At 68.6% G+C, this 56,918-nt stretch carries 48 protein-coding genes and 4 pseudogenes (2 of these 52 cut by a window edge); 24 read left to right on the top strand and 28 right to left on the bottom strand.

All coding sequences use genetic code 11. The features are described 5' to 3' along the window. The 3 genes from ACIA8E_RS21665 to ACIA8E_RS21655 form a co-directional block, all read right to left on the bottom strand. Positions 1-89: the beginning of a glutathione peroxidase gene (locus tag ACIA8E_RS21665; RefSeq protein WP_399300639.1), read on the bottom strand. It extends 400 nt beyond the left edge of the window; only the first 89 of its 489 coding nucleotides appear in the window; it begins with the start codon at positions 87-89; its stop codon lies off the left edge, out of view. A 67-nt stretch (positions 90-156) separates the two neighbouring features. Continuing rightward, entirely contained in the window at positions 157-738 is a 582-nt protein-coding gene (locus ACIA8E_RS21660; RefSeq protein WP_399300636.1) for a GNAT family N-acetyltransferase, read from the bottom strand. 14 nt (positions 739-752) lie between these two features. Then, positions 753-1,346 (bottom strand): helix-turn-helix domain-containing protein, encoded by a 594-nt coding sequence (locus ACIA8E_RS21655; RefSeq protein WP_399300633.1) that lies wholly within the window; start codon positions 1,344-1,346, stop codon positions 753-755. A gap of 134 nt (positions 1,347-1,480) precedes the next feature. On the opposite strand from ACIA8E_RS21655, the gene ACIA8E_RS21650 reads away from it, so the two are divergent. From ACIA8E_RS21650 to ACIA8E_RS21640, 3 genes are all read left to right on the top strand, one after another. Continuing rightward, positions 1,481-1,927: a hypothetical protein gene (locus ACIA8E_RS21650; RefSeq protein ID WP_399300630.1), complete on the top strand. Its 447-nt coding sequence runs from the start codon at positions 1,481-1,483 to the stop codon at positions 1,925-1,927. A gap of 88 nt (positions 1,928-2,015) precedes the next feature. Further along, positions 2,016-3,551 carry an MFS transporter gene (locus ACIA8E_RS21645; protein ID WP_399300627.1) on the top strand — a complete coding sequence of 512 codons (1,536 nt, stop codon included), beginning with the start codon at positions 2,016-2,018 and terminating at the stop codon, positions 3,549-3,551. Next, positions 3,529-4,518, top strand: a complete 990-nt coding sequence (locus ACIA8E_RS21640) for a glutathione S-transferase family protein (RefSeq protein ID WP_399300624.1) — start codon at positions 3,529-3,531, stop codon at positions 4,516-4,518. The genes ACIA8E_RS21645 and ACIA8E_RS21640 overlap by 23 nt, the downstream gene beginning before the upstream one ends. Positions 4,519-4,577: 59 nt before the next feature. Here ACIA8E_RS21640 and ACIA8E_RS21635 read toward each other — a convergent pair whose 3' ends face one another. From ACIA8E_RS21635 to ACIA8E_RS21625, 3 genes are all read right to left on the bottom strand, one after another. Continuing rightward, the gene (locus ACIA8E_RS21635; RefSeq protein ID WP_399300622.1) at positions 4,578-5,168 is read right to left on the bottom strand and encodes a hypothetical protein; all 591 of its coding nucleotides are present in this window, start codon (positions 5,166-5,168) and stop codon (positions 4,578-4,580) included. Next, a complete protein-coding gene (locus tag ACIA8E_RS21630) occupies positions 5,165-6,652 on the bottom strand; it encodes an ATP-binding protein (RefSeq protein ID WP_399300619.1) in 1,488 nt (495 codons plus the stop codon). The genes ACIA8E_RS21635 and ACIA8E_RS21630 overlap by 4 nt, the downstream gene beginning before the upstream one ends. Positions 6,653-6,753: 101 nt before the next feature. After that, positions 6,754-7,443 (bottom strand): response regulator, encoded by a 690-nt coding sequence (locus ACIA8E_RS21625; RefSeq protein ID WP_399300616.1) that lies wholly within the window; start codon positions 7,441-7,443, stop codon positions 6,754-6,756. Positions 7,444-7,860: 417 nt separating this feature from the next. Between ACIA8E_RS21625 and ACIA8E_RS21620 the strand changes: the two genes are divergently transcribed. The 6 genes from ACIA8E_RS21620 (at position 7,861) to ACIA8E_RS21595 (ending at position 13,809) form a co-directional block, all read left to right on the top strand. Continuing rightward, positions 7,861-8,595, top strand: coding sequence for a DUF3152 domain-containing protein (locus ACIA8E_RS21620; protein ID WP_399300938.1), 735 nt, complete (start codon positions 7,861-7,863; stop codon positions 8,593-8,595). 349 nt (positions 8,596-8,944) lie between these two features. Next, entirely contained in the window at positions 8,945-9,871 is a 927-nt protein-coding gene (locus tag ACIA8E_RS21615) for a hypothetical protein (RefSeq protein WP_399300613.1), read from the top strand. 257 nt (positions 9,872-10,128) lie between these two features. After that, positions 10,129-10,335 (top strand): hypothetical protein, encoded by a 207-nt coding sequence (locus ACIA8E_RS21610; RefSeq protein ID WP_399300610.1) that lies wholly within the window; start codon positions 10,129-10,131, stop codon positions 10,333-10,335. After that, a complete protein-coding gene (locus ACIA8E_RS21605) occupies positions 10,332-11,738 on the top strand; it encodes a peptidoglycan-binding protein (protein ID WP_399300607.1) in 1,407 nt (468 codons plus the stop codon). The genes ACIA8E_RS21610 and ACIA8E_RS21605 overlap by 4 nt, the downstream gene beginning before the upstream one ends. Then, positions 11,735-12,457: an ABC transporter ATP-binding protein gene (locus ACIA8E_RS21600; RefSeq protein WP_399300604.1), complete on the top strand. Its 723-nt coding sequence runs from the start codon at positions 11,735-11,737 to the stop codon at positions 12,455-12,457. The genes ACIA8E_RS21605 and ACIA8E_RS21600 overlap by 4 nt, the downstream gene beginning before the upstream one ends. After that, a complete protein-coding gene (locus ACIA8E_RS21595; protein WP_399300601.1) occupies positions 12,454-13,809 on the top strand; it encodes an ABC transporter permease in 1,356 nt (451 codons plus the stop codon). Before ACIA8E_RS21600 ends, ACIA8E_RS21595 begins: the two co-directional genes overlap by 4 nt. A gap of 10 nt (positions 13,810-13,819) precedes the next feature. Here the strand turns inward: ACIA8E_RS21595 and ACIA8E_RS21590 are convergent, their stop codons facing one another. Next, positions 13,820-15,160 (bottom strand): chloride channel protein, encoded by a 1,341-nt coding sequence (locus ACIA8E_RS21590; protein WP_399300598.1) that lies wholly within the window; start codon positions 15,158-15,160, stop codon positions 13,820-13,822. Positions 15,161-15,317: 157 nt separating this feature from the next. Continuing rightward, positions 15,318-15,530 (bottom strand): annotated as a pseudogene (locus ACIA8E_RS21585) (DUF2252 family protein); the annotation flags it as partial. Between the two features lie 237 nt (positions 15,531-15,767). Here ACIA8E_RS21585 and ACIA8E_RS21580 point away from each other — a divergent pair. Then, positions 15,768-15,998 carry a DUF6011 domain-containing protein gene (locus ACIA8E_RS21580; RefSeq protein ID WP_399300595.1) on the top strand — a complete coding sequence of 77 codons (231 nt, stop codon included), beginning with the start codon at positions 15,768-15,770 and terminating at the stop codon, positions 15,996-15,998. Between the two features lie 13 nt (positions 15,999-16,011). On the opposite strand, the gene ACIA8E_RS21575 is transcribed toward ACIA8E_RS21580, so the two are convergent. Next, on the bottom strand, positions 16,012-16,884 hold the full coding sequence (locus ACIA8E_RS21575) for an acyl-CoA thioesterase (protein WP_399300592.1): 873 nt from the start codon (positions 16,882-16,884) through the stop codon (positions 16,012-16,014). A gap of 49 nt (positions 16,885-16,933) precedes the next feature. Continuing rightward, on the bottom strand, positions 16,934-19,447 hold the full coding sequence (locus ACIA8E_RS21570; RefSeq protein WP_399300590.1) for a DEAD/DEAH box helicase: 2,514 nt from the start codon (positions 19,445-19,447) through the stop codon (positions 16,934-16,936). A gap of 138 nt (positions 19,448-19,585) precedes the next feature. Between ACIA8E_RS21570 and ACIA8E_RS21565 the strand changes: the two genes are divergently transcribed. After that, a complete protein-coding gene (locus tag ACIA8E_RS21565) occupies positions 19,586-20,377 on the top strand; it encodes a metal-dependent hydrolase (RefSeq protein ID WP_399300587.1) in 792 nt (263 codons plus the stop codon). 182 nt (positions 20,378-20,559) lie between these two features. Here ACIA8E_RS21565 and ACIA8E_RS21560 read toward each other — a convergent pair whose 3' ends face one another. The 3 genes from ACIA8E_RS21560 to ACIA8E_RS21550 all read right to left on the bottom strand — a co-directional run bounded on the left by ACIA8E_RS21560 (position 20,560) and on the right by ACIA8E_RS21550 (position 25,003). Continuing rightward, positions 20,560-21,282 (bottom strand): N-acyl homoserine lactonase family protein, encoded by a 723-nt coding sequence (locus tag ACIA8E_RS21560; protein ID WP_399300584.1) that lies wholly within the window; start codon positions 21,280-21,282, stop codon positions 20,560-20,562. Between the two features lie 92 nt (positions 21,283-21,374). Beyond that, positions 21,375-23,156 (bottom strand): ABC transporter ATP-binding protein, encoded by a 1,782-nt coding sequence (locus tag ACIA8E_RS21555; protein WP_399300579.1) that lies wholly within the window; start codon positions 23,154-23,156, stop codon positions 21,375-21,377. Next, positions 23,153-25,003: an ABC transporter transmembrane domain-containing protein gene (locus ACIA8E_RS21550; protein ID WP_399300577.1), complete on the bottom strand. Its 1,851-nt coding sequence runs from the start codon at positions 25,001-25,003 to the stop codon at positions 23,153-23,155. The genes ACIA8E_RS21555 and ACIA8E_RS21550 overlap by 4 nt, the downstream gene beginning before the upstream one ends. A gap of 198 nt (positions 25,004-25,201) precedes the next feature. Between ACIA8E_RS21550 and ACIA8E_RS21545 the strand changes: the two genes are divergently transcribed. Beyond that, positions 25,202-25,939, top strand: coding sequence for a hypothetical protein (locus ACIA8E_RS21545; RefSeq protein ID WP_399300574.1), 738 nt, complete (start codon positions 25,202-25,204; stop codon positions 25,937-25,939). Between the two features lie 87 nt (positions 25,940-26,026). Here ACIA8E_RS21545 and ACIA8E_RS21540 read toward each other — a convergent pair whose 3' ends face one another. Continuing rightward, a complete protein-coding gene (locus ACIA8E_RS21540; protein WP_399300571.1) occupies positions 26,027-28,951 on the bottom strand; it encodes an FAD-binding and (Fe-S)-binding domain-containing protein in 2,925 nt (974 codons plus the stop codon). Between the two features lie 309 nt (positions 28,952-29,260). Beyond that, the gene (locus ACIA8E_RS21535) at positions 29,261-29,704 is read right to left on the bottom strand and encodes a MarR family winged helix-turn-helix transcriptional regulator (protein ID WP_399300568.1); all 444 of its coding nucleotides are present in this window, start codon (positions 29,702-29,704) and stop codon (positions 29,261-29,263) included. Positions 29,705-29,821: 117 nt separating this feature from the next. On the opposite strand from ACIA8E_RS21535, the gene ACIA8E_RS21530 reads away from it, so the two are divergent. The 3 genes from ACIA8E_RS21530 (at position 29,822) to mltG (ending at position 33,511) form a co-directional block, all read left to right on the top strand. Further along, positions 29,822-31,627: an ABC transporter ATP-binding protein gene (locus ACIA8E_RS21530; protein ID WP_399300565.1), complete on the top strand. Its 1,806-nt coding sequence runs from the start codon at positions 29,822-29,824 to the stop codon at positions 31,625-31,627. A 68-nt stretch (positions 31,628-31,695) separates the two neighbouring features. After that, positions 31,696-32,304 carry a hypothetical protein gene (locus ACIA8E_RS21525; protein WP_399300562.1) on the top strand — a complete coding sequence of 203 codons (609 nt, stop codon included), beginning with the start codon at positions 31,696-31,698 and terminating at the stop codon, positions 32,302-32,304. A gap of 355 nt (positions 32,305-32,659) precedes the next feature. Beyond that, the gene (gene mltG / locus ACIA8E_RS21520) at positions 32,660-33,511 is read left to right on the top strand and encodes an endolytic transglycosylase MltG (RefSeq protein WP_399300559.1); all 852 of its coding nucleotides are present in this window, start codon (positions 32,660-32,662) and stop codon (positions 33,509-33,511) included. Positions 33,512-33,544: 33 nt separating this feature from the next. Here mltG and ACIA8E_RS21515 read toward each other — a convergent pair whose 3' ends face one another. From ACIA8E_RS21515 to ACIA8E_RS21490, 6 genes are all read right to left on the bottom strand, one after another. After that, a complete protein-coding gene (locus ACIA8E_RS21515) occupies positions 33,545-34,708 on the bottom strand; it encodes an NAD(P)-binding domain-containing protein (protein ID WP_399300556.1) in 1,164 nt (387 codons plus the stop codon). A gap of 38 nt (positions 34,709-34,746) precedes the next feature. Next, a complete protein-coding gene (locus ACIA8E_RS21510; RefSeq protein WP_399300553.1) occupies positions 34,747-35,955 on the bottom strand; it encodes an LLM class flavin-dependent oxidoreductase in 1,209 nt (402 codons plus the stop codon). Then, positions 35,952-36,980 carry an ABC transporter substrate-binding protein gene (locus tag ACIA8E_RS21505; protein ID WP_399300550.1) on the bottom strand — a complete coding sequence of 343 codons (1,029 nt, stop codon included), beginning with the start codon at positions 36,978-36,980 and terminating at the stop codon, positions 35,952-35,954. Before ACIA8E_RS21505 ends, ACIA8E_RS21510 begins: the two co-directional genes overlap by 4 nt. A 61-nt stretch (positions 36,981-37,041) precedes the next feature. Continuing rightward, positions 37,042-37,800 carry an ABC transporter ATP-binding protein gene (locus ACIA8E_RS21500; RefSeq protein ID WP_399300548.1) on the bottom strand — a complete coding sequence of 253 codons (759 nt, stop codon included), beginning with the start codon at positions 37,798-37,800 and terminating at the stop codon, positions 37,042-37,044. Beyond that, complete coding sequence (locus tag ACIA8E_RS21495; RefSeq protein WP_399300546.1) at positions 37,773-38,657, bottom strand: ABC transporter permease; 885 nt, start codon at positions 38,655-38,657, stop codon at positions 37,773-37,775. Before ACIA8E_RS21495 ends, ACIA8E_RS21500 begins: the two co-directional genes overlap by 28 nt. A gap of 209 nt (positions 38,658-38,866) precedes the next feature. After that, on the bottom strand, positions 38,867-38,950 hold the full coding sequence (locus tag ACIA8E_RS21490) for a putative leader peptide (RefSeq protein ID WP_311307964.1): 84 nt from the start codon (positions 38,948-38,950) through the stop codon (positions 38,867-38,869). A gap of 92 nt (positions 38,951-39,042) precedes the next feature. Here ACIA8E_RS21490 and ACIA8E_RS21485 point away from each other — a divergent pair, with 92 nt between their 5' ends. The 3 genes from ACIA8E_RS21485 to ACIA8E_RS21475 all read left to right on the top strand — a co-directional run bounded on the left by ACIA8E_RS21485 (position 39,043) and on the right by ACIA8E_RS21475 (position 41,336). Further along, complete coding sequence (locus tag ACIA8E_RS21485) at positions 39,043-39,468, top strand: secondary thiamine-phosphate synthase enzyme YjbQ (protein ID WP_399300543.1); 426 nt, start codon at positions 39,043-39,045, stop codon at positions 39,466-39,468. 281 nt (positions 39,469-39,749) lie between these two features. After that, positions 39,750-40,865, top strand: a complete 1,116-nt coding sequence (locus ACIA8E_RS21480) for a pentapeptide repeat-containing protein (RefSeq protein ID WP_399300540.1) — start codon at positions 39,750-39,752, stop codon at positions 40,863-40,865. Positions 40,866-41,108: 243 nt separating this feature from the next. Further along, positions 41,109-41,336 (top strand): thiamine pyrophosphate-dependent enzyme, encoded by a 228-nt coding sequence (locus ACIA8E_RS21475; RefSeq protein WP_399300537.1) that lies wholly within the window; start codon positions 41,109-41,111, stop codon positions 41,334-41,336. Positions 41,337-41,390: 54 nt separating this feature from the next. On the opposite strand, the gene ACIA8E_RS21470 is transcribed toward ACIA8E_RS21475, so the two are convergent. Next, positions 41,391-44,477 carry a CHAT domain-containing protein gene (locus ACIA8E_RS21470; protein ID WP_399300534.1) on the bottom strand — a complete coding sequence of 1,029 codons (3,087 nt, stop codon included), beginning with the start codon at positions 44,475-44,477 and terminating at the stop codon, positions 41,391-41,393. Between the two features lie 31 nt (positions 44,478-44,508). Between ACIA8E_RS21470 and ACIA8E_RS21465 the strand changes: the two genes are divergently transcribed. Both ACIA8E_RS21465 and ACIA8E_RS21460 read left to right on the top strand, forming a co-directional pair. Beyond that, a complete protein-coding gene (locus tag ACIA8E_RS21465) occupies positions 44,509-44,922 on the top strand; it encodes a hypothetical protein (RefSeq protein WP_399300530.1) in 414 nt (137 codons plus the stop codon). Continuing rightward, positions 44,919-45,824 carry a hypothetical protein gene (locus tag ACIA8E_RS21460; RefSeq protein WP_399300527.1) on the top strand — a complete coding sequence of 302 codons (906 nt, stop codon included), beginning with the start codon at positions 44,919-44,921 and terminating at the stop codon, positions 45,822-45,824. The genes ACIA8E_RS21465 and ACIA8E_RS21460 overlap by 4 nt, the downstream gene beginning before the upstream one ends. A gap of 13 nt (positions 45,825-45,837) precedes the next feature. Here the strand turns inward: ACIA8E_RS21460 and ACIA8E_RS21455 are convergent, their stop codons facing one another. The 4 genes and pseudogenes from ACIA8E_RS21455 to ACIA8E_RS21440 all read right to left on the bottom strand — a co-directional run bounded on the left by ACIA8E_RS21455 (position 45,838) and on the right by ACIA8E_RS21440 (position 49,106). Then, a complete protein-coding gene (locus ACIA8E_RS21455) occupies positions 45,838-46,980 on the bottom strand; it encodes a hypothetical protein (protein WP_399300525.1) in 1,143 nt (380 codons plus the stop codon). A gap of 564 nt (positions 46,981-47,544) precedes the next feature. Next, positions 47,545-47,757, bottom strand: coding sequence for a hypothetical protein (locus ACIA8E_RS21450; RefSeq protein WP_399300522.1), 213 nt, complete (start codon positions 47,755-47,757; stop codon positions 47,545-47,547). Between the two features lie 504 nt (positions 47,758-48,261). Continuing rightward, positions 48,262-48,465 (bottom strand): annotated as a pseudogene (locus ACIA8E_RS21445) (transposase); the annotation flags it as partial. Beyond that, the gene (locus ACIA8E_RS21440) at positions 48,462-49,106 is read right to left on the bottom strand and encodes a tetratricopeptide repeat protein (protein WP_399300519.1); all 645 of its coding nucleotides are present in this window, start codon (positions 49,104-49,106) and stop codon (positions 48,462-48,464) included. The gene ACIA8E_RS21440 and the pseudogene ACIA8E_RS21445, both read right to left, overlap by 4 nt. Before the next feature lie 228 nt (positions 49,107-49,334). Here ACIA8E_RS21440 and ACIA8E_RS21435 point away from each other — a divergent pair, with 228 nt between their 5' ends. Next, on the top strand, positions 49,335-50,252 hold the full coding sequence (locus ACIA8E_RS21435; RefSeq protein WP_399300515.1) for an endo-beta-N-acetylglucosaminidase H: 918 nt from the start codon (positions 49,335-49,337) through the stop codon (positions 50,250-50,252). Between the two features lie 169 nt (positions 50,253-50,421). Here ACIA8E_RS21435 and ACIA8E_RS21430 read toward each other — a convergent pair. After that, positions 50,422-51,177: pseudogene (locus tag ACIA8E_RS21430) on the bottom strand (transposase family protein). A gap of 205 nt (positions 51,178-51,382) precedes the next feature. Between ACIA8E_RS21430 and ACIA8E_RS21425 the strand changes: the two are divergent. The 3 genes and pseudogenes from ACIA8E_RS21425 to ACIA8E_RS21415 all read left to right on the top strand — a co-directional run bounded on the left by ACIA8E_RS21425 (position 51,383) and on the right by ACIA8E_RS21415 (position 56,188). Further along, positions 51,383-52,405: an LD-carboxypeptidase gene (locus ACIA8E_RS21425; protein ID WP_399300512.1), complete on the top strand. Its 1,023-nt coding sequence runs from the start codon at positions 51,383-51,385 to the stop codon at positions 52,403-52,405. A gap of 172 nt (positions 52,406-52,577) precedes the next feature. Beyond that, positions 52,578-52,769, top strand: a pseudogene (locus ACIA8E_RS21420) (IS5/IS1182 family transposase); the annotation flags it as partial. 434 nt (positions 52,770-53,203) lie between these two features. After that, a complete protein-coding gene (locus tag ACIA8E_RS21415) occupies positions 53,204-56,188 on the top strand; it encodes a GH59 galactosidase (RefSeq protein ID WP_399300509.1) in 2,985 nt (994 codons plus the stop codon). A 51-nt stretch (positions 56,189-56,239) separates the two neighbouring features. Here ACIA8E_RS21415 and ACIA8E_RS21410 read toward each other — a convergent pair whose 3' ends face one another. Further along, positions 56,240-56,918, bottom strand: the 3' portion of a protein-coding gene (locus tag ACIA8E_RS21410; protein ID WP_399300506.1) for a substrate-binding domain-containing protein. It continues 509 nt past the right edge of the window; the window shows 679 of its 1,188 coding nt (coding positions 510-1,188); its start codon lies off the right edge, out of view — the gene reads right to left on this strand; the stop codon is at positions 56,240-56,242.

Below are 56,918 nucleotides of genomic sequence, written 5' to 3'. Positions count from 1 at the left end.
TTCACCAGCAGGACCGCCTGGCCGCGGTACGCGTCAAGGGTGGTCGGCTCGCCGGTCAGCGTGTGGAGGGGGATGTCGTACAGCGTCATGAGGGTCTCCTTGTAAGTGTCTTGTTCAGTGCAAGCGGCTTGCCCGGTCATTGTTATGCCCGCGGCCTCATCGGCACGAAGCCGACTGCCCGGCCGTCCGGATCGCCTTGTAGTAGAACGTGGTCGGCTGCAGGGTCCCGGCCGGGTCGCCGGCGTAGTCCGGAATGGATCCGCACTCCGTCCATCCCGCCGCCCGGTAGAGGTGTTCGGCGGCGCTGCCGGTCTCGGTGTCCAGGACCAGCAGCGTCAGACCGGCCTCGGCCGCCGCGCCCTCGGCCACGGCCAGCAGGGAGCGTCCGAGCCCCCGGCCCCGCATCGACGGGCGCACCATCACCTTGCTGATTTCGGCGCGATGACGGGCGTTCGGCAACGGGGCCGCCTTGAGGCCGATGGTTCCCGCCACCCGCTCGCCGTCCCGGGCGATCCAGACGCGCTGGTCGCCCGCGTCGACCGCGGCGGCACGCCCCCGCCACCAGTCGGCGGCCGCACCGCGGTCGAGCGGCGCCAGGAACCCCACCGAGGCACCGCTGTCCACGGTCTCCACCAGGAGAGCGGCCAGCTCGTCGGCGTACGTGATCAGCTCGGGTCCGGTGACGGGGACGATCTCGATGCGGGGAGTGGATGCGGCGAGGTGAGTGGCTTCGGTCATGACTCGGGTCCTTTTCACGGCAGAACGATCATCACGGCATAGCGGACCGGGCCCGGGCCCGGGCAGTGGAAGTGCGAAGGGCCGCGCAGCCGGAACCGCAGACAGTCGCCCTCGCGCACGGTGTGCACCGTGTTCTCGACGGTGATCTCCACCGTTCCCTCCAGTACCCAGATGTGCTGTTCCACACCAGGCACCGGCGCCTGCTCGTACGCGATGCCTGCGCCCGCGTCGAGCGTCCCCTCGACGATCTCGGCACGCAGGCCGGCGTGCGGTGGCGAGACCGAGCGGCGAACGAAGCCGGACGCCTCGTCCCGCCACACCGGCTGCCGCGCGGCGCGCACCAGTTGCGGGGGCTCCGCCTCCACCTCCGTCAGCAGCCGTGACATCGTCCGCTCGTAGACCGTGCACAACCGCCCGAGCTGGGCGGCGGTCGGGCTCAGCTCGCCGCGCTCCAGGCGCGACAGTGTCGAGCGGCTGACACCGCTGCGCCGGGACAGCTCGTCCAGGGACCAGACGTGCTCGGTGCGGAGCTCACCCAGCCGGGCGGCCAGCCGGGCATCGACGGACGTCGGTTCCACCCCTTCAGGCTCTCTCACATCAGAGATCATATCCCTGATGTGAGAGAGCTCGTGGGTGGGATCGGCTGGAATGCCGACGGAGGTCCGTCATGCCACGCTGAGACGGGGGATCGCGCCCGTCCGGCCTGCTCGGCCGGATGGCCCTGCCACCCAAGGAGACCGACATGGCCAGTGACGCCACCAAACCCAAAGCGGGCACTGCCGGACCCGCCCCATGGCATGGGCCCACGTCCGGTACCACCGTCCTCGCGGCAGCCCTGATGATCTTCGGTGGAGTGATGGCGCTCCTCGAGGGGATCGCGGCCATCGCCAGGGACGACCTGTTCGTCGCTACGCGTCATTACGTCTTCCAGTTCAGCCTGGCGGGCTGGGGCTGGGTCCACCTCATTCTGGGCATCGTCATCGTCCTCGCCGGCTGCGCCGTACTCACCGGAGCACTGTGGGCGCGCTACTTCGGTGTGGTGGTCGCCGGGCTGGGCGCGATCGCCAACTTCCTGTGGGTGCCGTACTACCCCTTGTGGGCCATGGCGCTGGTGGCCATCAACATCTTCATCGTCTGGGCGCTGTGCACGGGCATGCACCGTGAAGCGGGCCAAGGCTCGGCGCCCTGACCCGGCCGTGCCCGGCGACCGTTACGCGTTACGGCAGTCGGCCCTGTCGCGGATGAGGAATCGCGACTCGCCGCCTAGTGTGCGAGTCATGCCGGAGAGCGCAACGTCCCAGGGAGGCGCGGCGGGGTGCGAGAGCGAGATGGCCCCGGCGCCCGACCCCCGCCGCTGGCAGGCACTTGCCGTATGCCTGGTGGCGGGCTTCATGACGCTGTTGGACGTGTCCATCGTCAACGTCGCCCTGCCGTCGATCCGTAACGACCTGCGGAGCCCGGAATCCGATCTGCAGTGGGTCCTGTCCGGCTACTCCCTCGCCTTCGGGCTCCTCCTCATCCCCGCCGGGCGGCTGGGCGACGCCCGGGGGCGACGTGAGGTGTTCCTGGCGGGGCTGGCCGTGTTCACGCTGGCGTCGGTGGCCTGCGGAGCCGCCCCGTCCAGCTTCTGGCTGGTGGTCGCCCGGGTGGTTCAGGGCCTCGGCGGAGCCTTGATCTCGCCGCAGATCTCCGCGTTGATCCAGCAGATGTTCTCCGGCCAGGAGCGGGGCCGCGCCTTCGGCATGTTCAGCACGGTGGTCGCTATCTCGACCGCCGTCGGCCCCCTGCTGGGCGGGCTGCTGATCCAGGCGGCGGGACGGGAGGGGGGCTGGCGCTGGGTGTTCTTCGTCAACCTGCCGCTCGGTCTTGTCTGTTTCCTGCTCGCCCGGCGCCTCCTCCCGGACACACCGGCAGCGGGCCGCGTACGGCCGAGGGACCTCGATCCCGTCGGCGTACTCCTCCTCGGTGCGGGCGTGCTGGCCCTGCTGCTGCCCTTCATCCAGGCACAGCAGTGGCCCGGCGACGGGAAGTGGCTGCTGGTTGCCGTGGCCGTGGTGCTGCTCGGCGTCTTCGCCTGCTGGGAGGCCCGGTGCGGCGGGCGTGGAACCATGCCCGTCCTGGACATGTCGCTGTTCCGGCTGCACTCCTACTGGCTGGGCTGTCTGCTGAGCCTGCTGTACTTCGCCGGATTCACCTCGATCTTCTTCATCAGCACTCTCTACCTTCAGGCCGGACTGCACTGCACCGCCCTTCAGGCCGGACTGGCCATCACGCCGTTCGCTCTGGGGGCGGCGGCCGCCGCCGGACCAGCTGGCCGGATGGTAGGCCGCTACGGGCGACCGCTGGTCGCCGTGGGGCTGTCCATGGTGGTCGTCGGACTCGGCGCCACCGTGTTCGCCGTGCACTTGGTCCCGGGCAGCGGCGTCGCCTGGGCGATGGCGGCCCCGCTGCTCCTGGCGGGTGTGGGCAGCGGCCTCGTCATCGCCCCGAACCTGACCCTGACCCTGTCCCAGGTGCCGGTGGTCGGCGGCGGGAGCGCCGCGGGCACGCTCCAGACCGGCCAGCGCGTCGGCTCGGCGATCGGGATCGCCGCGGTCGGCTCGGTCTTCTTCGCGCGGCTTCCCTCCGCCGGCTGGAGGGCCGCGTTCGACAGCGGGCTCATCGTCTCCGCCGCCTTCGTGCTGGGCGCTCTCGTCCTGGCGATGACCGATGTGGGAATCTCCCGGCGGAACACGAGACGTACCCACGGCCTGTCCGACCCCGGCCCGTCCGACTGGAAGGGAGACCACGATGAGTCACCCCACCGGCAGTGAGCCGGACGGCAACGCAGCGTACGGACACAAGCCGTTCAAGCGGTCCAGGAGCCACTTCGCCGACCGGATCACGGCCGACGGCCGCGACGGATGGCCGGTCGAGGCGGGCCGCTACCGGCTGGTCGTCAGCCGTGCCTGCCCCTGGGCGAGCCGGGCACTCGTCTCGCGGCGGCTCCTCGGCCTGGAGGACGCCCTGTCGCTCGCCGTGGCCGACCCGATCCAGGACGACCGCAGCTGGCGCTTCGCCCTGGACGAGGGCGGCCGCGACCCGTTGCTCGGTATCGCATATCTCAGCGAGGCGTACGAAGCGCGCGAACCCGGCTACTCCGGCGGTGTCAGCGTGCCCGCGATCGTGGACGTACCCAGCGGGAAGCTCGTCACCAACGACTTCCAGCAGATCACCCTGGATTTCGCGACCGAGTGGACCGCGCTGCATCGGCCCGGAGCGCCCGATCTCTACCCCGAACGGCTACGGGACGAGATCGACGAGGTCATGGGCGGCGTCTACCGTGACGTGAACAACGGCGTGTACCGGGCCGGATTCGCCAGCGGCCAGGAGGAGTACGAAGCCGCGTACCACGATGTGTTCCGTAGACTCGACCTGGTCTCCGAACGCCTCAGGGACCAGCGCTACCTGGTGGGGGACACGCTCACCGAGGCCGACATCCGGCTGTTCACCACACTCGTGCGCTTCGACGCCGTCTACCACGGGCACTTCAAGTGCAACCGCTCGAAACTGACCGAGATCCCGGTGCTCTGGGCCTACGCCAGGGACCTGTTCCAGACCCCCGGATTCGGCGACACCGTCGACTTCGACCACATCAAGCAGCACTACTACCGGGTGCACACGGGTATCAACCCCACCGGCATCGTGCCCCTGGGTCCCGACCTCTCGGGCTGGCGGACGCCGCACCATCGGGAGCAGCTCGGCGGCCGGCCCTTCGGCGACGGCACCCCACCCGAGTAGGGCTGCGGACCGGTCGAACGCTGATCTCTACCGGTGCCGGGGTCGTGCCCGGGCCCCTTCTACGGCTGGAGGGGGTCGGGACACGAGTCGTCCGACTGCTTCATCGTCCATCCGTCCCCGAGCACCTGGACGCTCGTGTGTCCGGGGGAGCGTTTCGCATGGACGGGCGGAGCCGCAGTGGCGCCGTCCTGATTCGCGTCCGCGGACAGCGCGGCAAACGGCCGAGTCACGTGAGCCACCGTGCACGCCAACTGCCGCATGGCCAGGTGGCTGAGGGGAGGGACACCTTCGGGGAGCTGGATGGAGAAGGTGTCGTCGCCGCTGATCGCCACGTCCGGTGTATCCGTCAGGCGGGGCAGTTCCGTGGTGGCCGTCACGGCCTCGCTCGTGGTCGGTCCGCGGAAAAGCAGACGCACGACGGCCCCGATGTCCCCAGGGTCGCCGACCTTGCGGGAATATGGCGCCAGATCACCGTTGTGCAGGAAATAGAGCGGGATGACGGTTGGCGCCGAGGGCTCTGGATCGGGAGAGAACATGCCGCTCGCCGGTGCACCGGCCTGGATGACGTCGGACGGGGGGACTCCGCACGCCGAGAGTGTGAGCGCGGCCGTGAGCCCGGCCAGCAGCGCCGCCACGCGCGAGCCCCTCACCAGGCACTCCCAGTGGCGTCGTCGGCCGCGGAGTCGCGGTGCAGGGGGAGTTCGACCGTGAACACCGCGCCGCCCTCGGGCAGGTTCGCGGCACTGATGCGTCCTCCGTGCAGGTGCACGTTCTCCGCCGTGATGGCCAGGCCCAGCCCGCTGCTCTCGCTTCTGGTCCGTGTGGTGCCGGCTTTGTAGAAGCGTTCGAAGATGTGCGGCATCGCTTCCTCGGCGATCCCCGGTCCGTTGTCGGTCACCTCGATGACGGCCCACGCCACGTCCGCTCGTTCCTTCCTCACGCCCATGCTCAGCCGCACCGGCGGCGCCCCGTGCCGCAGCGCGTTGCCGACCAGGTTGGCCATCACCACGTCGAGCCGGCGCGGATCCACGCGCGTCCTGAGCACACCTGGTCGGGGCAAGCGGGTCTCCACCTGGCCCTGCCACCCCCGAGAGGCCAGGGTGTGCTGTACGAACTCGGCCAAGTCGATCTCGTCCAGGTTGAGTTCAGCCGCGCCCGCGTCGAAGCGGGAGATCTCCATCAGGTCGTTCACCAGCACGCTCAGCCGACTGGTCCCCTCGCTGATGAGCTGCAACGCCTCGCCGGTCTCCCGGTCCAACCGCAGCGCCTTCTCGTCCAGCACGTCGGTGACCGCCGACATCGCCGCCAGCGGCGTGCGGAGTTCATGGGAGACGTCCGCGACGAAGCGGCGCGCCTGGGCCTCCAGGCGGCGCAACTCCGCGACCGACTCCTCCAGCGCGGCCGCCGTGTGGTTGAAGGATTGCGAGAGGTCGGCCAGTTCGTCGGAGCCGTTGACGTCGAGCCGGACGTCGAGGTGCCCCTCGGCCATCCGGCGTGTGGCCCGGCGCAACGCCCGCACGGGACGGAGAACGCCGCTCGCGGCCAGCAGCGCCAGGACGACGGCGAGGCAGAGTGCCACCAGGGTGGCGTGTTCGATGGCGCTGACCATCGCTTCGACGTAAGCCTGTTCGGTGTTCTGCGGCACCACCAGGTACATCACGAGCCCCGAGAGCTTGGGCTCCGTACCCTCGCCGCTGTTGTACGTGACCGGCATCCCGACGACGAGGTAGGGATGCCCGTCGGCGTTCACCCGCTGGAACACCGCGGCACGTGTGGTTCCTACGGACCGGCGCAGTTGCGGGCTCAGCATGTCGAAGTCGGCACTCGGCGCGTAGGCGCGGAGGCTTCCGTACGTGGCCAGTACTCGCCATCCTTGTGCCTGATTGGCGTGGAGCACCTGGTTCACCGCCGTCTGCAAGGCCGACTGGCTCGGCGGCAGGGGGGTATAGACAGCCACGGCGTCGATACTGGTCCGGAACTGCCGGATGACGGAGTCCTGGCTCTGCTGCAGCACCCCCGTGCGCGCCTCCCGGAAGGCGAGGGCTCCGGTGCTCAGGGCGCCGGCCACAGCGACCAGGGCGAAGGCCACCACCAGGCGGGAGCGCAGGCCTCGCAGTGCAAGCGGGACGTGCACCAGGGCCGACCGGAGGAACCGCACCGGCCTGGGTCCCCGCCTGGCTGTGACGGCCTCGGGCTTCCGTACGGTTTTTCGTGCCCGCACGGATGTCTGGCCGCTCACCGTTTACCGAAGCGGTAACCGAAGCCGCGAACGGTCTGGATGTACCGGGGGTCCCCGCCCAGCTCACCGAGCTTGCTGCGCAATCGCTTCACGCAGGCGTCCACGAGCCGTATGTCGCCGTGGTAGCTGTGCTCCCAGACCGCTTCCAGCAGCTGCTGGCGGCTGAACACCTGGCCGGGCGAGGCCGACAGGGTCAGCAGCAGCCGAAGCTCGGAGGGGGCGAGCGCGACGGGTTCACCGCGGTGTGTCACCACGAGCCCGGCCCGGTCGATGACCAGCTCGCCGTGCGACTCCGCCCTGGGTCGGACGGTGTCGGAGACCGTCGTGTCCTGCCTGCGCAGCACGGCCCGTATTCGCGCGTCGAGCACCCGCGCCTGCACGGGCTTGACCACGTAGTCGTCCGCGCCGGCCTCCAGCCCCACGACCACGTCGATGTCGTCCCCCTTGGCGGTCACCATGATGATCGGCACCTGGTCGCGATCCCTTATCCGCCGGCACACGTCGAGGCCGGACATGCCGGGCAGCATGAGGTCGAGCACGACGACGTCCGGATGGAAGGGGAGGAGCTGTTCCAACCCCTCTTCACCTGTTCCGGCGGCGAAAACGTCATGCCCCTGATACCGCAACGCCAGCTGGACGGCCTTACGGACATCTGGGTCATCTTCGACAAGTAGGACTCGTGGCACTTTGACAGTATGCACAGATCGTGTTCGGTGACTGTTCCAGGGGAGGTTCCCTCTCGGGAGCTGTTACAGAAGGATCACAAGGGGCGGGGACGCGCGGGCGGTCTCCGGTCGGCATGTCGTCGGGTGGACGGCTCCTCGAGCCGTCCTGCCGGTGTGAGCGGCGAGAGCCGCCGGAAGGCCACTCGTTACCCTTTCGTGATTATCCGAACCAATGGCGATCATCTGACCTGATCAGTGTCAGCTGCCATGCATTCGGCACGAGAGCGGGAATCCGCACCGCCCACCGGCAGCGCCGTGGCCTCCGACCGCGTTGGCCGTCAGCAGCGGTCATCCCATCGCGGTGGCCGTCGGCACGGCTCCTCCCACCGCCGGGGGCGTCCGCGCCGCCGGGGCCGGAGCTATGGGATCGGCGTGCTGGTGGCCGCCGGTCTGCTCGGCTCCGCGGTGTTCTTCCTGGACGGCGGACGAAGTGACGCGTCGAGCGGTGCGCCGCGCCCGCGGAGCACGGTCATCACCCCCACCCCGCCGACGCCCACCACCTCGCCGACGCCGACGCCGACCCTCACCGAGATCGATGTCCCCGCGACGGGCACCGGCGCGTTCGTCACCGCGCATGCCGGTGGCGCGAAGGTCGGTCATGGTTCGCATCTGCTCCGCTACGTGGTGGAGGTCGAGACCGGGCTCGACATCTCGCCGACCCAAGTGGCGAACGAGATCGCCGACATACTTGCGGCCCCCCGGGGCTGGACCCACGACGGGGTTTCCTCGTTCCAGTTGGTGAGCGCGGGGGAGCCCTATGACCTCAAGGTGAGGATCGCGACACCGGGAACGGCGGACGCCCTGTGCTGGGAGGGCATCCACCAGGACACCGAAGGCGAATACAACTGCGAGATTCGCAACGGGGTGGTGGTGAACCTCAAGCGCTGGGTCGAGGGCTCGCCCACGTTCAACGGTCCGATCCATGACTACCGGGCGCTGATCATCAACCACGAGATGGGGCACTTCCTGGGTCACCCGCACATGACCTGCGCGGGGCCCGGGCAACTGGCCCCCGTCATGATGCAACAGATCAAGGGCCTGCACGGATGCATCGCCAACGCCTGGCCCTATGACAAGAGTGGTCACTTCGTCTCCGGGCCGCACGTGACGTGAACCGGCGGCGACCAGGCGTCTCCCCGGTCGTTGCGGGACCGGCACTCGGATCGGGCCGCTTCGCAGCCCGGGCCGGGGCGACAGCTGGCGGGCAGCCGGAAAACCGGCGTTACAGCTTGGTCATGGTCCGAACCAGCGGCCATCACCTGCGGACGCCAGTCTTTGACTCGGTGACAACGCCCCGGCTGTCAAGGTCGGCGGGCGACTCTCGCAGCGCGTGTTTCCGGTGCAAGGACGCTCCCGTGCTGTCGGTGTGAGCAGTGGGCAGCGCCTCTCGATCCCAAGCTTCCCGTGGCTTCCCCATGGTCTGTCACGGGACATCAACACCCTCTCGATCGGATGGAAGAGAATGTCTGGATCCCGCACTGTTCGGAAACTGGCCGTAGCGGTGAGTCTGCTGCCGCTGCTGGCGGCTTGCGGCACCGAGGCGGCTTCTCACTCGGCGGGCGACGGGAAGCCCCGGGCCGGGTCGTCGGGGCAACTCGACGTTCCCGCGGACGCCGGCGCGGACCTCAAGAAGCAGTACCTCATGGAGAACGCGATCGCGTCCTGCATGAAGAAGCAGGGGTTCACCTATACCCCCGAAGCCCCCATGGATCCCGCGTCCTCCTGGGCCCATGACGGGGCGGACTACGAACTGACCAAGAAGTTCCGGCAGAAATACGGCTTCGGCTACTCCGCGGCCGCTGTCTACCCCGATGATCCCCAGGTGCCGGGCAGCAAGGCGGCGACCAAGCCCTCGGCCAACGCGGAGTACGTCGCCACGCTCACTCCCGCGCAGAAGACCGCCTACGACAAGGCGATGGGAGGCCCCCCGGACCCGAAGGTCGGCGAAAAGGACTGGACCGGTTGCGCGGGAACGGCCAACAAGAAGGCATACGGCACCGCATCGGCCCAAGAGCGGAGCGCCGCAACCGCGTCCCGGAACCAGGCGAACGCGCAGGCACTCAACGGTGATCAGAAGCTGGTCGGCCTGGCGCAGTCGTACGCCTCGTGCCTGAAGAAGGACGGCATCCCCGTCACGACCACGCAACCGACCAGCATCGGGGAAATGGTGAAGCTCCAGGCGGCCACGTCCGTTCCCGCCGGCGCCCGCGGGTCGGGCGCCGCCGCTGCGGACGGGACCTCAGAGGAACCCATGAGCAAGGACGAGGCTCTGCCGCTGCTCACCAAGGAAATCGACCTGGCGATGAAAGACCTGGAGTGCGGCAAGGAATTCCGGGCCGCCTACTTCCCGCAGTTCCTGAAGGCGCCGGGATCCACCGGTGCCGGGTGAGGCAGCACCGGAACCGGGTGAGCAGGTGTCCCGAGCAGTCGGGGAAGCCAGCTTGAACAGGCTGTGACCACCTGGTCGTCCGCGTCGGCCGCACGGGACAGCAGGGGGAAAGGAACACCCCGGTGCCGCCCACGACGACGGCACCGGACTGTTCGTCACACCGGCGCCGTGTTCCCGGTGCTGTTGGCGCGGGGGAGCCCAACTCCCGCGGCTCCCATTGATTGGCAACACCCACTCTCGCGATCGGATGGAAGAGAATGTCTGGATCCCGCACCGTTCGGAAACCGGCCGTAGCGGTGAGTCTGTTGCCGCTGCTCACCAAGGACATCGCCTTGGCGATGCAGGACCTGGAGTGCGGCAAGGACATCGCCTTGGCGATGCAGGACCTGGAGTGCGGCAAGGAATTCCGGGCCGTCCACTTCCCGGAGTTCCTGACGGGCTCGTTCCACGGAGGTGCCGGATGAGGCAGCGCCGGAAACGTGAGAGCAGCCGTCCCAAGCAGCTGGGGATCATCGTTGCCGCGGTGGCGCTGGTGGGAATGGGCGGTTGGTTCGCCGGATCGCAGATGCAGTCACCGGCGGATGCGGCTGCCGCACACCAGGCGCCGAAGGCCGGACCGGTCACCGCCGCGGTCGAGCGGCGTTCGCTGACCGCGAGTGTGGTGGCTCAGGGCTCGGTGGAGTTCGCCTCACCGCAGAGTCTGCTCCTGGCCGGGCCTGTCGGCCCCCCGGATGCCGGCTCCGGGGGTTCCGGGTCCACCGACGCCGTCGTCCAGCGGGTCACCAAGGCACCGGTCGCCGGGTCGGAGGTGAAGGAGGGCGACGTGCTGATGCAGGTGAGCGGCCGACCGGTCCTGGTGCTGCGTGGATCGGTACCGATGTACCGCACCCTGGGTCCCGGCACGTCCGGGGACGACGTCAAGCAGCTCGAGCAGGCCCTGACCCGGCTCGGATTCAACCCCGGTGGGACCAACGGGAATTACGGGCAGGGAGACGCCGCGGCGGTGAGCCGCTGGTTCAAGAGCAAGGGCTTTCACGCGCAGGAGCCCGGTGTCGCGGACAAACAGCAGCTGGGAACGCTTGAAGCGGCTGTGACCAGCGCTCAGCAGGCCCTGCTCGCGGCCAAGAATCCGGGCAGCGGCTCCGCGGGGTCCAGCAGCGGCACCGGCACCGGTGGTGAATCCGGAAAGCTGCAGCTCAAGGCAGCACAGCAGCAGTTGGACGCCGCCGACGCCGCGCTCTCCGCCTTCCAGGCCGGCTACGGAACCAAAGTCCCCGCAGGCGAGATTGTCTTCCTGCCGGATCTGCCGGCCCGGTTGGACAAGGTGTCCGTGAAGATCGGTGACACCCCGTCCGGACCGGTCGGCACCGTGACCAGCTCCAAGGTCGTGGTGCAGGCAGTGGTACCGAGCAACGACGCCAAGTTGCTCCACAAGGGCATGACAGCGCAGGTGGAGACCCCCGACGGCAAGAAGGTGGAGGGGCAACTGGTGGCGCTCGGCGACGATGTGCCGAAGAACGATGCGGGGAACGGTGAAATCCCGGCGGGCGCGTCAGGTGGCGGAGGTGATGATGCGTCGGCTCCTGTACCGGTGCAGATTTCCATCCCGTCGGGCGAGCTGACCAAGAACGCGAACGGGTCCGCGAAGGTGACCATCAAGGTGGGCGCGTCGGACGGTGACGTATTGACGGTGCCCATTGCCGCGCTCCACACATCGGCCGACGGGCAGGCCAAGGTGCAGGTCCGGCGCGGCAGCGAAGCGGTGGATGTCCCCGTCGAGGCGGGTCTCTCCGCGGAGGGACAGGTGGAGGTCACGCCGTCCGGTGATGCCCTGAAGGAGGGCGATCAAGTGGTGGTCGGGCAATGACCGAACTGCCGCCGTCCGTCGTGCCCGACGCCGATACCGTCATCCAACTGGTCTCCGTAGAGCGGACCTTCGACTCCGAACCGCCGGTGCATGCCCTGCGGGACGTGAACCTGACCGTCCGGCGCGGCGAGCACCTGTCGATCGTCGGTCCGTCCGGTTCCGGCAAGTCGACGCTGCTCAACACCCTCGGACTGCTGGACCGCCCCACCTCGGGCGCCTACTGGCTCGACGGTGTGGAGACCAAGACGCTCGGTGACCTCGAGCGCACCTCGCTGCGCGGCAGCCGGATCGGATTCGTCTTCCAGTCCTTCCATCTGCTGCCCTACCGGACGGTGGACGAGAACGTCATGCTGGCCGAGGCCTACCGTCGGCCGCGCCCCGGGCGCGGCCGTGCCGGCCGCCGCACCAGGGCCGAAGAGGCACTCGAACGGGTGGGCCTGGCGCACCGGTTCGGCTTCCGGCCGGACAGGCTCTCCGGTGGTGAAAGGCAGCGTGTGGCGATCGCCCGTGCGCTGATGAGCGAGCCTGCTCTGCTGCTCTGCGACGAGCCCACCGGCAACCTCGACAGCGAGAACACCGAGTCGGTGCTGGACCTCTTCGACGAACTGTGCGACCAGGGCATGACTCTGGTCGTGATCACCCACGAAGAGACGGTCAGCAAGCGGGCCCACAGGCGCGTAAGGATCAGCGACGGACGGCTCACGGAGGAGAACCGATGAGGGCCCGAGCACGCGTCCTGGAGCCGGCGGCCCCAGTGGATCCGGCAGACCCGGTGGGCCTGCAGATCGCCGACCGGTACGCCGACGGACGGCACACCACTCGCCGGGGACGTGCACGGCGTCGCGGCAGGGCCAGGGTCGTCGAGCGTCCCTGGATGGACTTCAGGGACCTGTGCACCGAGGCGCTGGCGGGGGTACTCGCCCGTCCGATGCGCTCCGCCCTGACCACACTGGGCACGGTTCTGGGCATCACCACCCTGGTCGTCACCATCGGGGTCTCGTCCACGGCGGGCAATCAGATAGTCGGCCGGTTCGATGCCCTCACCGCCACGTCGGTCACGGTCGTGGTACCCCCGCCGGCCCCGTCGGCCGACCCCGTCCCGCTCGTGGACTGGTCGGGCGCCGACGCGGTCGGGCGGCTGGCCGGGGTCGACTCGGTGGCGGCGATCGCCGACTCCACTGCAACCGCGAGCGTCCAGGTACGTGCGAATGACGTGGTGTCCCCCGGGGACGTCACCGGTCAGACCATGGCGGTCCTCGCCGCGTCCCCCACGCTGCCCGCCGCGGTGCGCGGCAGGATGACCGCCGGGCGCTTCTTCGACGACGGCAACATCGCCAGGCACGACCGGGTGGCGGTGCTCGGCGACCAGGCCGCACAACTCCTCGGCATCAGCTCGATACAGGACTCTCCCGCGGTCTTCCTGAAGGGCCAGGCCTACACCGTGATCGGGATTCTCGGCGGAGCCGAGCGGGAACAGCAGCTCTCCACCGCGGTGATCCTGCCGCCCACGACAGCCGAGGACCAGCTGGGCCTGGGAACGGTGACCCGGGTACTGATCAACACCGCGCTCGGCGCGGCGAAGCAGGTTGCCCACCAGGCCCCGATCGCGCTGGCTCCCGGAGCCGAGGACGCCCTCGCCGTCACGGCGCCGTCCGACCCGACCAAGGCACGCCAGGGAGTACAGGGCGACGTCAACGGCCTGTTCCTGGTACTCGGACTGGTCTCGCTGGTGGTCGGGGCCATCGGTATCGCCAACGTGACGCTGGTGACGGTCATGGAGCGGGTCGGGGAGATCGGACTGCGCCGCGCTCTCGGCGCCTCGCGACGGCAGGTCGCCGGCCAGTTCCTGGTGGAGTCGACGACCATCGGACTGCTCGGCGGCGTCATCGGCGCCGTCCTGGGCATGGTCGTCGTGGTGGCTGTCTCCGCCATCAGGGACTGGACTCCGGTCCTGGACGTCCGTCTCGCTCTCGGAGCCCCGGTCGCCGGAGCCCTCGTCGGACTCGTGGCCGGTCTCTACCCGTCACTGCGGGCCTCCCGCATGGAGCCCGTCGACGCTCTTCGCTCCTGAGGGCGAGTGCTCAGGCGGCGCCCCGTCCGTCCGGGAGGCCGTCCGGCTCCGGGGCGAGCCGGAGCGAGACGACGTACGCGACCACGACCGAGACGATCACCAGCGGCATGACGGTGAGACCGGGAGATCCCAACAGCAGAGTGGCCAGCAGCACCGAGGTCATCGGGAGCCTGAGTATCGCCACGCACATGGCACCGATGCCCATCGCGAAGCCGGACGTCACGTTCAGCCCGGGCAGATGGGAGAGCGCGATGCCACCCGCCGCTCCCACGAACATCGCCGGGAAGACGGGGCCTCCCCGGAAACAACTCAAGGACGCGCAGTACGCCAGCCCCTTGCAGACGATGAGCACCACGAGCGTGCCCACCGTGTATCCGGCGCTCCCGGCAAGCAAGGGGTCCAGCGCGTTCTGCCCCGAGTACAGCACCCCGGAGGCGGCTTTCCCCGTGGCTTCCGCATACGCCAGTGCGAGGACCCCGACCACCAGCCCCATCAGTACGGTGCCCACCACCATCCGTCGCTCGACCCGGGCCTGGAGGAACAGGGCGAGCCGCCGGATCCCTTCGCCGACGACGGCCGCCGCCAGCCCGACGACGACCGCCCAGCCGAACTGGGCGAGGTCCGGCCCTTCGGCCCGTGGCACGTGGTGGAGTGCCAGGGAGTACGTTCCCAGCCCGGTCCACGAACCAAGCCCGACGAAGATGAGTGAACCCACACCTGAGGCGAGGAGGCCCGGCACAAGGACCATCCCGAGCACGGCCCCGCCGAGGCCCGACGCCTCCATCAGCAGGAACGCCCCGAGAAGCGGAGACCCCAGCAGAGCGCTGACGGCGGCGAAGCTGCCGGCGGCTCCCACGACGGCACTCGCGTTCGGCCCGATGTCCCGCTTCACCAGGCGTACGGTCCACACGGCAAGTCCGCCGCCGAGGGCGATGAGCGGCGCCTCGGGCCCGAGCACGGCGCCGATGCCGAGCGAGGCCAGGGCGGCGACCACGATTCCGGGCAGCTCCACCGCCGCCGGGGCACCCGTCGTCTTCATGCCTTCGGCCGGCTTGTGCCCGCCTGTGCCGGGAAGGTAACGGATGGTCAGCCCGACCAGCAGGCCGGCGACGACGAGCAGCGGCACCGGCCACCACGTCGGCGTGGAGTGGAAGCCCAGCGCCCTCGGCAGGTCGGAGTAGGTCAGCGACTGGAGTTCGTGGGTGAGTGCGAGGAAACCGAAGGCCACCGCCGAGATCGGAACCCCGAGAAGCGCCGCGATCACCAGCAGTCCCGTGTAGCCACGGGTACGGACGATCGCGAAAGGGTCCGGGGGCGCCGTCGCGGACGCCCCGACGGGCTTGGCCGACATACTCATTGTCTCCTCAGCGTCGGAGCCGTCAGGCAGGCGCCGGCCCGCGAGCGTTCAGAACGTGATACCACGCGAGGGCGTTTCGCCCGGGATGCCGGACCGCAGCCCTGCGGTGAGTACCGCACTTCACCTCCATGGACCCGGGCCGGCGTACGGATCACCGTCGGTCGCCGGCCGGCTCCGACGCGGAGAGCCGGCCCGCGCGTAGGGCCTCGACCAGACCCTGATGGTCCCGCTCGTTCAGGTCGGCGTACGCCTCGGCGAACGTATGGAGCGCACGGTCGAACACGTCGCCGTGGCCCAGATGCGCGGCGATGGCGATGCGGTCGCCGGATCTCGCGTGGGCACGGGCCATCGTGCTGCCGCAGACCAAAGGAGCGCGCCCCGCCCTTTCGTGCTCCAGGCACGCCGGTATGCCGCCGGGCGGCAGTTCGCGCTCCGGCTACGCGATGTCCTGGGCCGTACCTCCGGGTGAGTCGGCGTACGTGATGTCGTGCCCGACCGGACCGATGCCGTCCCCTGTCAGCGCGCTGCTCACCCGCGAACTCTTCCGCTGTCTGACGTTCGGAAGTCGCAGATCAGACCGGGGACTTGAGAAGATCGATTCGTGGAGTCCTCTGAACCATTGCCCGGGTCCGACATCGAGCCCCTGCCCGAGGCCGGACGGGCCGTGAGCCGACGGTTGGTCCGTTGTCGCCTCTGCGGCCGCCCGCTCACCGGTACGGACTCGCGCCGCACCGGTCTGGGCGCCGCCTGCGACGCCAAACTGCACCCCGCCGCGCCGGACATCCGTACCCGCCGACATGAGGTGGAACAGGACCCGCTGCCCGGTACCTGAGCGGCGATGGCGGCTATGAGCCGAGGCGGCGGAACAACCCCTCCTGCACCACGGACACCAGCAGATTGCCGCCGCGGTCATAGATCCGGCCGCGCGCCAGTCCCCGTCCACCCGTTGCGATCGGCGACTCCTGGTCGTACAGGAACCACTCGTCGGCCCGGAACGGACGGTGGAACCACATCGCGTGGTCCAGCGACGCCATGTCGAAGCCGCGTGGTCCCCACAGCGGCTCCACCGGGATGCGGACCGCGTCGAGGAGCGTCATGTCGCTCGCGTACGTCAGAGCGCAGGTGTGCACGAGCGGGTCGTCGCCCAGCGGGCCGACCGCGCGCATCCAGACGGCGCTGCGCGGGTCCGCGTCCTTGGTCTCCTCGTGCGTCCAGCGCAGTCGGTCGACGTACCGGATGTCGAACGGCTGGCGCCGGGCCATCCGTTCCAGCGCGTCCGGCAGTGCCCCGAGGTGCTCGCGGACCTCCTCGGTGACCGTCGGCAGCTGCTCGGGGTCCGGGACGGTCCGGGCGGGCGGCAGCTGGTGCTCGAAGCCCGCCTCCTCCGGCCGGTGGAAGGACGCCGTCAGAGTGAAGATGGTCCGGCCCTGCTGGACGGCGGTGACCCGGCGGGTGGTGAACGACCGCCCGTCCCGCACCCGTTCCACCTCGTAGACGATCGGGACCCCGGGCCGGCCCGGCCGCAGGAAGTACGCGTGCAGCGAATGGACCGGCCGGTCCCCGTCGGTTGTGCGGCCGGCCGCCACCAGCGCCTGCCCGGCGACCTGGCCGCCGAAGACCCGCTGCAGGGACTCCTCGGGGCTGCGCCCGCGGAATATGTTGACCTCGATCCGCTCCAGGTCGAGCAGGTCGACCAGGCGCTCGGCGGGGTTCGTCATGCGTTTCGTCTCCGTTCTCGCAGCGCTGCCGTGCGTGTGGCGAGCGCTGTCACAGCTGGCCGACCGAGGTGACCCTGACGACTGCCCGGCCCTCTTCGTCGGAGGCCGCCAGATCGATTTCCGCGCTGATGCCCCAGTCGTGGTCGCCGTTCGGGTCGGCGAACGTCTGGCGCACCCGCCACAGTCCGTGCGCGGCGTCCTCGTCGATCTTCAGCAGCTTCGGCCCGCGGGCGTCCGGACCGGTGCCCAGGTCCTCGTACTCGTCCCAGTACGCGTCCATCGCCTCGCCCCACGCGTCCTCGTCCCAGCCCGCGTCGCCGTCCAGGTCACCGAGCTCGGCGACCTTGTCCAGCGCGGCCAGCTCCACCCGGCGGAACATCGCGTTGCGGACCAGCACCCGGAAGGCGCGGGCGTTGGCGGTGACCGGCTTGACCTCGTCGGCCCGCTCCTGCGCCTCCTCGGCGGTCTCCACCTCCGGGTTGGCGAGCTGCTCCCACTCGTCGAGGAGACTGGAGTCCACCTGCCGCACCATCTCGCCGAGCCAGGCGATCAGGTCCTCCAGGTCCTCGGACTTCAGGTCGTCCGGGATGGTGTGCTCAAGAGCCTTGTACGCGCTCGCCAGGTACCGCAGCACGATGCCCTCGGTACGGGCCAGCTCGTAGTTCGAGGTGAACTCCGTGAACGTCATGGCGCGTTCGTACATGTCACGGATCACGGACTTCGGCGAGACCGGGTGGTCTCCCACCCACGGGTGGCTCTTGCGGTACACGTCGTACGCGTGCCACAGCAACTCGCTCAGCGGCTTCGGGTACGTGACGTCCTGGAGCAGCTCCATCCGCTCCTCGTACTCGATACCGTCCGCCTTCATCTGGCCGACCGCTTCGCCGCGCGCCTTGTTCTGCTGCGCGGCCAGGATCTGCCGCGGGTCGTCGAGCGTCGACTCGACGACGGAGACCATGTCCAGCGCGTACGACGGCGACTCGCCGTCCAGCAGGTCGAACGCGGCCAGCGCGAACGTGGACAGCGGCTGGTTCAGCGCGAAGTCCTGCTGGAGATCGACGGTGAGCCGCACGATGCGGCCCTCCGCGTCCGGCTTGTCGAGCTGTTCCACCACGCCGCCGTCCAGCAGCGAGCGGTAGATCGCGATGGCCCGGCGGATGTGGCGCAGCTGCGCCTTGCGCGGCTCGTGGTTGTCCTCCAGCAGATGCCGCATCGCCGCGAAGGCATTGCCGGGACGCGCGATCACGGACAGCAACATCGTGTGCGTGACCCGGAAGCGGGAGGTCAGGGGTTCCGGATCGGACTGGATCAGCTTGTCGAAAGTCGTCTCCGACCAGGCGACGAAGCCCTCGGGGGCCTTCTTGCGGACCACCTTGCGCTTCTTCTTGGGGTCGTCGCCCGCTTTCTTGACGGCCTTCTCGTTCTCGATGACGTGTTCCGGCGCCTGCGCGACCACGAAGCCCGCCGTGTCGAAGCCGGCCCGGCCCGCGCGGCCGGCGATCTGGTGGAACTCACGGGCGCGCAGCGTACGGACCCGGGTGCCGTCGTACTTGGTGAGGGCCGTGAAGAGCACCGTACGGATCGGGACGTTGACGCCGACGCCGAGGGTGTCCGTACCGCAGATCACCTTCAGCAGACCGGCCTGGGCGAGCTTCTCCACCAGCCGCCGGTACTTCGGGAGCATGCCCGCGTGATGCACCCCGATGCCGTGCCGCACATAGCGGGAGAGGTTCTGGCCGAACTTCGTGGTGAAGCGGAAGTTGCCGATCAGGTCGGCGATCTTCTCCTTCTCCTCCTTGGTGCACATGTTGATGCTCATCAGCGACTGCGCCCGCTCGACGGCCGCGGCCTGCGTGAAGTGCACGATGTACACCGGTGACTGCCGGGTGTCCAGCAGTTCGGTGAGCGTCTCGGTGATCGGGGTCAGCCGGTACTCGTAGCTCAGCGGGACCGGCCGGGTCGCCGAGCGCACCACGGAGGTGGGACGGCCGGTGCGCCGGGTCAGGTCCTGCTCGAACATCTTGACGTCACCGAGCGTGGCCGACATCAGGATGAACTGGGCCTGCGGCAGCTCCAGGAGCGGGATCTGCCAGGCCCAGCCGCGGTCCGGCTCCGCATAGAAGTGGAACTCGTCCATCACGACCTGGCCGATGTCGGCGTGCTTGCCGTCCCGCAGCGCGATGGACGCGAGCACCTCGGCGGTGCAGCAGATCACCGGGGCGTCCGCGTTGACCGAGGCGTCGCCGGTGAGCATCCCGACGTTCTCCGTACCGAACAGTTTGCACAGGTCGAAGAACTTCTCCGAGACCAGTGCCTTGATCGGTGCGGTGTAGAAGGTGACCTTGTCCTGGGCCAGCGCCGTGAAGTGCGCACCTGCCGCGACCAGGCTCTTTCCGGAGCCGGTGGGGGTGGACAGGATCACGTTCGCCCCGGAGACCACCTCGATCAGCGCCTCTTCCTGAGCAGGGTAGAGGGTGATGCCCTGGGTCTCGGTCCATGACGAGAAGGCCTCGAAGAGGGCGTCCGGGTCGTCGGTCGGGGGCAGCTGATCGATAAGGGTCACGCCCCCATCTTGCCTGCCTTCTGCCCGGATGAGGGAACCGGACGACCGGACGAAGATCACGGACGATACGCTGCCCACTCAACTCGGCCGCATCGCAACGGCGATGGCGGCCGGACAACTCTGGGGGCGGGAAGAACCATGATGGGACCGGCACACTCACTGTCCGGGGCGGCGGCCTGGCTGGGGGTTGGCGCGGCGGCGGCTGCCGCGGGCCATACGATGCCGTGGCCCGTCCTGGTCGTCGGTGCACTGATCACCGCGGGCGCCGCGCTCGCCCCGGACCTCGATCACAAGTCCGCGACCATTTCGCGCGCATTCGGACCGGTCTCCCGCGGACTCTGCGAGATCGTCGACAAGCTCTCGCACGCTGTCTACAAGGCGACCCGGGGTCCCGGTGACCCGCGCAGGAACGGTGGCCACCGGACCCTGACGCACACCTGGCTCTGGGCCGTCCTGATCGGTGCCGGGGCCTCCGCCGCGGCGATCGCCGGCGGCCGATGGGCGGTCCTCGCGATCCTCTTTGTCCATCTGGTGCTCGCCGTCGAAGGACTGCTGTGGCGGGCCGCCCGGATGTCCAGCGACGTCCTGGTGTGGCTGCTCGGCGCGACCAGCGCCTGGATCCTGGCGGGCGTCCTGGACAAGCCGGGCAACGGCTCGGACTGGCTCTTCAGCGCGCCCGGCCAGGAGTACCTCTGGCTCGGGCTGCCGATCGTCCTCGGCGCCCTCGTCCACGACATCGGCGACGCGCTGACCGTCTCCGGCTGCCCGATCCTGTGGCCGATCCCGCTGGGCCGCAAGCGCTGGTACCCCGTGGGGCCGCCGAAGGTCATGCGATTCCGGGCCGGCAGCTGGGTGGAGCTGAAGGTGCTCATGCCGACGTTCATGGTGCTCGGGGGAGCGGGCGCGGCGGCCGCCCTGAACTTCATCTGACCGCCGTACCGTGTGCCGGCCGGTGAGCACCCGAATCGACAACCTGCAGTAGCCGCAGTTTGTACTGAGTCACCGAGGCGAAGAGCCGGTCCGAACAATCGGCTGCCCGTCGGTCCGGACGATCGCGTCCGCAGTGTTCCCCTCGCGGCAGTCGTGAGCGGGACGTTCGGTCGGGGGCGGGGTCAGGAGTTGACGTCGACGGCTGCGCGGGACGGTTCCCAGACCGCGCAGTCGTGCGCGAAGAGCACACGTCGCGGGTCGAAGTCGGCGAGCCGCTCGAGCCACGGTCGATAGGTGGGCAGCGGTTGTTCCAGACCTTCGAGCTGTGCGTGGCGGGCCAACTGATCCGCTGCGAAGTCGGAGGCGAAGTCGTGTGCCTGACCGGCGAGGACGACGGTGCCGTCGCTCTGCCGGACCACCAGCGACTGGTGGCCGTCGGTGTGGCCAGGAGTGGGGATGATCCGTACTCCTGGCCAGACCTCGGCTTCTCCGCTGATCTCCTCGTAGCTCGCGTCAGGAAAGTCGACGAGTTCGTCGATGGTGTAGCCGCCGCGGCGCGCGGCGGCCAGCTCCACGTCCTGCACCAGGATCGGCGTGTCCCCCAGTAACCTGTTGCCCCCGCAGTGGTCGAAGTGGAGGTGGCAGTTCACCACCAAGGAGACATCCGAGAGAGAAATTCCGGCGTCTGCTAGGGCGCTCTCCAGCCCTCGGCGCCGGGGGCGGTAGTGAGCTTCGGTCCCGGGATCGGCGGCACCGATGCCGGTGTCGAAGAGGATCAGTCCTTCGTGGCGCCGGACCAAATAGGCGAGTACGGGTTCGATCCGCGGCTGAGGGCCGCCGGTCTCCGAAGCGGGTCGGACGAAGTAGCCCAGGTCGAGGCGGCGGATCGCCGTGTTGTTGGCCATCCGGCCATGGTGGCAGTCGGCTGCTCCTCTCCCTTTCATGTTTCGCTGTCCGGAGAAGCCGGGCGATCCGGCGAAGCCGCCGGACACGCCGATCAGCCGTGCCAGGACCGCCACAGCGCCGCATAGGCGCCGTCCGCCTCCACCAGTTCGTCATGGCTGCCCAGTTCGCTGATCCGGCCGCTCTCGACCACCGCGATCACATCCGCGTCGTGCGCGGTGTGCAGCCGGTGCGCGATCGCCACGACCGTGCGGCCGTCCAGCACCCGTGCCAGCGAGCGTTCCAGATGCCGGGCCGCCCGCGGGTCCAGCAGCGAGGTCGCCTCGTCCAGCACCAGCGTGTGCGGATCGGCCAGCACCAGCCGGGCCAGCGCGATCTGCTGCGCCTGCGCCGGGGTCAGTGACAGACCGCCCGAACCGACCTCGGTGTCCAGCCCCTCGTTCAGCGCCTTCGCCCAGCCGTCCGCGTCGACCGCGGCGAGCGACGCCCACAGCTCGGCGTCCTCGGCACCCGTACGGGCCAGCAGCAGATTGTCACGCAGCGAACCGACGAATACATGGTGTTCCTGGTTGACCAGCGCCACATGCGTACGTACCCGCTCCGCCGTCATCCGGGACAACTCCGCACCGCCCAGCGTGACTTCACCGGTGCGTGGGGCGTAGATCCCGGCCAGCAGCCGGCCGAGCGTGGACTTGCCCGCACCGGACGGGCCGACCAGCGCCAGGCGCGTGCCGGGGGCGACATCCAGCGACACCTTGTGGAGGACGTCGACCCCGTCGCGGTAGCCGAAGTGCACATCACCCGCCCGGACGTCCCGGCCGTCCGGGACGACCGCCGTCTCGCCCGCGTCCGGCTCGATGTCCCGGACACCGACCAGCCGGGCCAACGACACCTGCGCGACCTGCAACTCGTCGTACCAGCGCAGGATCAGACCGATCGGGTCGACCATCATCTGCGCGAGCAGCGCACCGGTCGTCAGCTGGCCGACGGTGAGCCACCCCTCGATGACGAACCACCCGCCGAGCATCAGGACCGCGCCGAGGATCGTCACGTACGTGACGTTGATGACGGGGAACAGCACCGAACGCAGGAACAGCGTGTACCGCTCCCACGCCGTCCACTCCTTGATCCGCCGGTCCGACAGGGCCACCCGGCGTGCGCCGAGCCGGTGCGCCTCCACGGTCCGCCCTGCGTCCACGGTCTCCGCGAGCATCGCCGCGACCGCGGCGTATCCGGCGGCCTCCGAGCGGTACGCGGACGGCGCCCGGCGAAAGTACCAGCGGCAGCCGAGGATCAGCACCGGCAGGGCGATCAGTACGGAGAGAGCCAGCGGGGGAGCGGTCACGGTGAGCGCACCGAGCAGCAGCCCCGCCCACACCACACCGATCGCCAGTTGCGGCACGGCCTCACGCATCGCGTTGGCCAGCCGGTCGATGTCCGTGGTGATCCGGGACAGCAGATCACCGGTTCCGGCTCGCTCCAGCACCCCCGGCGGGAGCCCGACCGACCGGACGAGGAAGTCCTCGCGCAGATCGGCCAGCATCTCCTCGCCGAGCATGGCGCTGCGCAGCCGCATCATCCGTGTGAACACGGTCTGTACCACCAGCGCGAACGCGAACACCGCCGCGGTGCGCTCCAGATGGAGGTCGGCGACCCCGTTCGACAGGTCCTCGACCAGCCCGCCCAGCAGATACGGCCCGACGATCGAGGCGATCACCGCGACAGCGTTGACCGAGATGAGCACGGCGAAGGGCTTGCGGTGGCGCCGCATCAGCTCCCGTACATAGGTCCGTACGGTGGCGGGGGTGCCGACCGGCAGAGTCGTTGCCGACTCCGGGGCGGCCGGGTCGTACGTCGGTTGTGCGACGCCGATCATGCCCTCTCCTCGATTTCTTCGATCGATTCGATCTCGTCGATCTTGTCCAGTGCGGTCAGGGCCGCGATTTCGTCCTCGGTCTCACGTGTGACGACCGCCCGGTACCGCGGTTCGGTGTGCAGCAGCTCGCGGTGCGCCCCGACCGCGACGACTGTGCCGTCGTGCACCAGCACCACGCGGTCCGCGAGGTCGAGCAGCAGGGGCGACGAGGCGAAGGCCACCGTCGTGCGACCGGTGCGCAGCGCCTTGATCCCGGCGGCGACCCTGGCCTCCGTGTGCGAGTCGACGGCGGACGTCGGCTCATCCAGAACCAGTGCCTCAGGGTCGGTGACCAGCGAACGGGCCAGCGCGAGCCGCTGGCGCTGGCCTCCGGAGAGCGACCGGCCGCGCTCGGTGATCCTGGTGGTCATCGGGTCGCCGTCGGTGGCGACCGAGGCCTGGGCCAGCGCGTCCAGCACATCACCGCACTGGGCGGCGGACAGCGCGTCCTCGGCGGTCACCAGACCGGACGACGGCACGTCGAGCAGCTCCCGCAGTGTCCCGGAGAGCAGCACCGGGTCCTTGTCCTGGACCAGCACCGCGGTTCGGGCGGCCGCCAGCGGAAGCTCGTCCAGGGGTACGCCACCGAGCAGGACGGACGGGGTCTTGTCCGGCGGGCCGTCGGGGGCGTCGTCCGCCGTGTCCGGTTCCGCGCCCACCTCGGCGTGTCCGCCGAGCCGCTCGGCCAGCCGGCCCGCCTCGTCCGGGTCGCCGCAGACCACCGCGGTGAACAGACCCGACGGTGCCATCAGTCCGGTGACCGGGTCGTACAGGTCACCGGCCGGTACCGCGTCGACGGTCGAAGGCTCGGCGGTGCGGTGCAGCGAAAGCACCCGGACGGCCCGCTGCGCGGACGGCCGCGAGAAGGAGTACGCCATCGCGATCTCCTCGAAGTGCCGCAGCGGGAACAGCATCAGTGTCGCCGCGCTGTAGACCGTGACCAGCTGACCGACCTCGATCCGGCCGTCGTGGGCCAGCGTCGCGCCGTACACGACCAGCGAGATCAGCAGCACGCCCGGCAGCAGCACCTGGATCGCCGAGATCAGCGACCACATCTGCGCGCTGCGCACCGCAGCCTTGCGGACCTCCTGCGAGGCGCTCCGGTAGCGGCCGAGAAACAGCTCCTCGCCGCCGATACCGCGTAGCACCCGCAGCCCGGCGATGGTGTCCGACGCCAGCTCGGTGGCCTTTCCGGCTTTCTCGCGCTGGAGGTCGGCGCGCCGGGTGGCGCGGGGGAGCAGCGGCAGTACCGCCAGCGCCAGGAGCGGCATGGCGAGCACCACCAGGACGCCCAGCGACGGCAGATAAAGGACGAGCCCGACGCAGATCAGCACGAGAGCGGCGGCTGCGGCGGCGAAGCGGGAGAGCGCCTCGACGAACCAGCCGATCTTCTCGACGTCGCCGGTGGACACCGCGACGACCTCGCCCGCGGCGACCCGGCGGGTCAGCGCGGCCCCGAGCTCCGCCGTCCTACGGGCCAGCAACTGCTGGACGCGGGCGGCGGCAGTGATCCAGTTGGTGACGGCGGTCCGGTGGAGCATGGTGTCGCCGACCGCGATCAGCACACCGAGGACCGCGATGAGCCCGCCCGCCAGCGCGAGCCGGCCGCCTGAACGGTCGACCACCGCCTGCACGGCGAAGCCGACGGCCAGCGGCAGCCCGGCGATGGAGCACTGGTGCAACAGGCCCCAGGACATGGACTTGAGCTGGCCACGGATCTGATTGCGGCCGAGCCAGAGCAGGAAGCGTGGGCCTGACCGGACATCAGGATCGCCAGGATCTGAATACGGAAGATCGCGAATCTGCATGACGTCCCATGGTTCGGAAGGGCGGAGATCTGTCGAAGACCTCGAGGAACGGGTGGGGGGACCAAACCGTGCAAGGTTCGCGTCCTGGCCGGGTCCGAGGCAAACGGTTTTTCGCTCGACGGTAAAGATTCGGCTCGTATTCGAGGCAGGTCACAGGCGGTGAGCCCGGCCGCTCGGGCGTGGTGCGAATATGGGCGGATGCGAATAACCGGTCCGGTACGAATGGCTGTCGCGGCAGCGGCCTGTGGTCTCATGCTCACTCCCCTGACAGCGTGCGGCAGCTCGCACGAGGGGCAGCAGGACGACACGAAGTCCGGTAGCGCAACGAACCGGAAGGCGCCGACCGCCGATCTGAAGCGCATTCCCGATGTGGGCGACCGGCTGTACACGCAGATACCCGGGAACTCGCGGCAGGTCGTCGCGGTCTACGGCGCGGGCAAGAACTCGGCCGACTCCACCGTCGTGCTGTACACCAAGCACGGCGCCACCTGGGACACCACCGGCAGCTGGAAGGCCCACAACGGCAGGAAGGGCTGGACCACCGACCATCACGAGGACGACAAGCGCAGTCCGGTCGGCGTATTCACGCTCACCGACGCGGGCGGTGCCCTGGCCGACCCGGGCGCCCTCCTCCCGTACACACAGTCGGCGTCGATCCAGGCACCGCGCTACTGGTCGAAGCCGTACTGGCACGACTTCGACTACGTCATCGCCATCGACTACAACCGCGTCAAGGGCACTGCGCCCAACGACCCCACGCGCCCGCTGGGACAGTCGAAGGGTGGCAGCATCTGGCTGCACATGGACCACGGGAGCGGTACGTCGGCCTGTGTGAGCCTGCCCAAATCGGCCATGCAGCTGCTGTTGCGCACCCTCGACCCGAAGCAGCACCCGGTCGTGGTGATGGGCGACAAGGCCACGCTCCGAGCGGCCTGACCACGCCAACCTCTCGTCCGGCCGCTCCCGCGAGAGGGAGCGGATCGCCGCGGGCGTGGGCAGGTACGCGGTGGTGCGGGGAAGGCGTCAGGGACGCGTCGCCCGCTCCAGTTCCATCAGGACCGAGTGGTACTCGCGCCCCGTGGCCCGGTCCATGCCGATCTCGCACATCCGGTTGGCGGAGAGATACGCGTCGTATTCGCGGGAGTTCACCTCGGCGGCCTCCTTCGCCGTCGCCGACGCCGTCAGCTCCTTGTGCAGCATCCCGCGGTCGCCCGCGAACGCGCAGCACCCGGCGTCGTCCGGGACGACGACCTCCTCCGCGCACGCCTCGGCGACCACACGCAAATGTTCCACGTCGCCCAGGTGCTGCATCGAACACGTCGGGTGCAGGACCGCCGAACCGGTCTTGCGCAGGATCGTCAGCTCCGGCAGCAGCTCGTCGGCCGCCCAGACGAGGGAGTCGACGACGGTCAGCTCCCGGTGCAACTCCCGGTTCTCCTCGGTGAGATACGGCACCACCTCATGGGCGATACCCAGCGTGCACGACGAGGCGTCGACGACGAGCGGAAGCGTGCCACCCGCCGTCCAGCCCCAGGCGGCCTCGACGATGCGGTTGGCCATCACCGCATTGCCCTCGTCGTACCCCTTGGAGTGCCAGATCGTCGCGCAGCAGGTTCCCGCGACATCCTCCGGGATCCACACCGGCCTTCCGGCACGGGCCGAGACGGCGACGACGGCCTGCGGCAGCGAAGGGCCGCGATGGCCGTCGGGGTCGCCGAAGATCCGGTTCACGCAGGCCGGGTAGTAGACGGCGCTCGCTCCGACCCGCGAGGTGTGGGGCAGCTTGCGAGCGGCCGCGCCGGGGATCTCCGGCAGCCACTCGGGCACCAGATCGGGGCGTACGGCCTTGCGGGCGAGCCCGGTGACGGTTTCCAGCAGCCGGTCGCCGATCCTGTCCGCCGCGGCGACCGCCAGCCGCGCCGAGGCCTCCACCGCCTTGAAGTTCTTCGCCGTGAGCGCCGCGATCCGTTCCTCGCGCGGCGAGTGCCGCTGGTGGCGGAAGTCCTTCATCATGGCGCCGGTGTCGATGCCGACCGGGCAGGCGAGCTTGCAGGTGGAGTCGCCTGCGCAGGTGTCGACGGCGTCGTAGCCGTACGCGTCGAGCAGTGCGGTCTCCACCGGCGAACCGTTCGGCTGCCGCATCATCTCCCGCCGCAGCACGATCCGCTGGCGCGGAGTGGTGGTCAAGTCCTCGCTGGGACAGGTCGGTTCGCAGAAGCCGCACTCGATGCACGGGTCGGCGATCAGCTCGACCTCGGGGATGGTCTTCAGCCCGCGCAGATGCGCCTTCGGGTCGCGGTCGAGGACGATCCGGGGCGCCAGCACCCCGTCGGGGTCGATGACCTGCTTCGTGCGCCACATCAGCTCGGTCGCCTTGGGGCCCCACTCCAGCTCCAGGAACGGAGCGATGTTGCGGCCGGTGGCGTGCTCCGCCTTGAGCGAGCCGTCGAAGCGCTCCACGGTCAGCCGGCAGAAGTCGTCCATGAACGCGGCGTACCGGTCGACGTCGGACGGCTTCGCCGCGTCGAAGGCGAGCAGGAAGTGCAGATTGCCGTGTGCGGCGTGACCCGCGACGGCGGCGTCGAAGCCGTGCTCCGCCTGGAGCCGGAGGAGGGATTCGCAGGCGTCGGCGAGCAGCGACGGCGGGACCGCGAAGTCCTCCGTGATCAGCGTCGTACCCGACGGGCGGGAGCCGCCGACTGCGGTGACGAAGGCTTTGCGGGCCTTCCAGTAACCGGAGATGGCCTTGGCCTCGCGGGTGAACTCATTGGTCACCGAGGCGACCGGCGCGACAAGATCCAGCCTCTCGACGGCGGCGGCCGCCGCACGCTCGTACGCCTCCTGCCCCGGCTCGTCCGGAGCCCGGAACTCCACCAGCAGCGCCGCGGTCTCCTTGGGCAGTTCGGCCCAGTCGGCCGGCACGCCCTGGACGCTCACCGAAGCGCGCAGCGTATTGCCGTCCATCAGCTCGACGGCGATCGCCCCCGCCTCGTTGAAACGGGGCACGGCAGCCGCCGCGGCGGTCAGCGAGGGGAAGAAGAGCAGCGCGCTGGAGACCTTCCGGTCCAGCGGCAGGGTGTCGAAGACGACCTCGGAGATGAACCCGAAGGTGCCCTCCGAGCCGACCATCAGCCCGCGCAGGATCTCTACGGGCGTCGAGCCGTCCAGGAAGGCGTCGAGCCGGTACCCGTTGGTGTTCTTGATCTCGTACTTGGCGCGGATCCGGGCGGTGAGCTGCGCATCCGCCTCGATCTCCGCCTTGAGGGCCAGCAGCTCCTCGCACAGCCGGGGCTCGGCATGGGCCAGCAGCTCGTCCGCCGCCGGGTCGGCTGTGTCGACGACCGTGCCGCTCGGCAGCACAAAGGTGAGCGAGGAGACGGTGCGGTACGAATTACGGGTGGTGCCGGCGGTCATTCCGGAGGCGTTGTTGGCGACGACCCCGCCGATCGTGCACGCGATGGCGCTGGCCGGGTCGGGGCCCAGCAGCCTGCCGTACCGGGCGAGGGTGGCATTGGCGCGCATGACCGTGGTCCCGGGGCGGATACGGGCCTGCGCGCCGTCGTCCAGGACTTCGATGCCCGTCCAGTGGTGGCGGACGTCGACAAGGATGTCCTCGCCCTGCGCCTGGCCGTTCAGACTGGTGCCGGCGGCCCGGAAGACGACTTCGCGACCCTTGCCGTGCGCGTACGACAGGATCGCCGAGATGTCGTCGATGTCCTCGGGGACCACGACGACCTGCGGGACGAACCGGTACGGGCTGGCATCGGAGGCGTACTTCACCAGGTCGGAGACCTTCCACAGCACCTTCTCCGGCCCCAGCAGGGCAGTCAGCTCGCCGCGCAGCGGTTCGGGTGTGCCCGCCGCCCGGCCGTCGAGGGCCCGATCGGGGGACGCGGAGCGCGCCGCACCAGGACGGAGGGCTTCGGGCTTCGGCTCCAGCAGCGGCATGACGACGGTCCCCTCGGCGGTTCGGTGCGGTACTCGCACCTTTCTACCAGCGAAGATCCGTACCGCTCATGCCCGGTCCATGATCGGTGCGACGATCGGTACGGCTCGCGGATATCGGTAGGCCCGCGGCCATCGGTGCGGCTAAGGGCTGTTCCGAAATCCCTGGCGGGCGCGCGACAACAGCCACGGCGCCTCGCCGCGTCGTCGGAACACCCGGATACATCCAGTATGCGGACGTCCCTCCGACTTGCCATGCACCGCATCCGACGCCGCGCGCTGATCCACGGGGGACCACGGGACAGCCCTTGGTTAGCAGCGGCGCTCCGGCATTCCGGCGACGAGAGCGGACAGCAGTCCGCCCAGCACCTCGCGCTGATCGGCTGACAACGGAGCCAGGATCTCCTCTGCGGCCGCCCGGCGCGCGTCGCGCAGCGACCGGAGCGTGGCGCGGCCCTCGTCGGTGAGCTCGATCCGGACCACCCGGCGGCTGTCCGGATCCGGAGTGCGGCGCACCCGGCCGCTCGCCTCCAGCGCATCGACCAGGCTCGTCACGGCGCGCGGCACGACATCCAGGCGCTGCGCGAGATCCGCCATCCGGGGCGGTCCGTCGTAGTGGGCGACCGTGCGCAGCAGCCGGAACTGGGCCGGGGTGATGCCTATCGGCTCCAGTTGGCGGCTCTGGATGCGGTGCAGCCGACGGGTCAGCCGCAGTAGCTGCTCGGCCAGCAGGCCGTCGGAGTCGGGGGAGTCCATGCGGGAACAGTATCAGGACTCCGTTCATTGTGAGTATAGGTAACAATGAGCTATGCTCTCAAAAGTTTGACTGCTGCCCGCAGCCGTCTCCCTCTGTCACGTCTGTCGAAGGAGCCCATGAAACCCGACGAACCCACGTGGACGCCCCCGCCCAGGGACGGCACGCAGCCGCCGGCCGAGCTGCGCCGGATCCTCCGCCTCTTCCACCCGTACCGCGGCCGGCTCGCGCTGGTCGGACTGCTCGTCGGCGCCTCGTCACTGGTCTCGGTGGCCTCACCGTTCCTGCTGCGCGAGATTCTCGACACCGCCATCCCCCAGGGTCGTACGGGACTGCTGTCGCTGCTCGCCCTCGGCATGATCCTCACCGCCGTGATGAACAGCGTCTTCGGCGTCCTGCAGACGCTGATCTCGACCACGGTCGGCCAGCGAGTCATGCACGACCTGCGCACGGCGGTCTACGCCCAGCTGCAGCGGATGCCCCTCGCCTTCTTCACCCGGACCCGTACGGGCGAGGTACAGTCCCGCATCGCCAACGACATCGGCGGGATGCAGGCGACCGTCACCTCCACCGCCACCTCCCTGGTCTCCAACCTCACGGCGGTCATCGCCACCGTCGTCGCGATGCTGGCGCTGGACTGGCGGCTCACCCTGGTCTCGCTGGCACTGCTGCCGGTCTTCGTCTGGATCAGCCGCCGGGTCGGCCGGGAGCGCAAGAAGATCACCACCCAGCGCCAGAAGCAGATGGCCGCCATGGCGGCGACGGTCACCGAGTCCCTCTCCGTCAGCGGCATCCTGCTCGGCCGGACCATGGGCCGGGCGGACTCCCTCACCAAGGGCTTCGCCGAGGAGTCCGAGCGCCTGGTCGACCTCGAAGTGCGCTCAAGCATGGCCGGGCGGTGGCGGATGTCGACGATCGGCATCGTCATGGCCGCCATGCCCGCCGTCATCTACTGGGCCGCGGGCCTCGCCCTGCAGTCCGGCGGCCCCGCCGTCTCCATCGGCACGCTCGTCGCCTTCGTCTCGCTCCAGCAGGGCCTCTTCCGGCCCGCCGTGAGCCTGCTCTCCACCGGAGTGCAGATGCAGACATCCCTCGCGCTCTTCCAGCGGATCTTCGAGTACCTCGACCTCAGGGTGGACATCACCGAGCCCGAGAATCCCGTCCGGCTGGAGAAGATCCGCGGCGAGATCCGCTTCGAGGACGTCGACTTCAGCTACGACGAGAAGAGCGGCCCGACCCTCAGCGGTGTCGATGTCGCCGTGCCGGCCGGCGGCAGCCTCGCCGTCGTCGGCCCCACCGGCTCCGGCAAGTCCACGCTCAGCTACCTGGTGCCGCGGCTCTACGACGTCACCGGCGGCCGGGTCACGCTCGACGGCGTCGATGTACGCGATCTGGACTTCGACACGCTCGCCCGGGCCGTCGGCGTGGTCTCCCAGGAGACATACCTCTTCCACGCCTCGGTCGCCGAGAACCTGCGCTTCGCCAAGCCGGACGCGACCGACGCCGAGATCGAGGCAGCCGCCCGCGCGGCACAGATCCACGACCACATCGCCTCGCTGCCCGACGGCTACGACACCCTCGTCGGCGAGCGCGGCTACCGCTTCTCGGGCGGCGAGAAGCAGCGCCTGGCCATCGCCCGCACGATTCTGCGCGACCCGCCCGTCCTCGTTCTCGACGAGGCGACCAGCGCCCTCGACACCCGCACCGAGTTCGCCGTGCAGGAGGCGATCGACGCACTGTCCGCCGGGCGCACCACCATCACGATCGCGCACCGCCTCTCCACCGTGCGCGACGCGGACCAGATCGTCGTCCTGGACGGCGGCCGGACCGCCGAGCGCGGGAGCCACGAGGAATTGCTCCAGCTGGACGGCCGCTATGCGGCGCTCCTCCGCCGGGACACTCAACTCGCCCCCGTAGCAAGCTGATCGGGAGTTCCGGACGCACTCCACCCAGGGCTGCGGGGCCGGTTCTCCGTACGGCATGATCCCCGCCCATGAGAGCTCTGATCGGGGTGGAACTCCCCGGATACCGGCCCGTGGACAACGACACATGGGCGAACGACGACGGCGATGTGCTGTCGGTGCACCTCTTCGAACTGCCGCCGGATCTGCCGGCCGGGCTCGACGACGGCCCGACGCTGCGCCACACCCTCACCCACTACACAGCACAGGCGGGCGGCGGGCTGATCGAGGCCTCGGTGAAGACCCTGGGCGGGCTGCCCGCGCTGCGTCAGATACTCAAGCTGCCGCTGCCCGGCCGGCCGAACGGGCAGGCGTTCATCGGCAGTTTCACCGTGCCGCGTGCCGGGTGCAGCACCGTGGTGAAGATTCAGGCGGCCGAGCACGGCATGACGGGGATGCGGGAAGCGGTGGTGCTCGCAAAGGTCGGTGTGGAGCAGTACTTCAGGCCGCACCCTTATGCCCCCGACGTCCAGGGCGGACTGCCGTTCCATGCGGCCGACCATGAACGGTGGGACGCGGAGTTCCCCGATCACCCCCTGACCCGGGTCCGCCGCACCCTCGGCGCGCTCGCGGAAGCGGTCGGCGTGGCATCCGACTTCGCCGCGCTGCCTGCTTTCGCAGGACCGGGGCGCCGGGACTGACGCCGGGTAACACGACGGCGCCGCCGCCCCCGTGGGACGGGGAGCGACGGCGCCGGTGGAGCAATGGTCAGACGAGCCAACCCACGAAGTGGACGATGCCGGCGAGCAGGCTGGTGATGAGGTTCATTCGGTGTTTCTCCTCGTACATGGTGCATATGTGGGACTGCGCAGTCGCGGTCTGCAGCTCGTCGTTTGCGCCCTGTAATCATGTGATGCCGCAGGGGAGTTGAGCTACGAATGGGCATACGATCACACGTTCCAGCGAACATCCGATCCCCTGTTCGTGTGTTCTGTCGCGCCATGCGGGGGCCGTGTCGTCCACGCCGGGGCGTCGGCGCCCGGATACGGTGCCCGCATGGTGAACGAGTCCCCGGACACCCGGCGCCACCACTGGACCCGGCCGACCCGACGTGGACGTCCGGCGCTGCTCGCAGGCGTCGTCCTCGTCCTCGGTATCGCGGCAGCCGTCCTCGTGCTGGTGCTGGCCAGGGAGGGGATGTTCGGCCCGCCGCCACGCAGCCTCGTCATCCCCGAGGGCCGGCGGGCCTCCCAGGTGTACGCGGCGGTGGACAGGTCCCTCGATGTGCCGCCGGGCACGACCAGGAAGGCCGTCGGCAAGGCGGACCTCGCACTGCCGCCCGAGGTGAAGGGCAACCCCGAGGGCTATCTGTTCCCGGCGACGTACCCCGTCACCTCCGGCACCACTCCGTCGAGCCTGCTGACGTACATGGTCGACACGGCACGGCAACGATTCGGCGCGGACCAGATCGCCGCAGGGGCCAGGCGCAATCACGTATCCGCCCATCAGGCCGTGACGATCGCCAGCATCGTGCAGGCCGAGGCGGGCACCACGGCCGACATGGGCAAGGTGTCCCGTGTCATTTACAACCGGCTGGCCAGGGGCATGCCGCTCCAGATGGACTCCATGCTCAACTACGCGCTGAAACGCAGCACCCTGGACACCACCGCCGACGACACCAAGATCGACAGTGCGTACAACAGCTACGAGCACAAGGGCCTGCCGCCCACACCCATCGGTAACCCGGGGGATCAGGCGATGGAAGCGGCGATCACACCCACGCCAGGCAGTTGGCTGTACTTCGTGACGGTCGCGCCCGGGGACACCCGGTTCACCGACAGCTATGCCGAGCACCAGCGGAACGTCCAGGAATTCAACCGCAACCGGCTTCAGGCGAGCGGCAGTTGAACGGCGTCCCAGATCCCCGCGGCGGCACGCGGGTCAGTGTCGCACCAGCGTGACGGCGGGTTCGCCGCCATGCTCCACAGCCCTGTCTGCGGCTGTCCTGTCCGTAGTCGTCCCGTCCTCGGGGGCCTTGAGCAGACGGGTGATCGCGTGCACCGCCGCCCGCCCCGCCCGGTTGGCCCCGATGGTGCTCGCGGAGGGTCCGTACCCGACGAGATGGATGCGCGCGTCCCGTACGGCCTGCGTGCCCTCGACTCGGATACCGCCGCCCGGCTCGCGCAGCCTCAACGGTGCGAGATGGTCGATGGCGGCGCGGAACCCGGTCGCCCAGAGGATGACATCGGCCTCCACCGACCGGCCGTCGTCCCAGGTCACTCCGGTCGGAGTGATCCGGTCGAACATCGGCAGCCGGTCGAGCACTCCCTCCGCGCGGGCCCGCCGGACGGCGTCGGTGAGCGGCAGTCCGGTCACACTCACCACACTCTGCGGCGGCAGCCCCCGCCGTACGCGCTCCTCCACCATGGCCACGGCGGCCCGCCCCTGATCCTCGCCGAACGGCCCCTCCCGGAAGACCGGCGGCCGGCGTGTCACCCAGAAGGTCTCCGCCGCCACCTCGGCGATCTCCATCAGATGCTGCGTTCCGGAAGCCCCGCCGCCGACCACGATCACCCGCTGCCCGGCGAACTCCTGCGGACCCGGGTAGTTCGCGGTGTGCAGCTGGCGGCCCCGGAAGGTGTCCTGGCCCGGGTAGCGCGGCCAGAACGGCCGGTCCCAGGTGCCCGTGGCATTGATCAGGGCGCGGGTGGCGTACGTACCCTCGGAGGTCTCGACCGACAACCGCCCGCCGTCGCCCTCGCGCACGGCGCTCACCTCGACGGGCCGGTGAACCCGCAGACCGAAGGTGCGCTCGTAGGCGTCGAAGTACTCACCGATCACCTCCGACGAGGCCCGGCTGTCATCGGCGCCGGTCAGTTCCATGCCGGGCAGCGCGTGCATCCCGTGGACCTTGCCGTAGGTCAGTGACGGCCACCGGAACTGCCATGCGCCGCCCGGCCGGGGTGCGTGGTCGAGCACGACGAAGTCGCGGTCCGGCTCGAGGCCGACGCGCCGCAGATGATAGGCGCCGGACAGACCTGCCTGTCCGGCGCCGATCACGACCACATCCACTTCGCGCGCTTCGCCGGCCCCAGAGTTGTTCACGCTTCTACCAACTATGCGGGCGTCCGGGATCTTCCCGGTCAGCGACCCCCGGCGATCAGCAGCGGCGCCCCGCCCGGCGCGGACGCCGGGCGCCCGTTCACGGCAGGCACCCCCAGCAGCGGCGAGGCCGGAACGGTGGACAGCAGTTCGCGCGCCGCCAGCTCCGGCGTGACCCCCTCACCGAACCAGTAGGCCTCCTCCAGATGCGGGTAGCCGGAGAGCACGAAGTGCTCCACACCCAGTGCGTGATACTCCTCGATCCGGTCCGCGACATCCGAGTGACTGCCGACCAGCGCCGTGCCCGCGCCGCCCCGCACCAGACCGACACCCGCCCACAGGTTCGGCGAGATCTCCAGCTTGTCGCGCGAGCCGCCATGCAGGGCCAGCATCCGCTGCTGTCCCACCGACTCACTCCGCCCCAGCGCCTGCTGCGCAGCGGCGACCGTCTCCGGATCGAGATCGCCGAGCAGTCGGTCCGCCGTCGCCCACGCCTCCTTCGCCGAGTCGCGCGAGATGGTGTGCAGCCGGATCCCGAACCGGACATCGCGACCCTGCTGCTCCGCGAGCCCGCGGATCCAGTCGATCTTCTGCTTCACATCGGCCGGCGGCTCGCCCCAGGTCAGATACACATCGGCGTGTGCGGCGGCCACGGGCCCGGCCGCCGCCGACGACCCGCCGAAGAAGATCTCCGGCAGCGGGTCCGGCGGCAGCGCCGTCAGTCCGCCCTCCACCTGATAGTGCTCACCGTCGAAGTCGTACGGCTGCCCGCTCCACACACCCCGGACCACCGAAAGGAACTCGGCGGTCCGCGCGTAACGCCGGTCGTGGTCCAGATGGTCACCGAACCGTCGCTGCTCGGTCGAGTCGCCGCCCGTCACCACATTGAGCAGCAGCCGGCCCCGGGTGATCCGCTGATACGTCGCGGCCATCTGCGCCGCGAGCACCGGCGAGATCACCCCCGGCCGGAACGCCACCAGGAACTTCAGCCGCTCGGTGTGCTGCGCCAGCGCCACCGTCGTCAGCCAGGCGTCTTCGCACCAGGTGCCGGTCGGCGTCAGCACCGCCTCGAAGCCCAGCTGCTCGGCCGCCTTGGCGATCTGTGCCAGATACTCGATATCGGGCGCCCGGACCCCGCTCACCGGAGTGATCCGGTCCCGCTTGATCCCGCCGTCGGTGTACGCGTGGCGGTCGACGAGCGTGCGGCCGTCACCGCCTGTGGGGAGGAACCAGTGCAGATGAACGTTCATGACGTGGCCTTTCCGTACGAGCGGGGGGCTGCCGAGGACGCGGGCAGATCGCGGTTGAACCGGGTGTCGACGTAGTCCTTGAAGGTGAACCGGCGCGGAATGAGCTTCAGATCGGCGAAGGTGTCGGCGATCGCCTGCTCGGACGCGATCGCCGCCGGGTCGACGGCAACGGGCACCCGCGTCCCGTAGCTGCGCTTCGCGGCGTCCAGAGCGACGGCATACGGCAGCCCGGTCTCCTTCGCCCAGACCTTCGCCCACGCCTCCGGATGTCTGAACACCCAGCTCTGTGCCCGCTCCAGTCGGACCAGCAGATCGCCGATCGCCCTGGACTTCCTGGTGTCCTTCAGGGCCGCGGGAGAGGCGACCTGGAAGCTCAGGCCGTTGACGATCCCCTCACCCGTGGTCAGCACCCGCGCCTGCCCACTGCGCAGGATCTGCGAGGTGTACGGATCCCAGATCGCCCAGGCGTCGACCTTGCCCCGGCTGAACGCGGCCAGCGCATCGGCCGGCTGCAGGAAGTTCAGCTTTACGTCCGAGAGGCTGAGCCCCGCCTTCTTCAGCGAGGCAACGAGCTGGTAGTGGGCGGAGCTTCCCTGCGCCACCGCAATGGACTTGCCCTTCAGCTGCGCGGGCGTCTTCAGCCCGGAGCCCTTCGGCACCACGATCGCCTCGCCCGCCGACGATCCATGGGAAGCGCCCACCACCACGATCTTCGAATCGGAACCGGCGGCGAAGACCGGCGGTGTGTTGCCGACACCGCCGATGTCCACGGCCTTGGCGTTCACCGCCTCCAGAAGTGGCGGCCCGGAGGTGAAGGTCGACCATTTGATCCGGTAGTCGAGGTGGTCGAGCTCTCCCGAGGCCCGCAGGATCGCCTCGTAACCTCCCTTCTGGTCACCGACGTTGAGCGTGACGCCACCCTGGCCGTCGGTGCTGTCCGTGGTGGACGCGGACGAGGCACCACCGCAGGCGGTGAGCAGCAGGGCGAGCGGCAGAAGCAGAGCGGGCAGGGTACGGCGTCTCATGGCATGCCTCTTTCCGAAGGTCGAACGTATAGGGAAGATGTGCTGGTCAGGGGTCGGCTGGTCAGGCGGCCTCGGCCGGAGCGGCTTCCTCCGCGACACCCAGCTCGGTCAGCAGCCGGGAGCGCAGCGCGGCGAACTCAGGACTGCCCACGGTGCGCGGCCGGTCCAGATCAACGGGCGTCCCGTACGCGATGGCGCCGTCCCGCATCACCAGCGCACGGTCGGCGAGCAGCAGTGCCTCGTCCACGTCATGTGTGACGAGCAGCACCGCGCAGCCGCGCCGCTGCCAGAGCTCGGCGACCAGTTGCTGAGCCTTGATCCGGGTCAGCGCGTCGAGCGCACCGAAAGGCTCGTCGAGCAGCAGCAGATCGGGTTCGCGCACCAGGGCCCGCGCCAGTGAAGCCCGCTGCGCCTCACCACCTGAGAGTGTCTTGGGCCAAGCCCCGGCTCGCTCACCGAGCCCGACCTCCTCCAACGCCCGCTCGGCCACCGCCCGTTCGGGCTTGTCCGGCAACCCGAGCAGCACATTGCGCCAGACCCGCTTCCACGGCATGAGACGAGGCGCCTGGAAGGCGACAGCCCGTCGCTTGGGCACCAGCACCGTGCCCGTGATGTCGCGGTCGAGCCCGGCCAGCACCCGCAGCAGAGTGGACTTCCCGCAGCCGCTGCGTCCCAGCAGTGCGGTGAACTCCCCGGCGTGCAGGGTGAGATCGAGCCCGTCGACGACGGCCCGCCCGTCGAAGGAACGGGTCAGTCCCTCCACCCGCACGGCGGTGTCGTAGGGCCGGGCGCTCACTGGCCCGTGAAGGTCGGTCGCCATTGCAGCAGCAGCCTTTCGAGTATCCGGACGATGACATCGGCGGTGAGGCCGAGGAATGCGTAGACGACCAGGCAGACGACGATGACGTCGGTCCGGAAGAACTCCCGGGCCTGGTTCATCAGGAAGCCGATCCCGGCGTCGGCGTTGACGGACTCGCCGAAGACCAGCGCCAGCCAGGCTGTGGCGAGCGAATAGCGCAGCCCTGTCATGGCCCCGGGCAGGGCGCCCGGCAGCACCACATGCCGGATGAGCCCCCAGCGCCCGAGCCCCAACGACTGTCCCGCTTCGATGAGTTGCTCGTCGACGCCCCGGATGCCGGCGTACACATTGAGGTAGAGATGGAAGGCCACGCCGAGCGCGATCAGCGCCACCTTCGGTGCCTCACCGATCCCCAGCCAGATGATGAACAGCGGGATCAGCCCCACCCAGGGGACGGTCCGCAGCATCTGCACGGTCGCATCCACGAGATCCTCGCCGAGCCGGGACAGCCCGGACACCAACGCCAGCGCGGTCCCGACGATGCCACCGAGGACCAGGCCCGCGGCAACCCGCTGGAGCGAGATCCCCATTGCGGACGGCAGGGTCCCGTCGGCGATCAGATCCGATCCGGCCCGGGCGATGGTTCCGGGCGAGGCGAGCACATCGGGATGCAGGACACCCGTCGCACTGAGCACCTGCCACAGCGCGAGAAGCAGCACCGGACCGATGGCTCGCCGCAGCGGGCGGGGTACGGACCGCAGCCGTGAGCCGCGGGCGGACTCCGGCACGACGGGCTCGAGTTCGACTGCCGTACAGGGACCGGATTTATCGATTTCCTCTGATATATCGGGCGGGGCGAGGGCATGGCCAAGGGTCATGAAAGCTCCACGAGCAGTCCACGGACGGGGAGAGCGCACGCCTCGAACAGCCCGACACCCCGACGGCGGACCCGCTACGGCACGGGAGCTACGACAGGGGCAGGGCGAGATGGCGTACGACGGGGCGCCTACGGCAACAGAGGGGTGCGCAAGCCAGGTGCGGGCCGAAAGACCCCTTGTTCACCTGCGGAATACGTGCTGAAGGAACGTCAGCAACCGCGACAACACGCGGCAGAGGCCACCCGCAGCAGGTCGATGTGACCGCGCGAAGTGAGCAGAGCTGAACGGAACATGTCGCCGAACGTAGCGACGCACCTGGGAACCGGTCAATGCCGTCTCGGCACGTGGACGCACCATCTTGCGCCACGAGCGAGAAGATGGGGGCATGCCCGATGCCTTCACGACCAGCGTTCTGCACCTTACGACCGGTGACACCGAGACGGTCACCGACCTGACGGACGACTGCGAGCGGTTCCTCACCCGCGCCGCCGTCGGCCGGGACGGCCTCCTCAATATTTTCGTGCCCCACGCAACCGCCGGAATCGCCATCCTGGAAACCGGCGCAGGCAGCGACGACGACCTCCTCGCCACCCTCCATGCACTGCTGCCCGCGGACGACCGCTACCAACACCGCCACGGCAGCCCCGGCCACGGTCGCGACCACGTACTGCCGGCACTCATCGCACCGCACGCCACTTTGCCGGTGATCGGCGGACGGCTGGAACTGGGTACCTGGCAGTCGGTGTGCCTGGTCGATACCAACGTGGACAACGCCAACCGTCACGTTCGGTTGAGCTTCTTCGGTGGGTGAGTCGCTTACGCTGCACTGTAGTGGGCAAACACGGCCGCACCAACTGAGCTGTGGACCGGTTTCGAGGCCGTAGACCAGCTTGGGAACCGGGCTATGCGAGTCGGTCGGCAACTTCGGCCCCGTCACGTGAAGCGGCGGGGCCCGACCTGCTCATGAGTCTTGGTCCTTGGCACGACGTGGACGGCGACGGAGTCGGCTGCGACTAGGAGTAACCTCAACTCTCCCTCTGGACAACACCATTCACCGCATGCCGCACGTCATGGCCGGACATCATGCCGTGCATGAGCGACGAGCGAACCAACAAGCGTCGGCCCTGGTGGCACGGGGCCGTCGCAGCAACCGGTATAGCCGCCTTCATTGTGCTCCTTATCTGGGGGCCCTGGTGGGTCGAAGGCAATCACCTTCGCGACAAGAGTGGCGAGCTGGTGTCCTCAGCCGGGATCATTGTCACCGGATTCCGCACCATGCTCGTCGCCATCGTCGCCGGCGGCCTCACTGCAGCGGGACTGGTGTACACGCACCGCAGCCATCAACACACGGTCGCGAAGGACCGCGAACAAGCCGCGCTCACCCGCGAAGGGCAAGTCACCGACCGTTATGTTGAAGCGATCAAGCTACTGGCTTGCAAGAACCTGACAGAGCGCTTGGGCGCGATCTACGCGCTGGAGCGCATCATCCGCGACTCTGAGGGCGACCGAGAGGCGATCCAGGATGTTATTGCGGCCTTCGTCCGAGGCCACACTACCGAGGGAGGAGGCGTGGATCAGCCGGAGGCGGAGATAGCGCTGGGAGTATCGCAAAACAAGAGCAGGACCCTGTTGCGGGCTGGATTCTTGGTCGACGTGGAGGGTTGGATGCCAACGGTGCGACCGCCAGAAGACCTTCAAGCCGCAGCGACCGTTCTCGCTCGGCACTTCCGCCATGGCGATCGAAGCCAACTGAACCTTGGCCGGTCCGAATTGCGCGGCATTCAGCTGAGCGGTGCGCGACTCGTCAAAGCGAACCTGTTTGGCGCGGATCTTCGCGCGGCGAACCTTGCTGATGCGTGGCTCGAAGGAGCGATGCTTATCGATGCAGATCTCCGAGACGCGTCCCTGGATGGGGCGGACCTCAGGGGGGCCTACTTGCACAGTGCCGACCTTCAAGGCGCACGCCTGAGATTCGCGAAGTTCAAGGGGGCCACCTTGGACGGAACTCGGCTGGATGGCGCAGATTTGTCTTATACAGAGGGGCTGCGTGTTGAGCAGTTGGTGATGGCGGACTTGGGGCGCGCTACACGCCTACCGGAAGAACTTGCTCAGCACCCCGAGGTCAAGGCGCGCATGGCCGAATGTGAAGCAGCGCGGGCCAACGACGACGAGTCGCCGCCAGCAGGCGAGAGTACCCCGGCGATTTGAACGAGGTTAGCCGCACCAGCTCCGGTGGCTCAATACCGATGGTCCGCTGCGCCCGAGCTCATCCGCGAGCAGCCTCCACGCCGCCTTGTCCCGCTCGAACTCCGAACGACCCGACGGCATCGCCAGGCCCCGCCGACCGTGGCGACACATCACCGGGCCGTCGAAGAAGTAGGCCAGTTGGGGGCCTTCACCTTGCGATGAGGGCGCTCCCGAGCTGGAGGTCGGCTACTGATCCATCAACAAGTGGAGCAAAGTCACCACGCATACACCGACCAGAGTGGCCGGGCCTCGGGCGTCCCCGGCCTCGACCTTCCGGGCCTGGACATCGCCTATCTGGCACGCGGCTTCGGTTGCACCGCGGTTGACGTGAAGAATGCGGAGGACCTGGAGCGGGAGTTCGTGGCGACGCTGCGCGCGGACATGCCGACGGTCATCGTCGTGCCGTCCGCACCAGGAAAGGCGATGTTGTGAGTCGGGGCTGAGGGACACCTTCCAGTCGCCCGGACCGGTCGACACGCCAGTCGGTTACGTTCCCGAGTGGATGTAGGCGGCCCAACGGCTGGGCAGCGCCGGGGTCTTGTCGCGCAGTTTGCGCACGGCATGATGCAGGGCCTCGGCCGCCAGCTCCGGGTCGGCTGGTTGTGTCCGATCGGAGGTGAGGCTGGTGTAGAAGTCCTGCGCCACGGTGATCGCGGTCCGGTCGTTGATGGGCCACAGCGTCCCGATGACACTGCGGTACCCAGCGAGTTGGAAGGCTGCGGTGAGGTGCGTCGCCTCGTCCGCCTGTTCCTGGTTGGTGTCGGTCGTGCTGCAGGCGGACAGGTAGGCCAGTCGGGCATGCTGGAGAGCGAGGCGCGTGATGGCGTGCAGCGTCAACGGGTTGGTCACGTGGTCGTGCAGCAGCAGTCGGCTCGCAGACGGATCGCGCAGATCCGCGTAGCCGTGGCACGCGAGGTGGACGATGCCGTGCCGACGCAATGCTTCGATCACGGTGTCGCGGTCCGTCGCATCGCCGGAAGCCGGAAGGACAGTTGCTCCGGGGATGAAGTCGCGCACGATGTCTGCCTCTTGGGCGGCACCGTCGAGCGGCGGACAGTCCGGTGCGTTCGGAACGGAGACCACCAGTGCGGACTCTGTACCGGAACCGTCGCGCCGCGCGTGGGCCAGCGCGCGGATGGTGGGCGTGTAGGAGCTGATGACGCGATCCATGACCGTCTCGGACTGTGCCATCGGCTCGTAGCGGCCCGCGGCATGGAGGGGCAGCATCGTGACCACGCCGACCGGGCACCACCACACCCTGCTCCAACGCCGGCCCTCCGGCGGGGGACCGGTGTGGCCCAAAGAGTCGAGCACGGGTTCGGTGATGTTGGTCCATGCCCAGGTGAGCACGGCCAGCATCTGGTCCTGTGCTTCACGTCGTGCCCGCGTGGGCTGCTGCCGGTCGGTGGTGACCCGCAGAGCTGTACGGAACGCATCCGCCTGCTGCACGACCGCCTTTCGGGTGACCGCGGCGGGAAGGTGCACGGTGCGCGTCGGCTCATCGGGATCGTTGCGGACAATCAGGGCGTGGGCGCTCGTCTCGTCCGCCGTCACATAGATGACCGGACCCCGGTCCGCGTGCCGGCACAGCTCGGCGATGGGCGTGGGGCGCTGGAAGCCGGCCATTCCGGGCCGATGACGGATCTCTTCGAGGAGCGCGTCCCACTGTTCGTTGAGGGCCACGCGACGGGCGGCGAGTTCGCGCGAGTGGCGTCCTGTGGCGTCGCGGTGCTCGCCGAAGGACGGCAGCGTGATCTCGTGATCGGCAGCGTTGATCGCGTCGCGGATCTCCTGGAACCGCGGCAGGAGATCGGGAGCTGCGGCCCGGAGTTCGACTGCGTCGTCCCGTGTGTCCAGCGTGCCCGCGAAGACCACTCCGCGGGTCTGTTCCAGCAGTTCGACCGCGTAACCAGGTTGGCCCGCGGCGATGGCGGTCGCCGCGGCTGTCGCGGGGAGCCTGTTCGCGCTGCTGACCCGATGCTCCCGGTCGGCGCGGTCCACGTCTCGCAGGCCCAGTTGCGGCAGCAGCTCCGTCGCGAGCCGGATCATCGCCATCGCGCGCCGCACACGCCCCAATCGGAGATCCGCAAGGGCCGCCCGCTGCGCCGCCGTGATGCGCTGACTGATCGACGCTCCGCTCATCTTGGCGGTCGCCGAATGGGGCGGAACGGACTCACGCAGCGTCGCGGGGTACTGGGTCCTCTCGAACGACAGCTGCAACAACTCACCGAGGTTGGAGAGACAATCGGCGCGGTCAGGATGATTGGGCGGAGTACTGGCAACCGCTTGCTTCGCGAACTCTATGGATTCATCGAGTGCTCGGACCGGATCTGTCTCACTGCGCAGATACAACTCGCGCAGCGCCGTGCTGAGATGCGACAGATATTTTCCCCGCTCAGGATGGTCTGCGGGCGCCGTCCCGACCAGGTCCCGTGCGGCCTCCAAGGCCTTTTCCAGCAGCGCTGGCTCCTTTGAGTGGCCGTACTCATTCATCAATGCCCGGTACAGCACGTTGAGTCGTGGCAGGTAGTCGGGATGATTCACCGAGGTGGCGATGACGGCCTTCTCGATTTCCCTCGCGGCATCGGCGGCTGTCCGTTCATCGCCCGTGCGGTCGGCGAGGTGGACCAATGAGCTGCCCAGAACGGCCTGGGTCCCGGCCCACTCGGGATCGTCGGGCCGAAGGCCGCCGACCGCCTCGCGTGCGTAGAACACCGCTTCTCGCGCCATGGCCAGGTCCCTCGTCCGTTCGGACAGCATCCGGAGAGCGTCGGCCAGGTTGCCTGTGAAGGATGCGGCCTCACGGCCGATACCCGGCGCGGTCGCGACCGCTTCGCGACCGTACTCCGCGGCATCGCGCAGAGCGGGCACGTCACCTGTCAGCTCGTACCGCCGCTTCAGCACAAGGGAGAGCAGGTTCCTCCGTGCAGAGTGATCCACGCTCTCTCGCCGGGCCTCGCTCAGCGACCGCCGGATCAACCCGGATGCCTCGTCCAGGATCTCGACGTCACCGGTACGTCCGGAAAGCAGCCAGAGCATCGAGGCGAGTGTCTCGCGATACGTGTCGAAGGCCGGGTCGTGGGGTTGCATGAACTCCACAGCGTGCCGCGCCGCGGTCACGGCGTCGCGCAGCGTGGGCAGGTCGTCCGTCCGTTCGTACTCGCAGAGGAGTGCGGACGCGAGCTCATAAAGGGATGGGGCTGGAATGGGATCCGTGAAATAGGTACCGATCGGTCCGACTCTCCACGGATACGACCACCTCACAGCCTGCGCAAGGTTCCACGGATCGAGGTCCGTCGTCGTGCTCGTGAACAGATTCAACAGCAAGTTGCCCAGATTGCGGTTTTGAGCCTCGAATTCCGGATGGGAGGGAGGTGTGAGTGAAATGACGGTCCGGCATGCGGTGATCGCTTCGCGCAGCACGGTGACATCTCGGGACTGATCGAACAAGCGCTGAAGCGCCAACGTCAGATCGACGTGCAATTCCACCTGTTTCGGATGGTTTTGTGGCATCCCTTCCAATTGCCATCGAATACGCATGACGTTCTGCCGGAGACGCTCATTCTCGACCATAGAACCCCGTGATCATGGCAGGATTAAGTTTATGCCGGACCTTACGCCGATTCTGCGGCGAGTCAGTCAGCTTTGCGAGAGTCTTGAGTCTGACGCCGACCTCCGGGAGGAGATCGAGCGTGCGGGATTTCCGAGCGAGAACTGGGAGGAGTTGGCGGCCGCGATCCGGGCCGGTTCCGCGGATGCGCTGACCGACCTGCTCGACGCCGTCGAGGATGCCGCTGCGGACGCGGGCCTCGACGGCGTCACAGGCCCGAATCGCGAATACAAGCCGTTGCCGAGCGACCGGCCGGATGGGCTGGGGGGATTCAGAACGGTAAGCGGCTGGCGATGTCCGCATCCCTATCGCTGCGGCCGCGCGTACGCCGCTGTCGACCCAAGCCCGATCCGGAGGTGTGCCGTCACCGGTGACGCGTTGACCTGGATCTCGGTGGAGAGCGGGTGACCGCCTTTCTGCAGCAGCTCGGAGCGAGGATCGCGGACCGGTGGCTCGTGAACCTGCTCCTGCCAGGACTGCTCTGGCTGTGCTGCGCGGTCGTGGCCGCCCGACTCGGCTGGGAGCACTCCATCGACCCGCGTGCGGCAGAACCTCTGGTGCGCCGACTCGGCGACCAGCGGTCCACGGCCCAGGCCGTACTTCTCGTGGCGGGAGTGTTCGGTGCCGCCGCTGCGATCGGGCTCGCGGCCATCGGTCTTGGAGCGGCGCTCCGTCGCGCCTGGGCGCTGCCCGGTACGTCCGTCGCGCCCGCGAGGTGGCTCCGCGACCAGCGCAGGCGACGCTGGGACGCCGCAGACCGCACGGCCGCCCAGCTCAGGACGGACATCCTCAACGCCGTGGACCCGTCCGCCGCACTGGTGGGACCGGAGTACCGCGACGCGCTGGCGAGGCGGGAGTCGATCGGGCTCGAACGGCCCCAGAGGCCGACCTGGATCGGCGATCGCTGGATGGCGACCGGTATCAGGATCCACCGGGCCTACGGACTCGACCTGACGGTCGTCTGGCCGCGGCTGTGGACCCTACTGCCGGAAGTGCCGAGGAGTGACATCGCGGCGGCACAGCTTGCCTATCAGGAATCGAGTGTGTTGGTGTCGTGGGCTGTTCTCTACGGCGGAGTGGGACTTTTTTGGTGGCCCGCGCTGATCGTCTGCGTCATCCTCGCCGCGGCCGGCGTCCTCAAGACGCGGGACGCTATCAGTAGCCTGTGCGAACTGGTGGAGTCGGCCTGTGACCTGTACATCCACTCCATCGCCGAACAGCTCCGTGTCCCATGCTCGGGCCAGCTGACTCCGGAGGCGGGAAGGGCGATCGGCGCGCTGCTCCGGCGCAAAGACCTACCGCCGGCCTAGCGCGCCGCCGCTTTCACCCCCACCAGTCTCCGATGCCGTCCCAGAGCCGCTCGATCTCCCGGGCCGCATCGCGGTAGTTGAGGCCGAGTTCCATCACTTGCTGGTGGGTCTCCTGCATCGCGCGCATGCCACCGTTCCGGTTGAGCTGATGGCCGGCCGCCCTGATCTCGACCGCGCCGCGTAGCCATGCGTCAGCCTGGTCGGCCGAGGAGATCAGCGAGTCCAGGTACCTCTTATCCAGGAGAAGTCCTTGCTGCTCTTTCGAGAGATACGGGTAATTCCTCAGGCCGGCGTCCGCGGCTTCGGCCAGGCGTCGGGAGAGACGGGTGGAGTCGCCCTCTCTCACGTTGCTCCGAGCAGGCGGCTGGGTGCCGTTGGCCTCCAGGGTCAGCCTCCTGACGACGTCCAAGGGTCGCAGGTTCTGCCCGCACACCCGACACCAGATGCTCGGCGGGATCGTGATGTAGAGCCCGCATTCCCGGTTCGGGCACATCGTCTTGATGGTGGTTCCGGGGCGGAAGGTATCCTTCGCGAGAATGAGGCTCTGTCCGCACTTCGGGCAGCCGAAAGTGAAGGGCCCATCGAGTTGCGGCAGTTGGTTGCTGCATCCGGGACAGGAGTCTGGCTGAGGGGGAAATTCACCGCCATTTGCCGCGAACCGGTCTTCCAGCTCTTCATTTGCATCCGGTACGAGCCAATGACACAGATGACAGATCAGATCGGTGTCGAACTGGAAGGACAGCTGCTCGCACGATGAGCATCTCAGCACAAGCTCGCCTGCGCGGCGCACCTGCTCGACGATGTCCGGAACCCTGCTGGGAAACACTTCGTCGAAGCAGGAGGGGCAGACGGGCCGAACTGCGTCACAGTCCCTGCCGTGATGCGCGAGCATGCACGCGCCATCGTGACCGCATGAACCGTCGTGCGGAGCGTGAGGACACCCGGGCCGCACATTCCCGGAACCGCGGGACGATTCGTCGCCGCCGTCTCGATCGACTCCATCGGCATCCAAAATTCTGCCGTCGTCGTAGATCAGGCGGAAGACTTCATTGCTGTACAGGCGCTCATTCACTTTCCTCCCTTCCCAGAACGCCACTCTCAGCTTGAGCCCCATGCCCGAGAATCGGTTCATCTTGTCCGTGGCGGTATCCGACAACCCGCTTTCCGGAACGTCGACGGTCCCGAAGGTCCCGTCAACCGGGGACCCGGAGCGCGGTTCAAGTAGGTTGGCCCAGTTCCCTCCGCCTTTCGGATGAACCTGGAGGAGGTATGTATATAGAGGCATCCGGTGAGCATATCTAGCGCGTGTAGACATGGTCTACCGCTTTCGGTAAGTGCACGCGGAAACCACGGCCTGATCTATTGATCTTCACCGTTGTCCACGAGAGTGGATGCGAACGGAATTTATCGCTCCGCTGCTACTGAATTTTCCATTCCGTGACGGCTCCTCAAGAAGTCCCAGCTCGGCGCATCCTGGACGCTCCGACGAAGGCACTCTGCCAGCCGTTCTGTTGTTGGGTGGAAGGGCCGTGCACGGCTGCCCAGTGCAGGAGCAGGAGGGTCGTCCAGCGCAGCTGGAGGCTTCCGCCGGATGCGGAGGTGGTGACCGGCAGTAGGGCCGCGAAGTCGAGGTCGTTGAGTGGGCGCGGCGGAAGCGTGAGGTGCAGCTGGTCGTACTAGACGGCCGGGGTGGTCGCGGTCAGCCAGCGAATTCCAGGCCTTACTCGCACGCCTGGTCGTGTGCGGCGACGGTGAACGTGTAGGAGGTGTCCGAGTCGATGCGCGCCCACTGGGGGTGGGTGGCGTCCGTGCGGCCCCAATAGCCGTCGATGGTGGCGGAGGTCTCGCCGTCGCCGGGGGCGTCGCCCTTGCCGGTGACCGTCATGCGGAGGCCGGTGACGCCGATCGACTGAAGTCCGGTGACGGCCGGCACAGCTTCGTCTCGCTGCTCTCGGACAGTGGCCTGCCCTTGGCGGAGATCTCCCGTCTCCAGGGCGGCTGTGCGCAGTTAACGGCTACGCTGACGGTTGTTTTGACGGAGTTTCGCGGACACGAACATCTCGAACCGCAACCGTCAGGTGCGGTTGTCGTTCCTCGGGTAGGGGTAACGTCCGCCGTCACTGTAGGAGCGACTTCCGGCCGCACCGAATGAGACGCCGCCGGTCGGTAGGGTCGGCACCGATACACCCTCGTCCGGCACCGGGAAGCCGCCCAAAGCCCACGGAACGCCACGACGGGGGAGCTGTGGCAAGCCGCCCGCCCGCCGCAGCGGCGGGCTCGCATTGCCAACTGTGGCGTTTGCTTCCCGTGTCTGGTGCGCCGTTCAGGGCTGCTCCACGCAAGCGGTACCGCTCATCGGCACCGGCCTACGCAAACCACCATGACGACATCGCCCATTCAAGGTCAGTAACCTGCGATTTCGGGACGCTAATCGCGTCCGCTGCGGTGAGGTGTGTGCGTCGGGGCGCAGCCGGCAGGTGATGTTGGCGGCCAGCACCAGCCGGCCGTCCGCCGCCCGGGGCAGCGGCACCGCGGTCAGCGCCCGCCGAAGCCGGGCCACCTCCACCCGGCCCGCGGCCAGGGCTTCATTTAGCCCCCTGTGATCGCATTCCGGTAACCCGGTGCGGTTCCGCCCAGTCAGCCGCCCAGCAGCCCGTCCACTTCCTTCCGTGCCATGCGCGTGTCCCGGTGTTCCTCGCCCAGGACCCGCGCACGGTCGGCGACGACCTCGCGGAGCAGGGCCGCCGCCGACTCGACCTCCCCTAGCCGCGCCAGGGTCCGGGCCCGACCGAACCTCGTCGTGATGAGGGGCCGAGGAGGCGCTCCTGGTCGGCGAGCACCTCCCGGTGCAAGGCCCACGGCCTCGGCGAAGTCACCCGCCTCGCCGGTCGCGTACGCGATGCGGGAGCGGGTCTCGAGCAGCTCGGGATCGTCCGCGTCGAGCACCCGCAGCTGGTCCGGCAGCAGCTCCCGGTACAGCTCGCGGGCCCGCCCGTACGCCCCCGACTTGCTCGTCCAGTACGCCGTGCGGGCCCGGGCGAGCAAGGTCGCCGGCGCGTCCGCGCCGAGGCGCTCCCCGAGGCGCTCGGCCCAGCTCGCCCAGCGGGCCCGGTTCACCGTCGCCTCCGGTGCGGCGCGCAGCTCCCGGCTTGCCAGGAGCCGCTCGTACAGCGCCGCGGCGGCGTTCTCGTCGGGCGCGGCGAGAGCCACCTGCCACAGGTGCTCGGGCTCGGCCTGCTCGGCGTAGCGGTGCAGAGGGTCGTCGGGCGTGTGTTGTTCCATGGGAGTCCCCGAGGGTCCGCCGATCTCTCACAGGAGTGTGTCGACCGTTGATCTATATGCACCAACTTGCTTGTCCAGGTGCCAGGTTGTGGTGAGTCGCGCGTGGGAGTCGTGAAGAGTTCGCGTACGATTCTCGGGATTCGGTCACAGGAGCGGAAAACTCGGAGGGCTCACTCGGCGCTTCCGAACAAGTCGGGTGCCGACCATGCGATGGGAGACCGATCAACGATGTTCACTCTGGAACGGAGCAGACTGCGGACGGCCGCGCTCGCGCTCTCGGCCGTCGCGGCCCTCGCCTTCGGCACGACCGCCACGACCGGCGCGGCAGAGGCCCCCGCCCCCGCGAAGCAGGGGCCAACCTCGGTGGCGTACGTCGAGGTGAACAACAACAGCATGCTCAACGCCGGCAAGTACACGCTCGCCAACGGCGGCGGCAACGCCTTTGACGTCGCCGTGATCTTCGCGGCGAACATCAACTACGACACGAGCACGAAGGCGGCGTATCTGTACTTCAACGAGAACGTGCAGCGCGTCCTCGACAACGCCGCCACAGAGATACGGCCGTTGCAGCAGAAGGGCATCAAGGTCGTCCTCTCGGTGCTCGGCAACCACCAGGGTGCAGGGTTCGCCAACTTCCCGTCCCAACAGGCGGCTTCGGCGTTCGCGAAACAAATGTCGGACACCGTGGCCAAGTACGGCCTCGATGGCATCGACTTCGACGACGAATACGCCGAGTACGGCAACAACGGCACCGCCCAGCCCAACGACAGCTCGTTCGTGCACCTGGTGACGGCACTGCGCGCGAACATGCCGGACAAGATCATCAGTCTCTACAACATTGGCCCGGCCGCGTCGCGCCTTTCCTACGGCGGCGTCGACGTCTCCTCCAAGTTCGACTACGCCTGGAACCCGTACTACGGCACCTGGCAGGTCCCCGGCATCGCACTGCCCAAGTCGAAGCTGTCGCCGGCGGCCGTCGAGATCGGCCGGACCTCGCAGAGCACGGCAGCCGACCTCGCCCGTCGCACCGTCAGCGAGGGATACGGCGTCTATCTGACGTACAACCTCGACGGCGCCGATCGCAGTGCCGACGTCTCCGCGTTCACCAGGGAACTGTACGGCAGTGACGCCGTCCACACGCCGTAAGGCGACCGCACGCCCCGGCACGCGGTGCTCCCTCGGGGCCTGCCGCATCCCATAGGGCCGCGACCCGTGCAGGCCGCGCTGTCGACAACGATGTCGGGGGCGCGGTCGCACGCCTGCCTGCTGCCCCCTCTTACGGATCAGAAGGCAGGTCACATCTGAATGAGCACTTTCAGCGGTAACTCTCCAGAGTGACGACGGCTTTGGCTGCGGTGGTGAGCCAGGTCGGGCTGCAGCGTGCTTTGCGGAAGATTCGCCAGGTCTTGAGGCGGGCCATGCCTCACTCGACGGGGTAGCGCAAGCGAGCATGGGCCTTGTTCAACGACTTCTGGCGGAAGCCGAGTTCTTTGCCGGGGCGGCGTCGTCGCCCGGTGGCGAAGGTGCCGCCGGCTCCCAGGTAAGCCAGGTCGGCCAGGACCGAGATCCCCAGTCGGCGGCAGGTGTCGATGATGCGGTGTCTGCGGGCCGCGGTGCGATCGTGAGTGCGACCGGGCAGCACCCCTGAGATCCACAGGATCGTGCCGTCCGGATCGGTGACGACCTGGACATTCACCCCATGACGACGGTGCTTTCCCGAGTAGTCGCCGCGTGCGTCACCGACCCGGTCGCACTCCGCCAGAGTGCCGTCGACCAGCACGTACTCCGCTCGCGCCTTCACCTCGCCCAGGGCCCGGGTCAGCCCCGGCGCCTCCTTGGCGAGCAGCATCACGACGGAACGGACATAGGCGTGTGCCGTTCCGACGCTGATCCGGAAACCGGTCGCGATCTGAGCGAGAGTGCTGTGCTGGCGCAGGTACACCAGCGCGACCAGTGCACGCTGGTGCGGGCGCAGCTTGCACCGTCGGTCCCCCTCACGGAGGACGATGAGCATCGTCACCGTCTCCACCAGTGCATGCGGCAGGTCCAGTGCGGCAGGGTACGTAACCAACGAGGCCCCTCGGGAGATGAGTTCAGACGTCAGACATTCACCTCAACACCCCTGGGGCCTCGCCCGTTCTGCCCCAGTAACGGTCACCCGATCGGTGACCACTCTGAAAGGCTCATTGTTCCTGCTGGGTATGTAGGCAAGGCTTGCTGGGCGGTCGATCGGTATATGTGTAGCGTGTTGTTGCGCGTGTCGGGATACTGCGTCGGTGACCGGTTCTGCACTGCCTCAACTGCTTCGACCTCGTGCCCTGAGGCCCGGAGATCTCGTCGTTATCGCATCGCTGTCCGGGCCGCTCCATGCCGCTTACGAGCCCGACCTCGAGCAGGCGGTGGTCGTGCTCGAGCGGATGGGATTCCGCGTGCGTCGGGCACCGCTCCTCGAAGCAGGGCGGCACCATTGGTGGAGCGCGGCTACGCCGGCGGAGACCGCCAGGGAATTCAATGCTCTTCTGCGTGATCCTGAGGTGCGCGCCATCATCGCGCATGACGGCGGCCAGACGGCGCTCGGCTACCTCGACCTGATCGACGTCGAGGCGATCACTGCCGACCCCAAGCCGATCCTCGGCTACAGCGACATCTCGCTGCTGCATCTGGTGCTCTACGCGCGCACGGGTCTGGTCGGCTTCCATGCCGACTTGGCCACCCCTGGACTCGGCGGGCACTGGCAGGCCGCGCCCGCAGCACGCAGAGCGGAACTTGAAAAGCTCTACTCGACGCTGCTGACCGGTACGGAGCCGATCGGTGCACTGCCAGCCACCCCGTCGTGGGAGTGCTGGCGTGCCGGTCGCACCGAAGGCCGACTGATCGGCGGGGTGATTAATCGCATCGTGCTGGCGCAGGCGACACCTTACGCGCTGCCGCTCGAATGGTTCGACGGCGCGGTGCTGTTCTGGGAGGAGATGGGCGGCCAAGCATCGTATGTGTGGAGCTATCTACAGGTACTACGGCACTGCGGCATCCTCGATCGAATCGCCGGCATGGTCGTGGGCGTCCCGTACGCGATCGACGGACTCGACTCGCCCGACGCGTCCCCGACCCTGCCCGAGATAGTCCTCGACGTCCTCGGCGACCGTGACATCCCGGTCCTGGGCAACGTCGAGTTCGGACACGCCGGCCCGAATCTGCCGATGCCGGTCGGCATCCGCGTCGCCCTAGACGCGCAGCAGCGGACATTGTCGCTGCTCGAACCGGCGGTACGCCCGCTCACGGTGACCGGACCGGGCGGCTGAGCAACGCGGATCAGTGAGTTTCTTCTTGGGGCCTGCCCAACTTGTTGGGCGGATGCGGATTGACTATCGGGTGACCATCACCCGATCGGTGGCCACTCTGAAAGAGCTCAATGACCCAGACCTCCAGTGGGTCCTCGTGGGGACCGTCATGAGGGAAAGGATCGAGGGCCAACGGGGCCTCAAGGTGATCCCGCGGCGCTGGGTCGTCGAACGCACCCTCGGCCGGCTCATGCGCCACCGTCGTCTCGCCCGCGACTACGAGACGCATCCGCACCGCTCCGAGGCCATGATCTGCCTCGCAATGATCGACCTCATAAGCAGACGCCTGACCCGCGAATCCACCCTGAACTGGCGCAACACCTGACTTCGATCCAAACACTATCCGCGGGACAAAACGCTCTTTAAGGGCTGTCCCGCCATGGTGGGCTTCGGCTGGCGTGACCGGGTGGGGGCGCCTGCGGGCCAGGTGATATGTCGAGACGAACGACTACAACTCTCTCGACGCCCGTCCACCACGACGGGCCGGCCATCGCCGTCGGCCAGACCGTCGTCGACACCGGTGGTCTCCAGGTGAGCCGTCTCGGTCCGCCGGAGAGTATCGCGCTGCCTTCAACCAGCAGGCGGTGAAGGTGAATCGGCCGCCCGAAGACGAGTAGCGCGGCGCCCGACCCCGATGTTCGAGTGCGAATGAGTGTGGTCGTGTGCGGGTGATCCGTAGAGGGCTTGAACGGCGTCGTTGTGTCATGTTCCCGCGCCCGAGTCAGGACGAGGCAGACGAGGCAAAGGGAACGAGGCTGGATGCGTACACAGAAGACGCACACGCAGATGAAGACGCGTGCGCAGAGAAGGTTGAGATGGGCGTCGCTCGCCGCTGCCGCTGCCGCTGCCGTGACGCTGGGGACGGGACTGGTCGCCGCGCCTCCCACGCACGCGGCGGACGACCCGGTCGAGGTCGTGGTCGACGGTGACGACGTGCATGCCGACAACGTGAACGGCCTGACGTACAAGGGCCTCGGCGTGCTCAGCTGCAACAGCACAAGCAATTTGCTGATGGACTACAAGGCCGAGCACCCCGAGCGGTACTGGCAGCTCATCCGCGTGCTGTTCGGCGGTGAGAATCCCCTCGTCAATCACGTCAAGGTCGAGATGGGGTCGGACACGAACACCTCAACCGGCGCCGACCCGGCGACCATGCGCACACGGGACGAGCTCGCCGACGCCTCCCGCTCCCCGGGCTTCCAGTTGGCCGCCGACGCCAAGACGGTCAACCCGAAGCTCAAGGTCTCGATTCTGCGCTGGGAAATGCCCCAATGGGTCCAGCTGGAATGGAACAAGGGCACCGGCACCGACGAGATGTACCGCTGGTACAAGGAGACCATCCTCGACGTCTACGAGAAGTACGGGTACATGATCAATTATGTCAACCCGGACAAGAACGAGACCCGCTCGCCGGACATCTCGTTCGTCAAGTGGTACAAGAACGCGGTCGTGAACGACACGGACTTCGCAAGCGAGCGCTACGGAATTCCGGCCGGAGAGCGGGAAGCGGCCGCCAAGGCCTACCACCGCATCAAAATTGTCGCCTCCGACGAGAACAACACGCTCAACATGGGCCCGGCGATGCTCAGCGACGCCGATCTCTTCGGGATCGTCGACGCGGCGGGCTACCACTACACCACGGAGGACCGGCGCGAGGGCGCCGCAGACAGCTCCACATATCTGCCGTACACGAAGCTGGCGACCGGCGACAGCACGTACGGCCAGGACAAGGAGGTCTGGTACAGCGAGGGGACCGCCTCGTTCGGTTACACCGACTACCGTGTCAACAACACCGAAGGCCCGAACGGTGCCAGCACCGGAATCGGCGGCGTGCAGAGCGCTCTCGACGTCGCCAACCGCCTCGTCAAGAGTTACGCGAATTCCAAGCGCACCCACTACATCTTCCAGCCGGCGATCGGTTCCTTCTATGAGGGCGCCCAGTACAGCCACAAGGAACTGGTCAGCGCACGCGACCCGTGGTCGGGATATCTCCACTACGACGCGGCGCTGTACGTGATGCAACAGTTCACCGAGTTTGCGAAGACGGGCTGGGAGAACGACACGAACACGGCGGGCATCTGGCGCACGGTTCCCGAAGCCAGTTACAGCGGAGTGAGCGGCACCGAGAATCTCGACGGCTCCAACGGCGCCCCCAGCTACATGACGCTCGCCGATCCTGAGAAGAAAGACTTCTCGACCGTCGTCGTCAACGACAGTGACCAGCCGAAGACGTACCGGATCAAGGCTGAGAATCTGCGGCTCGGCAGCGACCCCACGATGGAGGTGTGGGAGACCCGAGCGGCCGACGCCGGGCAGCGCTACGACGCCAACTTCAAGCAGCTGGTCGACGAGATCCGGCCGGATGCCGATGGCGCGTACACGTACACCGTGAAGCCGCGGTCCATCACCAGCCTGACCACGCTCCACAAGAGCGCCGACGCGTCCACGAAGCAGCGCCTGCCCAAGTCCGGGGAGCGCGCCGTCCTCGACAGCGACGGGAGTGGCAAGCGCGGCGACACCCACGACACGTACCTGTACGCGGACGACTTCGCGTACGACGAAGAGGGAAAGGTCAAGGTCGGCACGACGTTCCAGCCGTACCTCGCCTCGCGCGGGAACCAGCCCCGCTACATGGTCGACCAGACCGGCGCATGGGAGGTGGGCGGCGACGGAGTGCTGTACCAGTACATGGACCAGTCCATGAAGGACACCGCCTCCTGGAACAAGAACACTCCCAACACCACGGTCGGCGACTTCCGTTGGGAGAACTACAAGGCGTCCGTCGACGTCTCCTTCCCCGACCCGGACGGCGGTCTCGCGGCCCTGGGCGTGCGCCAGCAGAAGGGCATGGCGATCAGCGACGCCGCCTACAACCTGCGCATCGGTCCCGACGGTGCCTGGACGTTCTACGAGTACGGCACGGCCCGCGCGCAGGGCAAGGTCGCGGCGGCCGACGGTTACCGCCTCGCTGTCGAGGCGAAGGGGGCGAAGATCACCGCCTTCGTCGACGGTACGGCGGTCGCGACCTACGACGACCCGACCCCGCAGACCGAGGGACGCGTCAAGCTCGGGAGCGGCTTCCAGCGGACGGGCTTCGACAACCTGAAGGTCGAGAGGGTCGACGGCTACACGCCGTACGCCAGCGCACAGTTGGACAACATGGACAGTGCGGTCACGTACGAGGGCGTGTGGAGCCGGAAGGCCTCGCTCGGCGACGCGATGGACTGGTACCGCTCGACGTCGACGAGCACGACGGCCGGCGCGTCCTTCACCGTCCCGTTCCGCGGTACGGGGGTCGACGTCATCGGCGGCAACGACGGCAGCGCCGTCCTCGACGTCTATGTCGACGGCGTACTCGTCGCCAGGAACGCGAAGACCGCCGCCACCGACAAGCGCCTGGCGGCGTACGCGCTGCGCGGCCTGCCGGACGGCAAGCACCGGGTGAGGTTCGTCCTGAAGTCGGGGACGCTCGTCCTCGACGCCCTCAACACCTTCTCCGCCTCTCACGAGGAGGACGGCGGGGTCGACACGGCGCCGATCCGCCGTGCCCTCGCGGAGGTCGCGGCGCCGGAGCAGGGCGCGTACACGGCCGCGTCGTGGGACGTGTTCGCGCATGCCGTCGCCGTCGCCAAGTCCGCCGTGGCCGGGCAGGACGGCCTCGACACCGTCGGGGCCGAGCAGCTCGCGAGCAGGCTGCGAACGGCGTACGACCAGTTGGCGCGCAAGGAGGACGCCGCGCAGTAGACAGCTCTCGTACAGGGCGAGCGGTCCCGGCGGAGGCCTCACCGGGACCGCTCAGGCCGGTTCGCGACGCCGCGTCGTGGGCGCGGGCACGGAGTGCGGAGCGGCCGGCAGCGACGAGGCGCGGATCATCAACTCCGGAAGAATGAGCGCCCGTTGGGCCGGACGGCGACTGCCTTCGAGCAGGCGTGCCAGCATCATCTCGACGGCCGTGCGGCCCACGAGAGCCTTGGGCGGCCGTACTGCTGTGATGGCCGGGTCGGCGAGATGGGCGACCTCGTCGTCGTAGCTGACGATTGCCAGGTCGTCGGGGACGCGGATGCCCTGCTCGGTCAGGTACTGGACCACCGAGAGTGCGTCGGGGTCGCTGTGCACGATGAGCGCGGTGATGCGGGAGCGGCGGCAGCCTTCCAGGATGTCACCGATGATCCGGCGGTGTCCCGGGACGTCGAGGGCAACGCTCTCACGTATCAGGAAGTCAGCGGACAGACCGAGTTCGGCGCAGGCGCGGTGCCACCCCACGGCGAGGTGCGCCGAGGTGGGGCTGCCCTTGGACAGCACGAGCCCGATATTGCGGTGGCCGAGCGTGTGCAGATGCCGGACCGCCATCTCCAGCCCGGTCGCGTGATCGCTGCGCACCCATTCGAGCTGGTGCGGCGTCGGGGTCCAGTCGGGCGTGTTGCGCTCCACAAAGACCACGGGGACCGGCAGCTTGCCGATCCAGTCGATCATC

This window comes from Streptomyces sp. NPDC051664 (assembly GCF_044453545.1).
Classification (GTDB): domain Bacteria; phylum Actinomycetota; class Actinomycetes; order Streptomycetales; family Streptomycetaceae; genus Streptomyces.
The sequence above is the reverse complement of the archived record's forward strand: the minus strand, read 5'-3'. Positions and strand labels throughout refer to the sequence as shown.

Excerpts from the sequence above, each read along its gene's own strand:
- ACIA8E_RS21495 (WP_399300546.1), bottom strand. The coding sequence starts at position 38,657 with ATGACCCTTGGCCATGCCCTCGCCCCGCCCGATATATCAGAGGAAATC.
- ACIA8E_RS21530 (WP_399300565.1), top strand. The coding sequence starts at position 29,822 with ATGAAACCCGACGAACCCACGTGGACGCCCCCGCCCAGGGACGGCACG.
- ACIA8E_RS21640 (WP_399300624.1), top strand. The coding sequence starts at position 3,529 with ATGAGTCACCCCACCGGCAGTGAGCCGGACGGCAACGCAGCGTACGGA.
- ACIA8E_RS21555 (WP_399300579.1), bottom strand. The coding sequence starts at position 23,156 with ATGATCGGCGTCGCACAACCGACGTACGACCCGGCCGCCCCGGAGTCG.
- ACIA8E_RS21595 (WP_399300601.1), top strand. The coding sequence starts at position 12,454 with ATGAGGGCCCGAGCACGCGTCCTGGAGCCGGCGGCCCCAGTGGATCCG.
- ACIA8E_RS21655 (WP_399300633.1), bottom strand. The coding sequence starts at position 1,346 with ATGATCTCTGATGTGAGAGAGCCTGAAGGGGTGGAACCGACGTCCGTC.
- ACIA8E_RS21590 (WP_399300598.1), bottom strand. The coding sequence starts at position 15,160 with ATGTCGGCCAAGCCCGTCGGGGCGTCCGCGACGGCGCCCCCGGACCCT.
- ACIA8E_RS21565 (WP_399300587.1), top strand. The coding sequence starts at position 19,586 with ATGATGGGACCGGCACACTCACTGTCCGGGGCGGCGGCCTGGCTGGGG.
- mltG (WP_399300559.1), top strand. The coding sequence starts at position 32,660 with ATGGTGAACGAGTCCCCGGACACCCGGCGCCACCACTGGACCCGGCCG.
- ACIA8E_RS21435 (WP_399300515.1), top strand. The coding sequence starts at position 49,335 with ATGTTCACTCTGGAACGGAGCAGACTGCGGACGGCCGCGCTCGCGCTC.
- ACIA8E_RS21545 (WP_399300574.1), top strand. The coding sequence starts at position 25,202 with ATGCGAATAACCGGTCCGGTACGAATGGCTGTCGCGGCAGCGGCCTGT.
- ACIA8E_RS21575 (WP_399300592.1), bottom strand. The coding sequence starts at position 16,884 with ATGACGAACCCCGCCGAGCGCCTGGTCGACCTGCTCGACCTGGAGCGG.
- ACIA8E_RS21605 (WP_399300607.1), top strand. The coding sequence starts at position 10,332 with ATGAGGCAGCGCCGGAAACGTGAGAGCAGCCGTCCCAAGCAGCTGGGG.
- ACIA8E_RS21500 (WP_399300548.1), bottom strand. The coding sequence starts at position 37,800 with ATGGCGACCGACCTTCACGGGCCAGTGAGCGCCCGGCCCTACGACACC.
- ACIA8E_RS21470 (WP_399300534.1), bottom strand. The coding sequence starts at position 44,477 with ATGGTCGAGAATGAGCGTCTCCGGCAGAACGTCATGCGTATTCGATGG.
- ACIA8E_RS21645 (WP_399300627.1), top strand. The coding sequence starts at position 2,016 with ATGCCGGAGAGCGCAACGTCCCAGGGAGGCGCGGCGGGGTGCGAGAGC.
- ACIA8E_RS21650 (WP_399300630.1), top strand. The coding sequence starts at position 1,481 with ATGGCCAGTGACGCCACCAAACCCAAAGCGGGCACTGCCGGACCCGCC.
- ACIA8E_RS21560 (WP_399300584.1), bottom strand. The coding sequence starts at position 21,282 with ATGGCCAACAACACGGCGATCCGCCGCCTCGACCTGGGCTACTTCGTC.
- ACIA8E_RS21440 (WP_399300519.1), bottom strand. The coding sequence starts at position 49,106 with ATGGAACAACACACGCCCGACGACCCTCTGCACCGCTACGCCGAGCAG.
- ACIA8E_RS21505 (WP_399300550.1), bottom strand. The coding sequence starts at position 36,980 with ATGAGACGCCGTACCCTGCCCGCTCTGCTTCTGCCGCTCGCCCTGCTG.
- ACIA8E_RS21485 (WP_399300543.1), top strand. The coding sequence starts at position 39,043 with ATGCCCGATGCCTTCACGACCAGCGTTCTGCACCTTACGACCGGTGAC.
- ACIA8E_RS21490 (WP_311307964.1), bottom strand. The coding sequence starts at position 38,950 with ATGTTCCGTTCAGCTCTGCTCACTTCGCGCGGTCACATCGACCTGCTG.
- ACIA8E_RS21535 (WP_399300568.1), bottom strand. The coding sequence starts at position 29,704 with ATGGACTCCCCCGACTCCGACGGCCTGCTGGCCGAGCAGCTACTGCGG.
- ACIA8E_RS21550 (WP_399300577.1), bottom strand. The coding sequence starts at position 25,003 with ATGCAGATTCGCGATCTTCCGTATTCAGATCCTGGCGATCCTGATGTC.
- ACIA8E_RS21615 (WP_399300613.1), top strand. The coding sequence starts at position 8,945 with ATGTCTGGATCCCGCACTGTTCGGAAACTGGCCGTAGCGGTGAGTCTG.
- ACIA8E_RS21600 (WP_399300604.1), top strand. The coding sequence starts at position 11,735 with ATGACCGAACTGCCGCCGTCCGTCGTGCCCGACGCCGATACCGTCATC.
- ACIA8E_RS21480 (WP_399300540.1), top strand. The coding sequence starts at position 39,750 with ATGAGCGACGAGCGAACCAACAAGCGTCGGCCCTGGTGGCACGGGGCC.
- ACIA8E_RS21415 (WP_399300509.1), top strand. The coding sequence starts at position 53,204 with ATGCGTACACAGAAGACGCACACGCAGATGAAGACGCGTGCGCAGAGA.
- ACIA8E_RS21610 (WP_399300610.1), top strand. The coding sequence starts at position 10,129 with ATGTCTGGATCCCGCACCGTTCGGAAACCGGCCGTAGCGGTGAGTCTG.
- ACIA8E_RS21465 (WP_399300530.1), top strand. The coding sequence starts at position 44,509 with ATGCCGGACCTTACGCCGATTCTGCGGCGAGTCAGTCAGCTTTGCGAG.
- ACIA8E_RS21660 (WP_399300636.1), bottom strand. The coding sequence starts at position 738 with ATGACCGAAGCCACTCACCTCGCCGCATCCACTCCCCGCATCGAGATC.
- ACIA8E_RS21525 (WP_399300562.1), top strand. The coding sequence starts at position 31,696 with ATGAGAGCTCTGATCGGGGTGGAACTCCCCGGATACCGGCCCGTGGAC.
- ACIA8E_RS21510 (WP_399300553.1), bottom strand. The coding sequence starts at position 35,955 with ATGAACGTTCATCTGCACTGGTTCCTCCCCACAGGCGGTGACGGCCGC.
- ACIA8E_RS21540 (WP_399300571.1), bottom strand. The coding sequence starts at position 28,951 with ATGCCGCTGCTGGAGCCGAAGCCCGAAGCCCTCCGTCCTGGTGCGGCG.